A 55576-nucleotide genomic window follows, 5' to 3' on the forward strand; every position below is an offset into this window, starting at 1 on the left:
TCGTAGAAAACCGGCACCTCCGGCACCTGCAGCCCGAGGATGCCCTGGCGGCGGCCGTCGTCGATGGGCTGGCCCGGCAGCGTCGAGTACGCCAGGATCCGCCGGTGGGGATCTTCGATGGTGGTCGCGCCGCCGACCATCCCGGCGATGGCGTTGGCCAGCGCGAACAGATCGCCGGCAGCCGGCGCGCCGGGCGTGCGCACAGCGGGGGCGAGCGCCGAGGAGATCATCGCCTCGAGGTGGTGCCAGGGCACGGCTTCGTCGGCGGCGAGCAGCACGACCCCGGCGTCGCGCGCGGCGTCGGACAGCTCGGTGAGGGGTTCGCCGAAGCTTTTCACCACCAGCGCCGCGTATCCCACGGCCGAGTTGAGGAGATCTTTCGCTTCGGCCGGATCGGCCCCGACCGCGAGCAGGATCGTGTCCTGCCCCGGCGGCGCGCCGCTGCGCCGCTCGTGGATGAGCACCCCGGACACCGGCACCGGCCGGTCCGGCAGCGGGCTGACCGGCCGCAGCAGCGAAGCGCCGAGCGCGTCGAGGACCTGTCCGAGATCGGGGACCTCCGGATCGAGCATCTTCACCTCTTTAGCCAGACGCACAAAACATCCGCGGAATCTCTGGACCGGCATTGCACGCACCCGGACGATCCGGCCGCGAGGCTGTCAGCATGCACGTTCCACCAGGCGCACCCGCGACCGTACTCCCTCCGGCCCCGGACGCGGCCGTCTCGACCGCCCTGCGCGCCGCGAACCGGGCCGGCGTCCGGATCCGGCTGGCCGAAGACGTCCGGACGCTCGAAGCGGTGTCGCGATTTCTCGCCCAGGTGTGGCAGACGCCGGAATCCCACGCTCCGTTCGGCGCGGACGCCCTGCGCGCCGTCGTCCACGCGGGCGGCGCGGTGCATTACACGGCTGATGACGCCGGTATCCAGGCGGCGTCGGCGCTCATTTTCTGCCCGCCGGTGACGCGCGCGGTTTATTCGCTGATCGCCGCAGCGCGCGCGAGCGACCGCGGAGTGGGCTTCGCGCTCAAGCAGGCTCAGCGGGTGTGGGCGCTCGACCAGGGTGCGGAGACGATGGTCTGGACCTTTGATCCGCTGGTGAGCCGCAACGCGCATTTCAACCTGGCGAAGCTCGGCGCGCGCGGAACCGAGTACACAGTGGACTTCTACGGCCAGATCGAGGACGGCGTGAACGGAGCGGACGAAACCGACCGGTTCACCGCGGTGTGGCCACTGCGGGAACCGAATCCGGTCCGGCTTTCCGGCCCGGACCTGACGACCGCGGAGATCGACCCGCGCCGCGCCCCCGACGGCGAACCGTTCCTGGTCCGTGACGGCTCCGGGTATTGGTGCCGGGTCCCGGCCGACATCGTGGGCCTGCGCCGCCTGAACGCGCGGCTGGCCGCCGAGTGGCGCTACGCGATCCGGGACGCTTTCGTCCCGCTTTTCGCCGAGGGCTGCACGGCGACCGGGTTCAGCCGATCCGGCTGGTATCACCTGACCGAAGGGACGCGGACGTGAAAATCGAACGGATCGACCTGATCGAGGTCAGCCTCTCGCTCGTCCGTCCATTTCGGACCTCGTGCTCGGTGGACACCGAACGCAACACCCTTCTGTTGCATGTGGTGACCGACGTCAGCGAGGGCTGGGCCGAGTTCGGCGGTGACCCGGAACCGGTGTACAGCCCGGAATTCGCCGTCGGAGCCGAACGGATCCTGCGAGATCATCTCGTCCCGCGCGCGACCGCCCTGCCGCACTTGACCGCCGCCCGGGTCGCGGGCGCGATGGCTCCGGTCAAGGGCAATCCGCTGGCGAAAGCCCTGCTCGAAACCGCGATCCTCGACGCCGAATGCCGCGCCTACGCGATGCCGTTGTCGACCTATCTCGGCGGCGTGCGCGATCGGATCAGAGCTGGAGTTTCCGTCGGAATCACCGACACTGTCCCGGAATTGATCGACACCGTCGCCGGTTATCTGGCCGAGGGATACGTCCGGATCAAGCTGAAGATCGAACCCGGTTGGGACCTAGAACCCGTGCGCGCGGTCCGCGCCGAGTTCGGCCCGGACCTGGTGTTGCAGGCCGACGCGAACACCGCCTACTCCCTCGCCGACGCCGACCACCTGCGCCGGCTGGACGAGTTCGGCCTGGTCCAGCTCGAACAGCCGCTCCCCGCGGACGACCTCGGCGGCCACGTCGAACTCGCGAAGCTCCTGCGCACTCCGCTCTGCCTGGACGAATCGATCTGCTCCGCCCGCGACGCCGCGTTCGCGATCCGGCTGGGAGCGTGCCGGATCATCAATGTCAAACCCAGCCGCGTCGGCGGATACCTCGAAGCGCGGCGAATCCACGACGTGTGCGCCGCGCACGGAATCCCGGTGTGGTGCGGCGGAATGCTCGAAACCGGCATCGGCCGCGCGCAGAACCTCGCCCTCGCCGCGCTGCCCGGTTTCGTGCTGCCGAATGACATCTCCGCGTCGAGCCGGTACTACGCCACCGATCTCACCGCGCCGTTCGAACTCGAAGACGGTTGTCTGTCCATTCCAGACGGTCCGGGCGGCGGCGTCGCTGTCGATCCGGCCGCGCTGAAACGGCACACCGTCGCTTCGCAAACGCTCTTCGCAGTCTGAAGATTCCAGCAGAAGGAGACGACATGCGAGCTTGGACCAGCGCCGCCGCGGCGGTGGCGGTAACCGCGGCATTGATGGTCGCGCCGACGACCACGGCCTCAGCGGCCGCGTGCTCCGCCAAACCCATCCAAACCGCGCTGGACGGCCTGAAAAAGGTCGGTCTCCCCGGAATCGTCCTGACCGTGCAGAGCCCGGATTGCGGCCGGTGGAAAGGCGGCGTCGGAAAGTCCGATGTCGAGTCCGGCCGCGCGATCACCGGCGACGAACACTCCAGAATCGGCAGCGACACGAAAACCTGGACCGCGGTAGTCGTCCTGCAATTGGTCGCCGAGGGCAAAATCAGCCTGAACGAAACCGTTGATCACTACCTGCCCGGCCTGATCCGCACCGCCCGCTACGACGGCCGCAAGATCACCATCCGGCAGCTGCTGCAGCAGACGAGCGGCCTGCCGGACTACCTGGACTCGCCGTTCTGGGAGGACGATCAAGCACACCGGTGGGAGCACTTCGACCCGATCCAGACCGTCAAACAGGCCCTTTCGCTTGCCCCGCCGGACCGCGCCCCGTCCGGTTTCGCGTACTCCAACACGAACTACAACCTGGCGGGCATGGTGGTCACGAAGGTGACCGGCCGCGGCATCGGCACCGAACTCACCGAACGGATCATCAAACCGCTCTGCCTGGACGAAACCTATTGGCCCGGCGACGAAACCACGATCGACGAACCGGACCTGCGGTCGTACACCGACGGCGTCGACACCACGGAATGGAACGTCTCCGAAGCCGACGCCTCCGGCGAATTGATCTCCACCGGCGCGGACACGACGAAATTCTGGACCTCGCTGCTCGGCGGAAAACTGCTGCCCGCTGCCTTGCTGACCGAAATGAAAAAGACCGTCCTGGACGACGGCGGCGAGGGATACGGCCTAGGCCTGCAGCGGTACGAACTGACGCCGAACTTCCCGACCTGGGGCCACAGCGGCGGCATGGCCAGCGGCCACGACTTCCGCAACGCGGTGACCGAGGACGGAAAGCGGTCGGTGACAGTGTTTATTGACACGGCGGACTATTCGAAAGCCCAGTCGGACCGGATAGATGCGATCGTGGGCGCACTGGTCCGCGACATCAGGTAACGCCTCCGGGCGGTTGCGGCGTCCCCCAGCGCGGCAACCGCCCGGATCCCACTCAGGCGTTCGCGAGGCGAAGACGCTCAGCAGTCTGCTCCCGAAGCGCCGCACCGCAAATCGGCGGATCTCCATACAACGCTTCCCATCGGGCGTTGTGCGTCGCAGGCCACAAGCTCGCCGCCCACGCGACTTCCTGTTCGGCCAAGGAGAACCGGCGGCCTCGGAAGTCCTGATAGGACTCCAGGAACGCCGCGGAGCTCTCGATCGGGGCCAGCGTCGGCGGGGTAGTGCTCGGGAACATCCCGCTCGCTGCTCCCGCCAGGGCTGCTTCCGGTTGCCACGCCAGGCTGTCCCAGTCGTGTACCGTCCAGCCCTCGCCGGTATCCCAGCGGAGGTTTTGCGCTTCGAAATCACCGTGGCCGAGGACGTTCGGCAGATCGGCGGCGAGCAGTCGGCGGCGGGCCCGATCCGCGGTCTTGGTGACCTCCTCGGGTACGGAGCGCTGGTCTCGTTCGTCCAGGAAGTCGATCGCTGGCCATAGGCCGGGGTCGGTGTGGTCCCAGCGCAGCCAGCGCGGGTTCGGCAGCGGCGGCTTGACGGCGATCCCGTCGAGGGTGGCCAGCAGCAGCGCGAATAGCTCGGCATAACGCGCGGCAACGTCCGGCGAGTCCCCGGGTACGACGTCTCCGCCCGGGCGGTATTCCTCGGCGTGCACAGCCAGAGAGCCGACCATGACCGCAGGTGTCAGCGGTCGTGCGCACGGGAAACCGCGCTCAGCCAGTTGGGTTTGCGCGGCGACGCAAGCGAGGGCGCGGCCGTCGTCCGGACGGGCCTTGACCACGACCTTCCGGCCGTCTTCGAGGCGCAGGCCGTGCACCGTCGAGACCTGGCGTGCTTCGAACAGCACGTCGACCGGTGCGGTGCCGAGGTGCGTGCGGCACCAATCCGACAGCCATGGTTCCAACTATTCGACTCCCGGTGCCGTCGTGCGTCGTTCGGTCGACCGGCGTTCGATCGCCTCCGCGACCCCGTCGATCGCCCGTCGGATGATCGCACCGTACTCGTCGTCGGCGAGCGCGTCCTGTCGTTTTCGGGCCGCCGCGATCTGCTCCGTCGCCGCGGAGAACGAGCCGAGGCGGCGGAAGTTGTCTGCCAGGTTCAGGTGGAGCGACGGGTAGAAGCCTTCGATCCGAAGCCCGGCGTCGTGCGCTTGCACCTGTTCGTCGGTCACTGTCGCGGCGGCGTCCAGGGCTCTGACATCCCACACCAGCGCCTCTGCCGGGTCCGTGAACAGATCTGCTTGGTAGTGGGCGAGAACGCAGCGGTAGAACGGATCTCCGCCCGGTCCGATCTCGTCCCACAGCTCCTGCAGACGCGCCCGCGCGGCGTCCGTGTCGCCCGCTCGGCCCTGCGTCACCGCGGAGGTGATTTCGGTCATCATTCGGCATTTCCTTTCACTGGCATGGCAAGCGTGGTCAGGTCGCCGTCGTCGGCTGAGCGCACGACGACCGGCAGGTGCGAGGCCGCGACGTCCAGCATCACGTCCGGACCGACAGCGGTGCTGATCGCCGGGTGCAGCGTGCTCACGGCGAAGGAGAGCGAGATCGGCGGGCCCGTGACGTTCGCCGGGATGGATTCGGTTCCCACCCTGACGGTCGCGGGCGATAGGTCCAGCTGGACTTGCGGGGCGTATTGGCGTTCCAGACAGGCCACGAGCGCGTTGCGGGATATCACCGCCCGGGTAAGCACTTCTGGCAGCGAAGCCAGCATCAGCCGATAGTCCGGGAATCCGTCGGCGACAGTGCGGCAGGTTCGTGTTGCATCGTCGCCCTGGAAGCGGAGCTCCTCGTCCCGGACGCTCAGCCGCAGCTCGTGCTGACGGCGCGTCCACGGCATCGCGAGGCGCAGGTCGTCGGCGTCGATGGTCGCGGTCCAGGTGGACGCACTCGGCTCGGCCGGGACCAGCGTGCGGGTCGAGAGGCGGTACCGGTCGGTGGCGGTCAGCACGATCGCCTCCGGAGAGACCTCGAGGTGCACGCCGTTGAGCACCGGCAGGTCCGGCGACGTCGCGGTCAGCACCTGCTCGACGGCAGCGGTGAACACCGGCCCGGTGAACTGAACCGACGGTGCCGACGCCGTCGAGCTCAGCGTGGCCTTCACTGCCGTGGCCGTTTCCCGGGCCTGCTGCACCTGAGACACCAAGCCGGCGACGTGGTCGTCGATGATCCGCGACGCCTCGGCCGGTTCCGCGGCGAGGACCGCGCCGACCCGTTCCAGCGGAAGGCCGATCTCCCGCAACCGCCGGACGAGCAGCGCGGCCGACACCTGGCCGGGGGAGTAGTAGCGGTAGCCGGATTCCTCGTCGACCCGGATCGGTCGCACGAGGCCGGAGTCGGCGTAGAAGCGCAGCGCGCTGGCGGTCAGGCCGCAGCGGCGGGCGAACGCACCAATGGTGAGCAGGTCGGACACCTGCCCATCATCGGGCTTCAAGCAGCTTGAAGGTCAACCCGGAGCGCTTGACCACGAGATTTCCCCGATTGTGCTAGTACAGGCAGATGAGCGACCCGATCGAGGAGGCAGCGCTGTCCGGCGCGACGGCGGCCGAGATCGCGCTGTCGGTCGAGGGCGCCATCTCCGCCGGACGGCTGGCGGCCGGCTGCTCACCGTGCGCGACCTTGCCGCGCGGCTCGAAGTGAGCCCGGTGCCCGTCAACGCCGCCTGCCGGACCCCGCCGCAACCGTGGCCTCATCGCAGCCGCCGGTCGCGCTGGGACGCGCGTGCTCGAACGAACCGCGCCGACGAACCGCGCTCTCGGCGCCCCCGGCCAGGCCAACGCTGGCCCGATCCGTGAGCTAGGCCAAGGCGAGTGCGTCGTCGATCGTCGCGTCCAGGAAGTCGAGGGTGTCACGTCGTCGCGCCAGGGGATTCCGGTAGCTGCGCCGGCCTTCCGCGCCTTCGGTGCGCAGGCTCAAGCTCTCCGCGATGATGCGCTGCCACCGCTCGTCGAATTCCCTTGCCGCGTAACGGCCCGCGCCGCACTTGGACGTCATCTCCCCGGTGGCCAGCAGATAGTGCAGACGGCTCACCCCGAGCACTGCCCACACCGGAAACCACGGGCTCATTCCGATCGCGAGCGACAACGCACTGGCGCGCCGGTTCTTCTCCCACCACGGCCGCCAATAACGGCTCAGGTTGTCGACGGTGAACGCGCGCAAGGCATCCTGGTCCGCCCACATGTCCGCATCGGACGGTTCCGGTCCGCGCAGCGCGATCCCGCGGCTGGCGAGTTCGCAGAACATCACCGGGTTGAGACCGTCGCGACCCGACTCGGTGAACCGGTTTTCCTGCGCGCACGGAACGTCCGGGCAGGCATCCGGTCCGGCGGCGAGGTCGGCCCAGGTGAGCACGACTCCGTCGAAATGCGGTTTCGGGAACTGGGCGACCGTCGTGCCATGCGCCAGGGCCAGCGCCTCGATCTCGCCAGGTTCCGCGCGTCGGTCAGCGACCGCGACGAAGTCGATGTCGCTGGACGTGCTCAGCCGTCCGCGTCCGGCGCCGCGGGCGTGGAAGTCGCCGAAGCAGACCGAGCCGACCAGGTAGAAGCCGGTGACCAGCCCCGGTGCGACTCGGTCCACTGTGGACAGGAACAGCGCGGTGCTTCGGCGGACTTCCTCGGGTATCTCAGCGGGCACGCCTGCCACGTTACCGAGTTACGCGAGTTCGGCCGCCGCCTTCGCCAGTTCGTCGACGCTGCCGGACATGACCGTGCGGACGTGCTTGGTGAGGTGCTCCACCGGCCAGTCCCACCACGCGATCGCGAGCAGCCGTTCGACGTCCTCGTCGCTGTACCGCCGCCGGATCAGCTTGGCCGGATTGCCGCCGACGATGCCGTAGTCCGGCACGTCGTCCACCACGACGGCCCCGGACGCGACGACCGCGCCGTGCCCGATGCGGACGCCCGGCATGACCATCGCCCGGTAGCCGAGCCAGACGTCGTTGCCCAGCACCGTGTCGCCGCGGCCGGGTAGGCCGGTGATGACGTCGAAGTGCTCGGCCCAGTCGCCGCCCATGATCGGGAACGGGAACGTCGACGGCCCGTCCATCCGGTGGTTCGCTCCGTTCATGATGAACCGCACGCCCTCGCCGAGCGCGCAGTACTTGCCGATCACGAGCTTCTCCGGCCCGTAGTGGTACAGCACGTTGCGGGTCTCGAAGGCGGTCGGATCGTCCGGGTCGTCGTAGTAGGAGAACTCGCCGACGTCGATCAGCGGCGAGGTGACCAGCGGCTTCAGCAGCACCACTCGCGGCTGGTCGGGCATGGGGTGCAGGACGGTCGGGTCGGGGGAAATGGGGTCTCTCCTCGGGGTTGGGTGTCAGTGGCAGTGGTGGATCCGAAGCCCAGCTGGGTGTGCTGGATGCCCTGCTGGTGCCAGTCGGGGTTGTCCGGGCATCGGGTGCAGGCGGAAACGAAACCGAGCCGGGTGTGCCGGTTGCTCCACCAGCACGACCCGCGGCTGTTCGGCTACGGGTGCAGGGCGGTCGGGTCGGGGGAAATGGGGTCTCTCCTCGGGGTTAGGGCTTCAGCAGCGGGTGGTGGTGGACCCGAAGCGCGGCCGGGTGTGCCGGATGCCCCACTGGTACCAGTTGGGGTTGCCCGGGCATCGGGTGCAGGCGGAACCGAGACCGGGCCGGGTGTGCTGGTTGCCCACCAGCGCCACCCGCGGCTGGTCGGGCATCGGATGCGGAGCGTTCGGGTCTGGGAAAGCGGGCTCTCCTCGGGGTTGGGGGCTCAGTGGCGGGCGGCGGCGGACCCGAAACCGAGCCAGGTGTGTCGGTTTCCCCACCAGCACCAGCCGACCTTCGGGGCGTTGCGGCGTTCGCTGCCGTCGCGGCCGGTGCCGTTGCTGATCCACAGCGCTGGTGTGCGGGTGTCGAACGTGCCGTTCTCCTTGCGCAGCCGGGAGCCGATGGTCATGAAGCAATGATTGCGCTCGAGCACCGAAGGCTGTTGCAGCACCCAGTGGATCCCCTCGGTGAGCAGCAGCGGACTGCGCCCGGCCTTGGTGATCGCGGGCAGCGCCTCTTCGGGGCTCCAGTTCCCCATCTCGTCGCCGCGGTCGAGGCCGGTGACCAGGTACAGCGGCGCGTCGGGCAGGTCGACGTCGCGCGGCGCGAACTGGTCGACGTCCGGCATGTCCGTGACGACGAATCCGGCCTTGCCTTCGCGGCGTAACAGCGGCGTGAGCGCCGACGCTGGCGCTCGATCCGGGTGGATCGCCAGCAGCGCGCCGTCCGCGTCGCTGTGGGCTGCCGCGAAAGTGCGCAGGTCGGCGGCGGAAAGCTGCGCGATTTCGGGTACCTCCAGCGAGATCAGGTGCTCCGCCTGGTCCGCGAGCGACGGGAGAGCGGCGATCGACAAGTGGTTCTCCTTCGGGTTATGTTTACGTCGGTAGTAAAAGTATGCCGAGACTCGGAACTGCTGTCAAGGTAAAATTACGTCGGAGGTAAGTTTTCGATGGAGCTAGGCCTGCGGGAAGTCAAGAAGCAGGAGACGCGCCAGCTGATCTCCGACCACGCGACGCGGCTGTTCCTGGAGCAAGGCTTCGAGGAGACGACGATCGCCCAGGTCGCGGAGGCCGCGCGGGTCGCGAAGAAGACGGTGACCAACTACTTCGCCCGCAAGGAAGACCTGGTCTTGGACCACCAGGAGGAGTTCGTCGCGACCCTGGCGGCGGCGGTGTCCTCGCGGGAGCCGGGGGAGTCCGCGCTCGCGGCGCTGCGGCGGGCGTTCGAGGCCGCGGTCGCCGCGAAGGACCCGGTGGTCGGGTTCGCGGGGCTGGAGTTCACTCGGATGATCGCCGAGAGCCCGACGTTGTCCGCGTGCCTGCGGGGCCTGCACCGGCGGCGGGAACGGGCCTTGGCCGACGCGCTGGCGGACGCGGCGGGCAGCCTCCGGTCGGACATCACCGTCCGGACGGCGGCCGCGGTGCTGGGGGCGGTGCACCACAGCCTGTTCGAGCGGATCGAGGAGCTGACCCTCGCCGGACGGCCGGACGACGAGATCGCGGAGACGGTCGCGGCGGAGGCGCGGAAGGCGTTCGACCTGCTGGAACCTGCGCTCGGGAACTACGCGGTGACCCCCGCGACGTCCTAGGCCGCGTCCGTGAGGGGAACCCTGCGGACTCTGATTCCCAATGCCAGGAACTTAAGCCGCGTTACCTCGGCCCGCTGGTCGTCCGCAAAGGACTCCGGCAGTGTCGAAATGCCCGATTTGTCACCGTGTGGCCAGGGCTTGAAGTACGTGAGGGACTCCTTGAGGGAATCAGAGTCCCTCAGGGTTCCCCTCACGGACCGGTGCCTCGGCTGAGCTCGCTCACCGAAACTCGCCCGAAAAAGTTTTCCCCGGGGATGTCGATCCGCCCGCACCCCGATCGTCGCGTCAGTGAGACCGGTCGGCGAGACCGCCGGCGAGGCGACTTCAGGGGAGAGAGCAATGAGCGCAGGACGACGCGAGTGGCTGGGCCTGGCGGTGCTGGCCCTGCCGACCGTGCTGTTGTCGCTGGACATGAGCGTGCTGCACCTCGCGGTTCCGCACCTCGCCGCGGACCTGCGGCCGTCCAGCACGCAATTGCTGTGGATCATCGACGTCTACGGCTTCATGATCGCCGGGTTCCTCGTCACGATGGGCACCCTCGGCGACCGGATCGGCAGGCGGAGGCTGCTGATGATCGGCGGCGGCGCGTTCGGGCTCGCGTCGGTCGCGGCGGCGTTCTCGACCAGTCCGGAGATGCTGATCGCCGCGCGGGCCGTGCTCGGGATCGCCGGGGCGACGCTGATGCCCTCGACGCTCGCGTTGATCAGCAACATGTTCCAGGACCCGAAGCAGCGCGGCACCGCGATCGCGGTGTGGATGAGCTGTTTCATGGGCGGCATGGTGGTCGGCCCGGTCGCCGGCGGGTTCCTGCTGGAGCATTTCCGCTGGGGTTCGGTGTTCCTGATGGGCGTTCCGGTGATGATCCTGCTGCTCGCGACCGCGCCGAAGCTGCTGCCGGAATACCGCGACACCTCCGCCGGACGCCTTGACCTCGCCAGCGTCGGCCTGTCGCTCGCGGCGATCCTGCCGGTCATCTACGCGCTCAAGGAAATCGCCAAGAACGGCTTGTCCCTCACCGAAATCGTCGTGCTCGCCGCGGGGCTCGCGGTCGGCGCGGTGTTCGTCCGGCGGCAGCGGCGGCTCGAGCACCCGCTGCTGGACCTCCAGCTGTTCCGGGTGCGTGCGTTCAGCGCGGCGGTGGCGATCATGCTCGTCGGCGCGGTCACCATGGGCGGGGTCTTCCTGCTGGTGAGCCAGTATCTGCAGATGGTCGCCGGGCTGAGCACGGTCGACGCCGGGCTGTCGCTGGTCCCGCAGGCGCTGGCGGTGGTCGTCGGGTCGATGATCGCGCCGCGGCTGGCGCGCCGGTTCCGTCCGGAATTCGTGCTGGGCTTCGGAATGCTCGTCGCGGCGGGCGGGATTCTGTTGTTCACGTTGGCCAGCGGGTCCGGTGGTGTGGCATTCGTGGTGCTGGGCATGTCGATCGCGAGCTTCGGGATGGGGCCCCAAGGCGTGCTGTGCACCGAAATGGTGGTCGGCTCGGTCCCGCCGCAGCGGGCCGGCGCGGCTTCGGCGATGTCGGAGACCAGCGCGGAATTCGGGATCGCCATGGGGATCGCGGTGTTCGGCAGCGTCGCGACGGCGGTGTATCGCAACCAGATCGCGGTTCCGGCACACGTGCCCGCCGCGGCGGCCGCCCAGGCGACCGACAGCATGGCCGGTGCGATGGCGGCGTCGGCGACGCTGCCCGGCGCGACGGGGGAGCAGTTGCTGGCCACGGCACGGGACGCGTTCACCTCGGGGCTGCACACGGTGGCCGGGATCGGCGCGGCGATCGTGGTGGTGTTCGCGGTGGTCGGGATGGTCGCGCTGCGGCGTTCCCCGGCGGCGGCTAAGGCGGAGGAGCCGGTGCCAGTCGCGTCGTGACCGACAAAAGCGGGCCGGTGTTCCAGCCGAGCTGCTAGCTCAGCCGGAGCACCGGCCCGCCTGCGAACCTGGTGTGCCGTCAGGGTTTCCGCGCGACCCCGACCGCCACGATCCGCTGGGCGACCGTCGGGGAGCCCAGCAGCGGGCCGTCCGGCCACCATTCGACCACCGGCACGATTTCCGCGGGCTTGTTCGGTCCGCTCGGGATCAGCTCCATGTCGTGGAACAGTTCCTTGATCTCGGCGCGGGTGCGGGACGAGACGTCCTTCATCGATCCGTTGTGGACCGACTCGATGATGCCCTGCACCGCTTCGTCGTCCGCGGAGCCGTCGTGCGCGTCGAGCAGGTGCGAGATCGCCACGTACGAACCGGACGGGAGCCGGTCGATGAATTCCTTCGTCACCTTCGCCGGTACCTCGCGGTCGCCGGTCTGGTGGTGCAGGGCGAGCAGGAACAGCACCGCGATCGGCTGGTCCCAGTCGAGGTGCTCGGTGACCGTCGGGTGGTCGAGAATGCTCGGCGGGTCGAAGAAATCCGCCTGGATGTATTCGGTGAACTCGTTTTCGTCGAGCAGCGCCCGTCCGTGGCTGGCCACCACCGGGTCGTAGTCGACGTAGACGACCTTCGTGCCCGAATCCGCGCGCTGCACGATCTGGTGCACGTTCTCCGCGGTCGGCATGCCGGAACCGCAGTCGATGTACTGGCGGACGCCCGCGTGATAAGCGAGGAACCGGCAGATCCGGGTCATCAGATGTCGGTTGACCCGCGCGGTCTCCGCGATGTCCGGCATCACCCGGGCGGCTTCCCTGGCGACCTGCCGGTCGATCTCGTAATTGTCTTTCCCGCCCAGCAGAAAGTCGTAAACGCGGGCGGCGCTCGACTGGTCCGGGTTGACTCCCGGCGGTGCGTTGACTGCGTCGGCCACGACGCGTACCTCCCGCGTGCTGACACGGTGATAGTTGCCGTACTGAGAGTAGCGGACTTCGCCGACGTCGCGAAACTGGTGCCGCCAGTACGCCGCCCGGGCTCTTTTCAGTCCGCTGACCAGCGGCGATCACGTGCTCAGGCAGTCCTTCCGGTCCACTCGGCACAGGTCACGACCTCGAATCCCCGGCTGGGGAACACTTTGTCCAGCAGGAAGTCGTTGACGTTCTGGTCGCTGTCGGCGCATCCGTCGCGCAGCACGGTCACCTGGTAGCCGCGGTCCGCCGCGTCGTAGCACGTCGCGGTGACCATCGCGCTGGTCGCGACCCCGGCGATCGCGACGTCGCGGATGCCCCGGGCACGCAGCACCAGGTCGAGATCCGTTCCGGCGAACGCGCTGGCCCGGCGCTTCAGGACGACGACGTCCTCTTCGGAGACCGGCAGCGTCAGTTCAGTGCCCGGCGAACCCTCGTGGAAAGCGTCTCCGGCGTCGAAGAAGGAGCGGTACAGCGCGCCGTCGGGCAGGTCGGTTCCGTTGTCCCGCATGGCGAAATGCACGAATACGACGAGTGCGCCATTCTTGCGGGCACGCGGCAGCAGGTCGGCGAGCGGCGGCACGACCTGACGGGCGAACGGGTAGCCGTCGGTGATGCCTCGCTGGATGTCGCCGACGATCAGTGCGGTGGTCATGAGAATCCCCCTTTTCGCTAGCCGCCATTTAACCCGCAGGCGCGGTCAGTCGTCGAAGGTGAGCAGGGCTTCGAGCAGTTCTTCCGGAGTTTCGACCTGCGGCAAATGCCCGGTGCGAGGAAGCACGGTGAACGTCGAGCCCGGGATCGCGGCGGCGTACGCCTCGCCGTACCGCGGATCGGCGATGCGGTCGCTTTCGCCCCACAGGACGTGGACGGGGATCTCGGCGTGGCCCAGCCGTTCGACCAGGGTCGGGTCGGTCATCGCCGGGCCGGTGTAGCCCACCAGCGCCGCGACGTCCGGGCTCGGGCCGCTGCTGCCGGACGGCGGGGTCGGCGCCTTCGCCGGGTCGTGGAACGAGAACTGCTGGATTTCGGCGACCGTCTTGCCGCGGACGTCGGCCAGCGGATGGCCGTCGACCTCGATGCCGATGCCGTCGACGACCACCGCGCGGCTGACTCGCGGGCTGTGCAGCAGGGCGATTTCCGCGGCCAGCCAGCCGCCGAAGCTGTTGCCGACCACCGTGACATCCGAGACGTCGAGGTGGTCGAGCAGCGCGACGTACGCCTTGGCCAGTGCGGTGACGTCGGTGAGTTCGGCGGCTTTCGGCGTGCCGTTGAAGCCGGGGTGGGTGGGGAGCAGGACTCGCGAGCGCGTGCGTTCGGCCAGCAGGCCGGCGAAACCGGCCATCGTCGCGACGCCGCCTCCGCCGTGCAGCAGCAGGAAGGTCCGGGTGCGGTCGTGGTCCTGGACGGCGATGTCGACCGGGCCGGTGGACGGGAACTGGAGGATCCGGGGGGAAGTCATATCAGGAACCTTATATAAGGAAGTTGATATAAGCAACCTGTCTTGAACGAGGTAGGCTCCCGGCCATGAAGTACCGCCACGCCGACGTCGCATTGGCCGTCAAGCGCCTGCAGCACCGCCATCACCGCGCGCTGAGCCAGGCGTTGCAGCCGCTCGGCCTGTCGCTGGTGCAGTGGGACACGTTGCGGCACTTGGACAATCACCCGGATGCGTCGCTGCACGACCTCGCCGTGCTGACCTTCCAGACCGACCAGTCCTTCGGCACGCTGGCCGCGCGGATGGTCGATCGCGGCCTGATCGAGCGGGTGCCCGGTCCGGGTCGCGCGGTGCGGCATCGGCTGACGGAGAAGGGCGCTGAGCTGCGGTCGGCTGGGCAGGAACTGGCGGACGTGGTGGTGAGGACGTCGTTCAACCGGCTTTCGGCGGCTCAGGTGGATGAGCTGGGCGCGTTGCTGGACGTCGCGCTGGAGTCTGATCCGGCGTAACCGGTCAGCCGGTCGGCGAGGGCGCGCATATGGTCGCGGAGGGCGTCCGGCTGCTCGATGACGAACGGCCGGTCGAGCGCGGCGAGCCGGGGCGGGATCCAGTCGAGGCGTTCGGCCCGGATGCGCGCCCGCGTCCACGCGCCGTCCGCCTCCAGGATGGCGATGGACGGCGGGAACACCGCGCGGATCTCCTCCGCGGTCGCGTCGATCCGCACGGATACGTCGTGTCGATGCGGTGCTTCGGCGATGCCGGTGAGCACCTGCCGCATCGGGTCGAAATCCGTTGGGGCGCTGAAGGTTCCGTCCTGCGGTTCGGCCCGTTCGATGCGGTCGACGCGGAACGTGCGCACCTGCCCGGCACTTGAGTCGAAGCCGGTGAGATACCAGCGGCCGGAATGCGCCACGACACCGTAGGGCTCGACGACGCGTTCGCTGCTCCGGCCGTGCGCGGCGGTGTAGGCGAGTCTGATCGGCCGCTGGTCGCGCGCGGCCTCGGCGACCGCGAGCAGCACTTCGGCCTCGGCGGTGAGCGCGGCCCGCGCGGGTGCGGTGAAGTCGGCGACCTCCAGCAGCGCGTCGAGCCGACGCCCGAGCGCCTCGGGCAGCACCCGGAGGACCTTCGCGACCGCACTTTCCGCAGCCGCGACCGACGTGGTGACCAGCCCCGCGCGGCGGCCCGCGACCAGCCCGAGCAGGACCGCGAGCGCCTCCTCGTCGGTGAGCATCAGCGGCGGCATCCGGTAGCCGGGCGCGAGCCGGTACCCGCCGTAGCGGCCGCGCACGGAGCGGACCGGAATGTCCAGGTCGAGCAGGTGCTCGACGTACCGGCGGACAGTGCGCTCGTCCACGTCGAGCCGTCCCGCGAGCTCGGCGACGGTCCGGGTGCCGCCGCCCTGCAGGATCTCCAGCAGCGCCAGCACGCGGGCGATCGGCCGGGTCATGCGGAGAATTCTCGCAATACCGGGCGGATCCTGTCCACTATTGCTTCTAGCGTGGCCACTGAGCAACGAGAGAGGAACTGGCCGTGCAGTTGACTTCCGTCCGGATCATCACCGGTGACATCGACCGTCTGACGTCCTTCTACGAGCAGGTGACCGGCCTCGTCGCGAGCCGCCCGGCGAAGCAGTTCGCCGAGTTCGTCGGCGAGACCGCGACCCTGGCGATCGGCAGCGCCGAGACGATGACGCTGTTCAGCGCGGGCGCGGCGGTGCCGGAGTCGAACCGGACCGTCATCCTGGAATTCCAGGTCGAGGACGTGGACCGCGAGTTCGCCCGGCTCCGGCCGCTGCTCGCGGAGGTGGTGCAGGAGCCGACGACGATGCCGTGGGGCAACCGCTCGCTGCTCTTCCGCGATCCGGACGGCAACCTGGTGAACCTGTTCGCGCCGCAGAGTGAGGAGCGTGTTTGATTGCCGCGACTTCGTCGCGGCGGAGAAATCGCCTTCATCCGGTTTCTTCCCTCCCGATCCGCTCGGCCCGGGGGGCCGATCGGATCGCTCAGTCCAGAAACCGGGGCGATTTCTCGGTGTGGCTGGGTGAGGGAGCGAAGGGAGCGGAGCGGGCGGAGTGGGCGGAGGGGGCGGCGGATGAGCTGTCGGGTTCGCCGCGATTCGCGAGGCAGCTGGGATGTTTCCCGGCGAGAAGCTGACCTCGTAACAGGCCCGGATTTCCGGGGGTTCCGGCATGTCTTGCGGATGCGGCGGTCGGCGCTGTCGTCCGGCGACAGGGTGCTGCTGGTGGACGGCTGGATCGAGATGGGGAGTTAGGCGCTGGCGGTGCGTGAGTCGGTGACTGAGGCGGGTGCGGAGTTGGTTGGTTGTGCGGTACTGGTCGATCAGCTCGGTCCAGCCGCGCGGTCGCGCATGGAAGGTTGCACGCGCTGCTGACTGCGGACGAACTGCTGGCTATTGCTGGGTCAGCAGCAGCGGCGATCGGCCGTTCGTTTCCTTGCTGCCGCGGAGAATCTGCGCCCGGCCGGCGCCCGGCCAGCTGTTGACCCAGCTCGAGCCCGGGATCTCCTTGGCCTGCTTCTTCAGCGGCGCCAGCAGCCGCGCGCTTTCGCGGTACGAACCCGCTGAGGCACCGGTCTGGACGAGGCTCGCCAGGGAGAGCGTGACTGACACGCCGTCGGCGGACCAGCCGTGGCCGAGGACCGCGTCGGCGAGCGAGGTGATGTCCTCTACGCCGCAGACGACCAGGAAATCGTCGCCGCCGACGTGGCCGACGGTGACGTCGCCGAGTCGCCGGGCGTGGTCGGTCAGCGCCCGGCCGATGGCGCGGATCAGGTCGTCGCCCGCGGCGAACCCGGCGGTGTCGTTGAGCCGCTTGAAGTGGTCGATGTCCAGCCAGGCCACGACAAACGGGCGTCCGGCGTCCGCGCGGCGGGCGACGTCCTGGGCGATCGCGTCGCTGCCGGGCAGCCGGGTGAGCGGGTTGAGCGCGACCGCGGCCTCGACCTTCACCGCGGCCATCCGGCGCACCACCTCGTTCGGCCGGACCACGCCCTGGTAGCGGCCGGACGCGTCGGTCACGACGAGGTCGTCGCCGCTGTGCTCGGCTCCGCCGTCGGCGATGATCTCGAGCAGTTCGCGGGTGCCGGTGTCGATCCGGACGAGCCGCGGCGGGCCGGCCAGTTTCGCGGCGGGCTTCCCGGCGTACAGCGCGTGCCCGTACCGGCCGGTCACCGCCAGCAGGAAGCGCATCCGGTCGATCGTCCACTGTGGACGCGCCTGCTGGTCGAGCCCGACGATGGCCTTCGGCGCGTGCTCGGCGGACAGGATCGCGTGGACGTCGTCGCAGGTCGCGTCGTCCGGCAGGGTTTTGGCCTGGCGGAGGAATTCAGGAATCCGCAGTCCGGCGGCGGGCGAGACCGCCGTGGTGCCCGGCTGGTCGCCGCGTTCGGCGGTGGGCAGCACGCGTTCCGGGGCGGCAGTGGCGAACAGATTCCCTTGCACGAGACGGATTCCGGCGCGTCGCGCGACGTCGAGTTCCGCGTCGTTCTCGATTCCCGTCGCGACGAGCCGCAAGTCGGTTTGGGTGGCGAACTGCACCAGCGCCTCGACGAGCGCGACGGTCGACGCGTTCGCCGGGAGCCGGCGCAGCGTCGCGCGGTCCAGCTTGATCATCTCGATCGGCGCTTCGGCGAGGAGGTTCATCGGCAGGCCCGCGGCGCCGAGCCGGTCGAAAGCCAGCCGGAAGCCGAGGTCGCGGAGCCGGTGCAGGCCCTGCAGCAAGGTCCCCGGGTTCGGGACGGCAAGCGGGGCGGTCACTTCCAGCACGACGTCGGCGGGACGGCGGCCCGCGCGTTCCAGGGTCTGCAGCAACGGGATGAACCGCTCGGCGGGCGCGCCGGCGGCGCTGGCGCTCAGATTGAGATGCAGCGACACCCCGGCGGCGACCTGCGGGGCCGCGGCGGCCGCGCGGGCGGCGAGGTCGAGGTCGGCGTCGATCAGCTGGGCCTGGTCGCCCGCCGCGTCGAGGAGGTCCTGGACCCAGCCCGCCGCCGGATGCCCGACCGCTTCGACTGCGACAGCCGAGCCGCTGTAGAGGCTGTACAGCGGCTCGAAGGCGAAACGGACCTGGTCGGCAGGGGCGAGCACCCGCAAATCCTCGCCCGGAACGCACGGATCTCCACAAAACCGTTATCTCCCGTTGACCTGCCCGGTCAGTGGCCGAACAGGAAAACTCTTCGGGATCGGGTGCTGTGCTTGGGATTCGCGACCGCGCTGGGCAAACCCTCGGTATGGCTCGTGACCACCATCACAAATCGGCTACGAACCAGGTGTGACCAGGCGTGATGGCTCGACCACTGGCGATGCGCCCGTGGCGGGGAGGGCGCGGCGTGCTGTGAGGGGAACTCCGAAAGGCTCAGCTTCCGATGTCAGGGATTTGAGTCGCGTGGTCGCAGGTTGCTGGCTGTCCATAAGGGACGCAGGCGCTGTCGAAATGCCTGATTAATACCCGGATTACCGTTTCTGCAAGTCCGTGAAGGGCCCCTTGAGGGAATCTGATTCCCTCAAGGGGCCCTTCACGGACCACTGCCCCGACGCCGGGGACTCAAGGCGGCGTTGCGGGGGCGATTGCCCAGGTCGAAGGACTTGGGCAGGGCAGGTGCCCGTGAGGGGAACCCTGACGGACTCTGAGTCCCTCAGGGTTCCCCTCACGGAACGCCGACCCGCTAGCCCAATTCGCCGGTGATGTACCGAAGGTCGCCCATGCGCAGATCGTCGTCCTGAAGCGGCGGCAGACCGTTGGCCGCGAGCAGTTCCCGGACGGTGCTTCCCCGTACCGTCCAGCCGAGCCCGGTCAGGTAGGGAGCCGCTTCGTTGCGCTCGCCGAAGTAGCGCAGCCTCGTCATGTCGGTGTCGAACCCCTCGCCGCGCCATTGCTCGGAGATGCGGTCGAGGCGTTCCTTCGTCTTGTCCTCGTCGCCGGGACGCGGGTTGGGCCGGTTCTCGGTGGCGACCCGGCTGCCCGGCGCGCTGAGTTCGGTGATGGTGTCCAGCAAGCGATCTTGGGCTTCGGGCGGCAGATATCCCAGCAGGCCTTCGGCGCTCCACGCGGTCGGCCGGGCCGGGTCGAAACCGGCGGCGCGCAGTGCGGCGGGCCAGTCTTCGCGCAGGTCGACGGCGACCGCTCGCCGGTCGGCAGTGGGTTCGGCGCCCAACTCGGCCAGGGTGCGGGCTTTGAACTCGACCACTGGCTCCTGGTCGATCTCGTACACCACGGTCCCGTCCGGCCAGGGCAGCCGGTAGGAGCGGGAGTCCAATCCGGACGCCAGGATCACGGCCTGGGTGATGCCCGCGTCAGCCGCGCCGAGGAAGAACTCGTCGTAGAACTTGCCGCGGATCTTGGCCGCGTCGATCCAGATCTGCCCGACGAGGGTGCCGGAGGCGGACTCGCCGGACGCCAGCTTGGCGAGCAGGTCGACGCCGACTGCCTGGACGAGCGGTTCGGCGAACCGGTCCGAGAACAGCGTGCCGTCCTCGCGGGTCGCGATCGCCCGGGCCGCCGCGGCCATGGTCGCGGTCGCTCCGACGCTGGACGCCAGGTCCCAGGTGTCTCCGTCGTGCCGGGCAGAAGTCATTGAGCCGCCTTGCCTTTCGCCGGGTGTCGAGACCGCAACCTACTCCGATCCCGACACCGTGTCGCACAGTTCGCCGGGTTTCTTCCGTCGCCGCGTCGGAGCGCCCGGCCCGGCGTGCTGCGTAGCGTGCCGGGCATGACGGCTGCCGCGCGGTTGCTGGAAACCTTGGCGCAGTGGGGGGTCGAGCACGTCTTCTGCTGCCCCGGCACCAGTGAGATACCAGTGCTCGAAGCTCTTGCCACCCGACGAGGCGGACCCGAGTTCGTGCTGACCACGCACGAGGCGATCTCGGTGTCCATGGCCGACGGCTACGCGCGCGCCTCCGGACGGATCGGCGTGGCCTACCTGCACACGAACGTCGGGGTCGCGAACGGCCTGGCGCATCTGTACGCGGCGCAGGTCGCACGTAGCAGTGTCGCGATTCTCGCTGGCATCAAAGGAACGGCGACCCTCCCGCACCGCGCGTTGACGACCTCGCCGCGCTTGCTCGAAACGGCCGCGCCGTACGTGGGCCATGCTTGGCAGAACCTCCGTGCGGAGGACCTGCTGGAAGATCTCAGCCGGACGCTGTGGCACACCACGGTCGTTCCGGAACAACCGGCGATTCTCACGATCCCGCAAGACCATCTGACGGCCGAACCCGGCGTCGCGCCTCCGGTCCGCCGGGGTGCGCGGCAAGGCCCGGCCGCGGAAGCGGTTCGACACGCGAGCGCGCTGCTCGACGCGGCACGGCGGCCGGTGATCGTCGCGGGATCGGACGTTGCCCGGCGACGGGCCGAGGCAGACCTGGCGCGGTTGGCTGAGCGGCTTGGCGCGCCGGTGTTCGTGGAGTCCCGGCGAGACCTCGAACGGTGGTCGTTCCCTACGGATCATCCGCACTACGCCGGATTGTTCGAGCCCCGCGCGCCGCTGCTGGCGGAGGCCGACCTGCTGGTGCTGGCGGGCATGCCGACGCCGCTGGAGTTCTCGGCCGAGGTCGCGGCGCTGCCGCCCGGCGTCCCGATCCTGCATCTCTCCGAAGACGCCGCCGAGCCTGGTCGCCGCTACGTGCCAGCCGGGGCGGTTGTCGGCGACACCGCTGCGGTGCTGCGCGGACTGGCCGAAGGGATCCGCGCGCCTTCTCGGGACGAATGGCTTGCCCGGGTGCGGAAGGACAGCGAAGCCCGGCGAGCCCGTTGGGCGGCCGAAGTTCCGTGGGACGGGGAGTTCAGCGCCGCGCTCGCGATGCGCACCCTCGCGGACGTCATCGGCGGGGAACGGCTGCTGGTCCTCGACGCGGTGACCTCGACGCTGCCGTTGCTGCGGTTTCTCCAGCGCACGCGGGCGGATTCGCTGTTCGCCACCGCGAGCGGTTCGCTCGGCTGGGGAATGGGCGCGGCGGCGGGCGTGGCGATGGCACGGCGAGAGCGGGTGCTCGCGGTGGTCGGCGACGGCGTCGTCCAATTCGGCGTGCCCGCGTTCTGGACCGTCGTGCGGTACCGGTTGCCGGTGACGTATCTCGTGGTGAACAACGGGAAGTACCAAGCCGTGGTCGCCGGTCTGAAGAAAAGCGGAGGCGAGCGAGCGGAGTATCCGCTCACCGACATCAGCGGCGTTGAGATATCCGCGTTGGCGCAGGCGTTCGGCATCAAGGCGACGACTGTCGACGACGCCGACGGGCTGCGGGCCGCACTCGCCGAGGACCCGGAGGACGGTCCGCGGCTGATCGAGGTCCGCGTGAACGACCGGCTGTGGCAATGATTCCGACACCGTGTCCAGTCGCTGGCGCGGGATTTGCGTCGCTGAGGCGATGAAGCGAGGGCTCGCGCCGACCTAGCATCGCGGCGATCTCCGCACCCGCACCAGGATTGGCAGGCGACGCACATGGCCCGGTGGGATATCCGCGAGGCAGACGGGCAGATCTACTCCGGCGGTTGGCGCGCCGGAGGGGGAGGGACGCAACCGGTTGTCTCGCCGGGTGACGGCGGGAAAGTCGGCCTCGCGGGCATCGCCGACCAGCACGACGTCGAGCGGGCGGGAGCACGCGCCGCGCAGGCGCAGGCTGAGTGGAGCGGAGCGTCGTACCGGGTGCGAGCCGACGTCCTTACCCGCGCTGCGGACGCGTTGCGCGACATCCGCGCCGACGTCGAGGACGTGCTCGTGCGCGAAAGCGGTTCGCTGCCTGCCAAAGCCAAGCACGAGGTCGACAAAGCGATCGACGAACTGATCGCGGCAGCCGGGCTGGTCACGATGTCGCAGGGCGATCTCCTGCCCGTGGAAGACCCGACGACGCTGGGTTTGGCCCGGCGAATCCCCGTCGGTGTCGTTGGAGTGATCGCGCCCTGGAACGCGCCGTTGATGCTCGCCATGCGCTCGGTCGCCCCGGCGATCGCGCTGGGCAACGCGGTGCTGGTCAAGCCGGACGTGAAGACCGCTTTCTCCGGCGGCGCGGTGCTCGCGCGCATCTTCGAACAAGCCGGTTTGCCGGACGGCGTACTGCACGTGCTGCCCGGTGGCGCGGCGACCGGCGAGGCTGTCGTGCGTTCGCCGCACACGAACGCGATCTCGTTCACCGGCTCGTCCGCCGCGGGCCGCCGGGTCGGCGAGATCGCGGGCGGCCTGCTCAAGCGGGTAGTGCTCGAACTCGGCGGCAACAACGCGTTCATCGTGCTGGCGGACGCTGACCTCGACCGCGCCGTCGCCGGTGGCGTCGGCGGGACTTTCCGGCACCAAGGCCAGATCTGCATGGCCACCGGACGGCATCTCGTCCACGAAAGCATCGCCGACGAGTACGTCGAACGGCTCAAAGCAGCGGCGGAGAAACTGCGGCTCGGCGACCCGAAAGCACCCGGGACGACCCTCGGCCCGCTGATCACGACCGCGCAGGCCGAGCGGGTGCACGGCATCGTCGAGGCCGCGGTCGCCGGGGGAGCGCAGGTCGTGCACGGGGCCACGCACGACGGCGCGTTCTACCAACCGACCGTGCTGGACGGCGTAACAGCTGACAACGCGGCTTTCCGCAGTGAGATCTTCGGCCCGGTCGCTCCGGTCACCCGCTTCTCGACCGAAGAAGAAGCGCTCGAACTCGCCAACGCGACCGAATACGGCCTGTCCGCGGCTATCCACAGCCGCGACGTCGCGCGCGCCCTCGGCTTCGCTTCGCGGTTGCGTGCCGGGATGGTCGCGCTCAACGGCCAGACCATCTACGACGCCGCGCACATCCCGATGGGCGGCCTCGGCGCGTCCGGCAACGGCGGACGGCACGGCGGGCACTGGAACCTGGACGAGTTCACCTACTGGCAATGGGTGACGGTGCCGACGATCCAGCGCTGAGCGTTTCCGACACCGCGTCGGACTTTCCTACACGGTGTCGGACGCCCGCGGCGGAGATTCCCGCAGCGGACCGATTCCGCGGCGCCGCGATTTCCGTAGCTTCGAATCGTCGCCCGGTGCGGGCCCGTCAAAGACAAAGGAGTCGGAGTACATGGACATTTCCGGTGCCACCGGGGCGCTGACCGGCGAGCAGTACAAGAAGAGCCTCAACGACGGCCGAGAGGTCTGGCTCGACGGCAAGCGCATCGAGAATGTCGCGGAGCACCCGGCGCTGAAGCCGACCGTCGACGAGTTCGCCCGCCTGCTCGACCTGCGGTTCGCCACCCCCGAGGGGCGGGCGGCGACCCTGTTCAAGTCCGCGGAGACCGGCAACGAGGTCAGTTACGCGTTTTCGCTGCCGAAGACCCCGGAGGAATTGCGCGCCAAATTCGCCGCGTCGGAATGGTGGATGCGGGAAAGCCTCGGGCAGCTCGGCCGTTCGCCCGACTTCATGTCGAATGTCGCGGCGGGTCTCGCCGATTACGCCGACGAACTCGACCAGAACCGCGAAGGTTTCGGCCAGAACGCCCGGGACTACCGCCGGTTCGCGATGGAAAACGACCTCGTCCTGACGCACGCCCTCGGCGACCCGCAGATCGACCGCAGCGCCAGCCCGCTCGACGACCCGGACCTCGCCCTGCGCGTGGTCGAGGAGCGCGAGGACGGCGTGATCCTGCGTGGGGCCAAGCAACTCGCGACACTCGCGCCGTTCTCCCACGAGGTGCTGGTGTACCTCAACGGCGTCACCGCCGCGCGCGGTGCGGAAGACTTCGTCATCTGGTTCGCGCTGCCGATGAGCACGCCGGGCCTGAAGATCCTGCTGCGCGAACCGCTCGGCGCGCCGGAGAGCGGTCACTCGCACCCGCTCGGCAACCGGTACGACGAGCAGGACGCGATGCTGTTCTTCGACGACGTTTTCCTGCCGCGCGAACGCATCTTCCTGCTCGGCGACTCCCTGCGCGCGCTCAAGGGCCTCGGCCGGATCAACGTCTGGAGCCTGCAGAGCACGCACATCCGCTTCCTCGCCCGGATGAAGTTCTTCACCTCCGTCGCGAAGAAGCTCGCGCACTCCATCGGCGTGGACACTTTCCGCGGCATCCAGGAACAGCTGGGCGAGCTCATTTCGTATGTCCAGACGCTCGAACTGGCGATCAAGGGCGCCGAGGCCGACGCCGTCGTGACGCCGGGCGGGCACCTCGCCCCGAGCAATACCAACGGCGTCGGCTTCTGGTCGGCGGACATCTCGGCGCGGATGGTGCAGATCTTGCGCCAGGTCGCCGCGTCCGGCCTCATCATGCAGCCGACCGAAGCCGACCTCGCGAACCCGGAGCTGCGTCCGTTCCTGGACCTCTACATGCGCGGCCACGACATCGGAGCGGCGGAGAAGGCACGGCTGTTCCGGCTCGGCTGGGAGCTCGCCGGCTCGAGTTTCGGGATGCGCCAGGAACTTTACGAGTACCTGCACCGTGGCGACCCCGGCGCGGGCCGCACCCGGCTGCTGCGCTTCTACGACACGTCGGCGACGGACGCGCGCGTCGACGAACTCATCAGCAAGCCGCTCGGCTGAGACCGCAAGGAGCATCCCGTGATCATCGACGTCCACGGCCACATGTCCGCGCCGGACTCCTACTACGCCTGGAAAGCCTCGCTGCTGTCGCACCGCGGCGCGCACGGCGGCAAACCGCCCGCCATCAGCGACGACGCGCTCGCCGCCGCGTATCACCACCCGCACCCGAGCTTCGGCGACATCTCGCATCTGGCGCACCTCGACGGCGCCGGGATCGACCTGCAGATGATCTCGCCGCGCCCGTTCCAGATGATGCACAGCGAACGGCCGGCCAAGCTCGTGCAGTGGTTCACCGAGGAGACCAACAACCTCATCCACCGCGCGACCGAGCTGTTCCCCGGCCGGTTCAAGGGCGTCGCCGGACTCCCGCAGAGCCCGGACCTGACGCCCCGCGACTGGACCGCCGAGCTGCGCCGCACGGTGACCGAACTCGGCTTCGTCGGCGCGATGCTCAACACCGATCCGTACGAGGGCACGGAAACCCCGCTCGCGCTCGGCGACCGGTACTGGTACCCGGTGTACGAGGTGCTGTGCGAACTCGACGTGCCGGTGCTGCTGCACGCCGCCGGGTGCAAACCGCCCGCGCGCGAGCCGTACAGCCTGCACTTCATCCAGGAAGAAACCATCGCGGTGTGGAGCCTCGTGAACTCCACCGTGCTGAAGGATTTCCCGGACCTCAAGGTGATCGTCTCGCACGGCGGCGGCGCGATTCCGTACCAGGTGGGCCGTTTCCTGCCGTCGGTGGTGCGCACCGGAGTGTCCTATCTGGACAAGCTGCGCCGGCTGCACTTCGACTCCTGCCTGTACACCCAGGACAGCCTGGAGCTGCTGATGAAGGTCGTCGGCACCGACCGGGTGCTGTTCGGCTCGGAGAAACCCGGCACCGGCTCGCAGATCGACCCGGACACCGGCCGCTGGTTCGACGACATCCACCTGCTCATCGACGACATCGCCTGGCTCGGCGACAAGGAGCGCGCCGACGTCCTCGAGAACAACGCCCGCGCGCTCTTCCAGCTCTGAGGGGGAAGGTCATGACCGAGATCGTCGCCGGGTTCGGCACCTCGCACGGACCGCAGCTGAAGGCACCACCGCCGCACGCCTGGGATACCCGGGGCACGGCGGACCGCGCCAGCAAGGGGCTGAAGTTCCGCGGCGAGACCTACAGCTACGAGGAACTCCGCGAGCTGCGTGAAGACTTCACCGCGGAGATCACGCCCGAGGTGATGGCGCGTCGCTGGGAAAGCTGTCAGCGGTCGATGGACCGGCTCGCGGACTTCATCCGCACCCAGGACGTCGACGTCCTCGTGATCGTTTCCAGTGATCACAAGGAAACCTACGGCGACGAATGGCTCGCCCCGTTCTCGGTGTTCTGGGGCGACGAGGTCGCGCACGTGCCGTTCACCCAGGCGCAGCTCGACGCGATGGCTCCCGGCCTGGCCGAGGCCGCGACCGGCGACGTCCCGGACCGCACGATCATGCGGCCGACCCACCGCGCGCTCGGCAAGCACATCATCCAGTCCACCCAGGCCGACGACTTCGACACCGGGGCCACCGAGGTCATCCCGGCCGGGCGGTACGAGAACCACACCATTCCGCACGGCTTCGGCTTCATCTACCAGCGGTTCCTCGGCCAGGAATCGACGCTGCCGATGGTGCCGATCTTCATCAACACCTTCTGGGAGCCGAATCCGCCGGGAGCCAAGCGCTGCTACGACTTCGGGCGCGCGGTCGGCCGGGCGATCCGGTCGTTCCCCGGCGACCTGCGGGTCGGCGTCGTCGCTTCGGGCGGGCTCAGCCACTTCGTGATCGACGAGAAGCTGGACCAGGAGTTCATCCAGGCCCTGCGCGACCACGACGCTAGCTACCTGTCGAGCGTCCCGGCCGCCGAGATGCGGTCCGGTGCCTCGGAGTTGCGCAACTGGATCGCGGTCGCCGGGATCGCTGACGAAGCCGGTCTCGCCGTGACCAGTGTCGACTACGAGCCCTGCTATCGCACTGAAGCCGGCACCGGCAACGCGATGGGTTTCCTTACCTGGGAACGGAAGTGACCATGTCTCCCGAAGAGATCATCACCGCACTGCGCGGCCTCGACAGCTGCGCGGTTTCCGACGCGCTCGATACGCTGGGCTTGCCCGGCGCGGTTACCGCACTGAAGCCGATGTGGCCCACGGGCACCGTCCTGGCCGGTCGCGTACGCACTGTCACGGCTGCTCCCAAAGCGACCGCCGGACCGGCGACGCACATCGCCACCCCGCTGGTCGCGATCACCGAACCGGACGACGTCGTGGTGATCGACAACCACGGCCGCACGGACGTCTCCTGCTGGGGTGGCCTGCTCGCCGAGGCCGCGGTCCGGCGCGGCGTGGCTGGCGTGATCGTGGACGGTGCCTGTCGCGACGTCCAGGAGAGCGAGGCGCTGAAACTCCCGGTGTTCGCCCGCACGGCAGTTCCGGTCAGCGCGCGGGGCCGCATCGTGCAGGCCGCGATGGACGAGCGCATCCAGATCGCTGGTATCTCCGTTGCCCCGCAAGACTTTGTGCTCGCGGATGTCAATGGCGTCGTCTTCGTCTCCGCCGGAGATGCCGACCGCGTCATCGGCCTCGCGAAGCGGATCGCCGAGCGTGAAGCCCGGATGGCGGAGGCCGTCCGGTCCGGCCGTGACGTGCAAGAGGTCATGCACGATTCCCAATTCCCCTCAGTCACTGTGGAGCAGCGCTGATGTCTCTCCTCGACCGGTTCGCCGGGCTCGGCACCGCGACGGTCTCCGACGCCCTCGACAAGCTCAAGCGCCCCGGCAGCCTGCTCGGCCTTGCCCCGCTGGCGGACGGACAGCGCATGATCGGCCGCGCGTTCACCGTGCGGTATGTCAGCGCGCAGGTCCCGGCTGGCACGGTCGGCGACTTCATCGACCAGGTCGAGCCTGGTCAGGTGATCGTGCTCGACAACGACGGCCGCCTCGACTGCACAGTCTGGGGCGACATCCTGACCGCGGTAGCGCACCAGCGTGGCATCTCCGGCACGGTCATTGAAGGTGTCTGCCGCGACACGCATCGCGCGCTTTCCATCGGCTATCCGATCTACAGCCGCGGACGCTTCATGCGCACCGGCAAGGACCGGGTCGAGGTGGCCGAGGAGCGCGGACCGGTGACGATCGGCGGCGTGACCATCCGCCACGGGGACATCCTGCTCGGCGACTCGGACGGCGTGGTCGCGATCCCTCGCGACTGTGAGGACGACGTACTGGAGGTCGCCGAGATGATCCAGACGCGCGAAGAGGCGATCCTCGCCGCCGCTCTCGGCGGCGCGACGATCGCCGAAGCCCGCGCGAAGTACGGCTACCACGATCTGCAGCGGGCGGACGCATGACCACGTTGGCCGAAGACACCAAGGAACTGCTGACGCTCGGCACGGCCACACTGTACGAGGCGTCCGGTCTCGACTGCTTCCTGGACGCCGCGTTCCGGCCAGCCTGGGACGGCGCGCAGATCGTCGGCCGCGCGGTGCCGGTGTCCGCGCAGATCGGGGACAATCTGGCGCTGCATCACGGAATCGAGGCCGCTGGCCCCGGTGACGTTCTTGTGGTCGACGCAGGTGGCGCGCCGTTCGGGTACTGGGGCGAGGTGATGGCGGTCGCGGCGCAAGCGCGCGGCATTGGCGGCTTGGTCATCGACGGCGGCGTCCGCGACACTCAGCAGCTCGCGTCGCTCGGGTTCCCGGCGTTCAGCACGGCGATCTCGATCCGCGGCACGATCAAGAACTGGCCGGGGACGGTCGGCCGCCCGATCACCCTGCGCGGCAGGGTGGTTCACCACGGTGACATCGTCGTGGCCGATCGGGACGGGATCGTCGTGTTCCCGGCGGACGAGTACGACCGTGTCTTGGCCGCGTCCCGGGGCCGCGCGGAGAAGGAAGAGTCCTATCTGGACCGTCTGCGCGCCGGTGAGACCACTTTGGACGTCTACGACTTCCGCCATCTCGGCGTTCCGGACGGAGCGAGGTGACCACGATGACCTCCGACCAGCAACGGATCGACAGCTTCCGCCAGGCAGCCGGACGATTCGCTTCAGGTGTCACAGTAGTGACTACCGCGCTCGACGGGCACCTTTACGGAATCACCGCGACCTCGTTCGTTTCCCTTTCGCTGAACCCGCTTTTGGTGACGGTTTCGATCAATTCCCACAGCCCGATCCTCGAAGAGATCCGCGCGAGCGGGGTCTTCGCGATCAACGTGCTCGGCCGCCATCAGCAGGAGGTTTCCGCGTGCTTCGCCCGCCGTGGGCGCGGCCGGAGCAAAGAGCGGTTCGACGAGGTCGAGACGCACACCGAGGCTACCGGTGCCCCGGTGGTCACCGGCGCGTTGAGCTGGTTCGACTGCACCGTGCACACGATGCTCGGCGGCGGCGACCACATCATCCTCGTCGGCGAAGTCGTTTCGGCGGGCGGCGGGACCGGGCAGCCGTTGCTGTACTGGTCCGGTGAATACCGCGAACTCAACACGGCGGAAGAAGCCGAGGCGGACATCGGCCGGATCGCTGATTCGCTTTCCATTCAGCTGCATTTGCACGGCATGCGAACCGAACAGCTCCTGGAAGCGCAGCACGCGGTCGAACCCGCCGCAGCCGCGCTCGCCGCACGTGCCGCCGCCGACGACCAGGTCGCGCAATTGCGTGCGCTGGTCGAGGAGTCGGAGATGCACGTCCACGACGCCAGCCGGTACAACCCCTTGTCGCTGGAATTCCACGCCCGGCTTGGTTTGCTCAGCGGAAACCCGGCGATCGCCGCGTCGGTCGGCGCGCTCAACCGGCCGCGGGAAAGCGTGTATGCCGTGCATACCAACGCTGAGCGGGCGTCTCGGGCCGTCGATGCGCACCGCCGCATCCTTCAGGCCATTGAGGACCGTGACGAGGATGCTGCCCGTCGGTTGATGACTGAGCACCTTGGCGTGGTGGCGCAAGGAATGCCGTGCTGAACGGAGCAACCATGGACGCAGACGTCCTCATCGTCGGGGCAGGTCCGGTCGGTCTCGTCGCCGCACTCGACCTGAGCAGCCGCGGCGTGTCGGTGATCGTCGTCGAGGAACGGGAGTTTCTCGAACCTCCGAACGTCAAGTGCAATCACGTCGCCTCGCGCACCATGGAGAGCTTCCGTCGGCTCGGGATCGCGGCCGAGGTGCGCGCCGCCGGTTTGCCGCGCGACTATCCGCAGGACGTCGCGTTCCGGACCTCGCTGACCGGACGGGAACTGTCGCGCATCCCGATCCCGGCGAGCGGCGACCGGTACACCTCGCGCGTCGGCCCCGACACGAGCTGGGCGACGCCGGAACCGCCGCACCGGATCAACCAGACGTTCCTGGAACCGATCCTCGCCCGGAACGCCGCCGCCGCGCCCGGCGTGACCCTGCTCAACCGCACCCGGTTCCATTCGGTCGAGCAGGACGCGTCGTCGGTGTCGGCAGTAGTGTCCGACGACTCGGGCGAACAGACTCTGCGCGCTCGGTACTTCATCGGCGCGGACGGCGGCCGTTCGGCGGTGCGCAAGCAGATCGGCGCGAAGCTCAGCGGCGATCCGGTGCTCCAGCACGTGCAGTCCACCTGCATCCGCGCGCCGAAGCTGTACTCGCTGATGTCCGCCGACGAACCGCGGGCGTGGGGTTACTACACGTTCAACGCTCGCCGCGTCGGCCATGTGTACGCGATCGACGGCCGCGAAACCTTCCTCGTGCACACGTACCTTTCCTCGGCGGAGGAGATCGTCGACCGGGACGCGGCGATCCGCGCGATTCTGGGCGTGGACGAGGCGTTCGAGTACGACGTCGTGTCCAAAGAGGACTGGGTCGCGCGCCGGCTGCTCGCCGACCGGTTCCGCGACCGGCGGGTGTTCCTGGCCGGGGACGCTTCGCACCTGTGGGTGCCGTTCGCCGGATTCGGGATGAACGCGGGCATCGCGGACGTGCTCAACCTGACCTGGCTGCTCGGCGCGCATCTCGGCGGCTGGGCCGAGGAAGGGATCCTGGACGCCTACGAAGCCGAGCGGCGGCCGATCACCGAACAGGTGTCGCACTTCGCGATGAACCACCAGCGGAAACTCGCGCGGCCGGGACTTCCCGCCGCCCTGGAAGACGAGACTCCGGAGGGCGAAGCCGCGCGTGTGTCGTTCGGTGCCGCTGTGCGGGAGTTGAATGAGCCGCAGTTCGCCGCTGCTGGCTTGAATTACGGCTACGCGTACCACGATTCCCCGATCATCGCCTACGACGGCGAGGAAGCGCCCGGTTACACGATGGGCAGCTACACACCGTCCACTGTGCCCGGTTGCCGTGCTCCGCACTTCACGCTGGCGGACGGATGCTCGCTGTACGACCATTTATCACCCGGTTACACCGCAATATCCGGGCGCGGTGTAGATACCTCAGCGCTGTCTGTTGAAGCGGCAGGCCGAGGCATCCCATTCGCCGTGGTTGCAGTCGACGCGCTGCCGGACGAATATCTTTGCCCGATCACGCTGGTGCGTCAGGACCAGACGGTGGTCTGGCGAGGTGCTCCGCCCGACCGGGCGGCCGCGGCCGAGTTGTGGGAAAAGCTTCGCGGCGCTTGACCCTCCGGCCCACCGTGAAGGCCTCCTCGGGGAAATCCCTCGAGGAGGCCTTCACTGGTTTCAGCGGCGGATGATTTTGCTGGCCGCCATGGCTTTCAGGCCTTCGACGCCGAACTCCAGCCCGTATCCGGACGATTTGGTCCCGCCAAAGGGGATCGCCGGATCGACGCCACCGTGCTGGTTGATCCACACGGTGCCCGCCTCCATCCGCTGCGCCACCGCGTCGGTTTCGTCAGCGTCGGGACCCCACACCGAAGCACCCAGCCCCTGATCAGTGCCGTTGGCCCGGCGTACGGCTTCGTCCACAGTGGAGTACCGGAGCACCGGCAGCACCGGGCCGAACTGCTCCTCGTCCACTACCGCGGCACCGTCCTCGACGTCCGCGATGATCGTCGGCCGGTAGAACAGCGGCCCCAGTTCGGCAGCAGGCAGGCCGCCGGTGACGATCCGGGCCCCGCGCGCCCGGGCTTCTTCCACCAGCCGGGAAACGATCTCGAACTGCGCGGGATTCTGCACCGGACCGAGCCGGTTCGCCTTGTCCTGTCCTGGCCCCATCGGCGCCTTCTCGGCGCGTTCGGCCAGCGCGGAGACGACGTCGTCGTAGATCGTCTCGTGCACATAGAGCCGTTTGAGCGCGGCGCACACCTGGCCGGTGTTCATGAAAGCCGCCCAGAACAGCTTGTCCGCGACCGCGTCGACGTCCGTGCCGGGAAGCACGATCGCGGCGTCGTTCCCGCCCAGCTCCAGGGTGAGCCGCGCGAGGTTGCCCGCCGAGCTTTCGACGATCCGGCGTCCGGTCGCGGTCGAGCCAGTGAACACGATCTTGGCGATCCGCGGATGCGCGGCCAGCGCGGCGCCGACCTCGCGATCCCCGGAGACCGCGGTCAGCACGTCCGCCGGGAGGTGGCGGCGGAAGATCTCCGCGAGCGCGAGCACGCTCAGCGGCGTGTTCTCGGAAGGCTTGAGCACCACCGTGTTTCCCATGCGCAACGCCGGCGCGACGTGCCACACCGCGATCATCACCGGGAAGTTCCACGGGCCGATCGACGCGACGACGCCGAGGGGAACGTAGTGCTGTTCCGCTCCGTCCGGCAGCGTCTGCGGTTCGAGCACCGTGTCCGCGGCGGACCGGAGCCAGTGCGCGGCGCCGTGCGCCTCGCCAGCGCCGCCGGCTTTGCCTTGCTCGGCAGTGACGATCTCGCCGAGTTCTTCGGCGTGCGCGTCGATGTCGTCGGCGATGGCGTGCAGGATTCGCGAACGTTCAGCGTGCCCCAGCGCGGCCCATGCCGGCTGAGCCGTCGCGGCAGCGGCGATCGCGGCGTTCAGCTGGTCGACCGTGTGCACCGGTGCGTGGCCGACGACTTCCCGGGTCGCGGCGTCGAGGATCGGCCGCCCGCGGTCGTCGGCGACCGAGACGGTGGTCAGCAGTGCGTTCATGCGGGACCCTTCCGTAAAAGTTCACATTGAATATAGTCAATTGGGGGCGATGGGGCTAGCGAAGACCGGCGAGCGTCGCGATCCGCAGGCCGGTGTGGAGTTCCCGGCGTACTTTCCCGTCGGCGAGATCGACATCGGCGACTGCGCGCACGCGATCCAGCCGGTAGTAGAGGGTGCTGCGGTGGACGTGCAGGGTCAGTGCGGTGCGCTGGGCGTCGCAGCCGCAGTCGAGGTAGGTCTCGAGGGTCTGCGCGAGATCCGGTCCGGACTGCGCGTCGAGCAACCGTCGTACGGCATCGGGGAGATCTGCGATGTCGACGTCCTCTAGCGGGAGTTGCAGCAGCAGTCGGTCCAATCCCAGCTCTGACCAGTGGGTCACGCAGCCGGTGTCGCCGCCGCGCAAGGCGATCCGGGCTTCCCGCAGCGAGCGGTGCACTCCGGACAGCGGCGCGTGCGCTCCGCCGGCCCCGGCGTGCAGGCCGGAAAAGGCGGGCTGGGCAAGGAGGGCTGACAGCCGCTCGGTGTCGATCTCGTACGGCACCAGCAAGATCGCTTCGCTGCCGAGCACCGCGCCGACCGCCTTCAGGGTCGGGAAGACGGGAATGCTCGACAACGCCCGGTCCAGCACGAGCCGGAGCGTCGCCGAACTGGGCTCGGCTCGGGGCGGGGTCGCGATCGAGATCACCGTGTAGTGCGGGACGGGGGAGAGCAGGCCGCTCGCGAGCAGTTCGTCGGCGGCCCGGACGCGCTGGTCGTCGTTGCCTTCGAGGAGCGCGGCGAGCAGGCGTCGCGCGCGGTCCTCGTCCTCTCGGTTGCCGAGCGCCATGGCGGCCAGCAGCAAGCCGATCTGCGCGCGACGGTCGCGCAACTCGTCGTCGTCCTCGTAGGCGGAGTCGTCGTCCTCGGGGATCGTCGAGGACAGGTAGCCGACGAGCCGTCCCTCGTGCCGGACCGGCGCGACCAGCCGGGACTGCCCGCCGTCGAGCGGCGGAATCCGGACCGGGTCCGGCGCCTGGCCGACCCGGTAGTCCCGGATGGACTCGCGGGCGCGCGAAGATCCTTTGTGGGACAGGATGATCGCCAGCCGGGCGTGGTCGACGTCCTGGTCGTGCACGCTGAACGCGATCACCGTGAAGTCGACGTCGAACACGATGATCGGCCTGCCGAGCCGGTCCGCGTAGGCCTGCACCTGTCCTTCGAGAGTCATGCTCGCCTCTTCCGTTGCCAGCTGCCCGAGATTTGATCTATATTCATTATAGACATTTGACGAGAGGGATCCGCATGGCACAGATGACAGGCGGTGACGCGCTCGCCAGGGCGCTCATCAGCGAGGGCGTCGACACGGTCTTCGGCATTCCCGGAGTCCAGCTGGACGGGCTCACTGACGGCATGTACCGCAAGCGCGACGAGCTGGAGCTCGTGGTTCCGCGGCACGAGCAGGCGACCAGTTACATGGCGGACGGCTATTACCGCGCTTCCGGACGGCCGGGTGTGGCGATGGTGGTGCCGGGGCCTGGGGTGCTGAACGCTGGGGCCGGGATGGCGACGGCGTATGCCTGCTCGTCGCAGGTGATGCTGCTGGCAGGGACGATTCCTTCGCCGCTGGTCGGGTCTGGGCTTGGGGCGCTGCATGAGATTCCTCGGCAGACCGACACGGTTCAGGGCCTGACTAAGTGGTCTGCCCGGCCTAAGCGGGTTGAGGAGATTCCGGATCTCGTGCATGAGGGATTCCGGCAGATGCGGACTGGGCGGCCGCGTCCGGTTGCGCTGGAGCTGGGGCCGGATTTGCTTCACGCGGTTGCGGATCTTAAGCCGGGGGAGCCGTTTGGGGTTCGGGAGCCGGAGGCGCCGGAGCGGGATGTCGCTGAGCTTGCCCGGTTGCTGGGGGCTGCCGAGCGGCCGGTGATCCATGTCGGGGGTGGGATGCGGGATCCTCGGGCGTTCAAGCTGTTGGCTCGGCTTGCTGAGTTGCTGGACGCGCCGGTGGTGATGAGCGAGAACGGGCGCGGGGCGATTGACGCTCGGGATCCGCATGCGTTGCCCGCGTTCGCCCTGTGGGAGCTGCGGTCTACGGCGGATCTGGTGGTTTCGTTCGGGAGCCGGTTCCTTACGCCGTTCGGGCAGCAGCTGAATATTGGTGACGCTCGGCTTGCGTTGGTCAATATCGATGCGGCTGATCTTCGTCCGCCTCGGCGGCCGGATCTTGCCGTTAATGCTGATGCGGTGGCGGTGTTGGAGGCGTTGGTCGAACGGCTCTCGCCTCGTGCTTCCTGGGGGGTTGAGCTGGTTCGGCTTCGGGAGGATTGCGAAGTCCGGATCCGGAAGCAGGCCGGGCCGCAGATGGAGTTCGTCGACGCGATTCGTGCCGCGTTGCCGGAGGACGGGGTTTATGTCAACGAGTTGACGCAGATCGGCTACGTCTCGACGTACGGGTTTCCGGTGCAAGCGCCGCGGTCTTATGTGTGGCCGGGTTATCAGGGCACGCTCGGCTACGCGATGCCGACCGCGCTCGGCGCCGCGGTGGGAGCGGGCGGACGTCCGGTAGTCGCGGTGACTGGCGACGGTGGGATCGGCTGGTCTCTGCAGGAGTTCGCTACGGCTAAGAAGTACGGGATTCCGTTGGTGACTGTGTTGTTTGAGGATTCTCGGTTTGGGAATGTGTGGCGGATTCAGCGGGATACTTATGGTGGTCGGTTCATTGGGTCGGATCTGACTAATCCTGATTTCGAGCTGCTTACTCGGGCGTTCGGGTTGGATTTTGCGCTCGCTGAGGATGCTGCTGCGGTGGAGAAGCATGTGGCTGCGGCGATTGCGGCTCGGCGTCCGGCTGTGGTGAAGGTGCCGGTTGATGTGTTTCCTTCGCCTTGGCCGTTGATTCACGAGAAGCACTGATCGCTGTCGGCTCGTCGCCTGGCGGCGACATTGCGTTTGGGTGGGGGCCACCACCCCGAAGTTTGATTGTGCTGACGGTTCGGGGGTGCTTGTCAAGGCGGGAAAGATGCCTTGACAAGCACCCCCGAACCGCAGGGAAGGCTTCGTATCGGGGTGCGGGGGAGGGGCTGGGTGCCTCGATAGTCGGGTGCACCGGTGCGGGGGTGGTTACTCCCAGACTGCTGTTTCTGGGTTCACTCCGTGTGCGATCGCGTTGGCGAAGATGACGTCCCGCAGCCAGCTCGCGAGTCCGGGTGCCAACGCGTCGTAGTACTCCGTGTATCCGGTCTCATCCACGAACTTTCGCCCGATGCACACGTGCATCGAATGCGTGCAGTCGAAGTAGCGCGACAGCGTTGCTCGGTGCCGCTCCGCGAGGGTGTTCGCCTCCGGTGTCCCGGGCTCGATCCCAGCTCGCCGTGCTGTGGTGAGGTCCGTGTGGAGGGTCTCGTGTTCGGCCGCGGCTTCCTGCCAGTCTTGCGGGGTCAGGTCGGTGGTTCGCTCGCGGTATTCCGCCCACTGCTTCGTGTCGCCCCAGCGTTCCGCGGCTTCGTCTACCCACTCTGGGTTCCAGTCGGATCCGAAGATCTCGATCTGTTCCTCGGCGGTCAACTGCATCCCGCCGCGGGTGGCCGCTGCCATGCGGTCGACGGCGGAGACCATGTGTTCCAGTTGCTCGATCCGCTCCCGCAGTTCGCGGCGCTGGCGGGTCAGGTGGGCGTGCGCGTCGGCGGTCGGGTCGTCCAGGAGGCGGCCGATTTCCGACAGGGGGAAGCCGAGCTCGCGGTAGACGAGAACTCGGTGCAGGCGCGCGATGTCGTCGGCGGAGTACACGCGGTAGCCGGACCTGGTGCGCTCGCTCGGGCGCACCAGGCCGACCGCGTCCCAGTGGTGCAGGGTTTTGACACTCACGCCGACGAGCGTCGCCGTGCGTCCGACAGTGAGGCCGTCTTGCTCGGTCACGGCCTCAGTGTCGCAGCTCACTACCGTGGGACGTCGATCCCCACGGCGCGCATCCGCTCCGCGACGGGGCCGTCCGGGTCGATCGGCTCCGCCGCGGTCATCACGACCTTCGTGCCTTCCGGCGTGACGACCGTCAACTCCCGCGAGTTCCACGGCATCAGCTCCGGTCCGCTCGTGCAGCCCGGCGTGATTTCCTCGCACCGCTTGGCGATTTCGTCGAGTTCGCCGAGCACGCAGGAGAAACTGACGCTGGCCTCGCTCGGAACCGCGGGCGTCCCCGGCTTGAGCAGCACGTCCTGAAACGCCCAGCGGCGCAAGTGCACGACCTGGCCGGGCAGGGTGAAAAGGTTGTCGAAGCCGAGCCCGCGAAGCCAGAAATCAGTGGAAGCTTCGAGGTCGGCGGTGGGCACGTTGGGAAACATCGGCATCCCGTAGAAGCCGAGGTAGTTGCCCGGGGACACCGCGTCGTAGGCGGGCATCGGAACCGGTCCGCGAAATTCGTTCATGCCGACGAGCGTGCGGCCTCCTGCCGCAGGAGGGTCAAGCCCATCCGCAGCGGCCGGGCGGGTTTCTCCGACATACGTGCAGAGCCTTCGACGACTGCCAGAGCATTTCGACGTCGCCAGGCAAGGAGGGAGGTTCAGTGGATTTCGTCCAGTGCCAGACGGACGCGGGATCCGGCTCGCCGCCGGGAGTCTCGTTCAGTCCGCTGTGGACCTTCGACCCGGAAACCACGCAACTCTCACCCGGTGACTGCACAGCGGCCCAGGGTGACGAGACCCGCTTGGAAACCGATACGGCCACCTGGCCCGATGTCCTGAAGCAACCCATGGACAGCGCCGCGACCAAGCTCGCCTGCTGACCCTGAGCGCGTCCGAGGCCAGCCGGGCAACACAAAAGCACCCCGTGACCTGGTCGGTCCCGGGGTGCTCTGGGGGTGGCAGGTGAGGGATTCGAACCCCCGAAGGCTGAGCCGTCTGATTTACAGTCAGATCCCTTTGGCCGCTTGGGTAACCTGCCATGGCCGGGCGAACCGGCCGGAAAGAAGGATACCCAACGGTCCGGACGGCCGGTCAACCGGGATGCCCCGGCGCTACGCTGGGGGTCCCTGACGAGCTGAGACAAGGTGTGAGGACACGTGGCGGATCCCTCTTTCGACGTGGTGAGCAAGGTCGACCGCCAGGAGGTGGACAACGCGCTGAACCAGGCCAGCAAGGAACTGGGCACGCGGTTCGACTTCCGCGGCACCGGAACCGGCATCAGCTGGTCCGGCGAGGAAGCCATCGCGATCGAGTCGGAGACCGAAGAGCGCGCCCTCGCGGCGGTGGAGGTCTTCAAGGAGAAGCTGATCAAGCGGAACATCTCGCTGAAGGCCTTCGAGGCAGGCGAGCCCGCGATCTCCGGCAAAATTTACAAGATCAGCGGCAAGATCCTGCAGGGCATCGCGTCGGACAAGGCGAAGCAGATCGCGAAGTTCATCCGCGATGAAGGCCCGAAGGGCGTGCAAGCCCAGATCCAGGGCGACCAGCTGCGGGTGTCGGGCAAGAAGAAGGACCAGTTGCAGGACGTGATCTCCCTGCTGAAGGGCGAGGACTTCGAGATCGCGCTGCAGTTCACCAACTACCGGTGACTCGCGGGGCCTGCTGGCGTCCGGATCAGGATTCCAGCAGGCCCTCAAAAGGCGGTAAAGGTCCAGTCCGCCTCGAACGTCTCCACCGCCACATACGTGGGTCCGGTGAGCGGGAACTCCCCGGTGGTCTCGCCGATGTGGTTCACCGCCAGATGCGGATACCCGTCGACCAGGACCCAGACTCCGTTCGAGCCCTTCGAGCCGGTGAAGAACTTCCCCCAGGTCGTGTTCGGGGGCACCGCCAGGACCGCGTCCCCGTGGCCGTTGTACGGCTTGCCCGGTTCGACGACCGGCACTCCGCGGTAGTCGGTGATCGTCGCGGTCCACGAGCCCTTTGCCTCGACCGTCAGCGTGTGCACCGATTTGCCGCCGGGGGAGACGTTGAACCAAGCCGTCCCGTGGTAGGCGTCGCTGTCGTTGACCAGCAGGCCTTCCGTACCGTCCGTCGTCACGGCGACGTGCCCGGTGCACTTCGGACAGTCGAAGGTCAGGAACCCCGAGACCCCGGACGGCCAGGTCAGCGGAACTGTCGCATTGTTCTTGCCCTGGTGGGTTTCCGTCGGGTTCTCGGCCAGGCGAGGCTTGTCCGGTTGTGGCGGCGGAGGCAGCACCGGCGCGGGGACGTCGCTGGGCTCGTCCGGCATCTGGCGCACGATCGCCCCGACACCCGACGGCTGCAGCGAGCACGACGCGGTGATCGCCACCGCCGCGCAGACGGCGGCGAGACGCCCGATGGTGCGGCGCATGGTTCCCCCTAGCGTGCCCCGACGGGGCCTCCGGATGATCTTTCGTCACGCTCCGCCCGGTCGTTACGCAGCGGGTGCCCCTGAACAGCCCAGCGATCTCCTCGAAGGGGTGGACTCACGCGGGTGACCAGGCGAAATCGATGGTGTCGAGCCGACCACGTGGTGTAATCGCCCGTCTGATCGTGAGAGGAGTTCCTGGATGCGCCGCTGGACCCCCGTGCTTGCTTTCCTCACCTCGCTGGCGGTCCTCGTGACCGTGCTCGCGCCGGTCGCGGAAGCAGCGGGCAAGAAGCTGCTCGTACCCGGTTTCGGCTCGTACCCGAGGCTGGTGCGGCTGGAGTACTCGCCGTTCGGTCGCGGGAACATCATCGCGGCGCTGACCAGCGAGGACGGCAACGGCCGGTTCGCGCCGATCCTCGAAAGCACCGACGAGGGCGAGACCTTCCACCGGATCAGCGAGATCCGCGACCCGGACGCCAAGTTCGGCCAGTGCTGCGGAACCCTCTACGAACTGCCGCAGCGGGTCGGCCGGCTGCGCGCGGGCACGCTGCTCTGGGCGGCGACCTACCGGCAGGACTCGGGCCCGCAGCGCCGGATGGGGATCAAGGTGTGGGCCAGCCGCGACGGCGGCCGCAACTGGCGGTACCTGTCCGAAGCCGCGCTCTCGCACAACCACGACGGCATCTGGGAGCCAGAGTTCACCGTGGACGCCGGCGGCACGCTCTGGCTGCACTACGCCGACGAGACGCAGGCGCCGAAGTACGGCCAGGTGCTCAACCGCGTCGCGTCGACCGACGGGATCAACTGGGGAACCAAGCAGCTCACGATGGCCATCGGGCCGTCCAGGGTGCGGCCGGGCATGCCGAACATCCGCAGGCTGCCCGACGGCCGGTACTGGTTCGGCTACGAGATCTGCAACTACCGCGACCGCTACTGCGATCCGTATTACAAAATCTCCGCCGACGGCGCGAACTGGGGCGACCCGGCCGACCCCGGCACCAGGGTGAACACCGCGAACGGCTACTACTTCCAGCACGCCCAGACCACCACCCTGTTCCCCGGCGGCCCGAACGGCGTACGGCTGGTGATGGTCGGCCAGATCTACACGCGGGCCGACGGCACTCCGGTGTCCGGAAACGGGCAGACGCTGCTGGCCAACGACAACTTCGGCGCCGGGAACTGGTACGAACTCCCCGCGCCGGTGCACATCACCGGCATCTACAACAACTACTGCCCCAACTATTCGTCCACCGTGCTGCCGGTCGACGGCGGGAAGAACGCGCTGGAGATCGCCACCGAGTACGCGAACGGCTGCCAGGCGTATTTCGGCAAAGGCCCCGCGTTCTGAGTTGAGCGGAGTCTCAGACGGCCTCGAAGCTCACTCGGTACGGTGAACACCACCACCGCACGTGAGGAGGGGCTGTGAAGGGCATCGTGCTCGCCGGGGGCAGCGGAACCCGTCTGCACCCGATTACGCAGGCCGTGTCGAAGCAGCTGCTGCCGGTCTACGACAAACCGATGATCTACTACCCGATCTCGGTGCTGATGCTGGCCGGGATCCGGGAGATCCTGATCATCTCGACGCCGGCCGACCTGCCGAACTTCCGCCGTCTGCTCGGCGACGGCAGCCAGTTCGGCCTGTCCTTCTCGTTCGCGGAACAGCCGAGCCCGAACGGCCTCGCCGAAGCCTTCGTGATCGGCGCGGACTTCGTCGGCGACGACTCGGTCGCGCTGGTCCTCGGCGACAACATCTTCTACGGCCAAGGTTTCTCCACCACCCTGCGCACCGCGGCGACCGACCTCGACGGCTGCGTCCTGTTCGGGTACCAGGTGAAAGACCCCGAGCGCTACGGCGTCGGCGAGATCGACGAGAACGGCACCCTGCTGTCCATTGAGGAGAAGCCGGAGAAACCGCGGTCGAACAACGCGATCACCGGGCTGTACTTCTACGACAACGAGGTCGTCGACATTTCCCGCAACCTGAAGCCCTCGGCGCGCGGCGAGCTGGAGATCACCGACGTCAACCTCTCCTACCTGCACCGCGACCGCGCCAAGCTGATCGAGCTGAGCCGCGGTTTCGCGTGGCTCGACACCGGCACGCACGATTCGCTGCTGGAGGCCGGTCAGTTCGTGCAGGTGCTGGAACACCGGACCGGCGTGCGGATCGCGTGTCTGGAAGAGGTCGCGCTGAAGATGGGCTTTATCAGCGCGGACGAATGCCATGCGCTGGGGACCAAGCTGGCCAAGTCGGGGTATGGCGAGTACGTGATGAACGTGGCTTTGCTCGCGGGGGCGCAGAGCTGATTCCTGCTGGAGGGGAATTGTGAGCTACGACCTGGGGGTCTGGGCTGGGGATGCCGATGATCCGCAAGCCCGCTACGTCCGTCTTCGCGAAGGCGCGGGCCCGGCTGACTCGTCGCTTGACGGGTTCTGCCGCGACCTGACCGCGAAATACCCGGAACTGCACGAGGCTTCGGACCCTGAAGAATCCCCATGGAGCGCGGCGATCGAGCGCTCCGGCGATGGCGCGGTACTGACGATGCAACACCCGCGCGCGGCCGAGGTGACGCGCGTTGTCCTTGACCTGGCCCGAAAACACGACTTGACGGTGTTCAACCCGCAGACCGCCGAGGTGCACCGGCCGAACGTGCTGGACCTGACCATGTGCGACGGCTCCCGAGTGGAAAACCCCGACGCAGCGGGCATCAAGGCGGCGCTGGGCCGGTTGTCGGCGAAGAACTGGTACGCGGTCTTGGAACGCGGCGATCACTATGTCCAAATAGGACAGGGCAAGTTCGCGGCGGCTCCGAAGGGGGAGTTCGCGCTGGAGCGTCGGGACGGGTCGCCGGAACGGCATTACCGTACGGAGGCTGGGAACTTGGCGGAGGTGGTGGCAGCGTTCACCGGCTTCGCGGAGGGCGACTCGGCTTGGGTGGAAGGCTTTGAGTGGGAGAAGGTCGACTTCTCCTGACGTGCCGTGAAGGGCTCCTTGAGAGAATCTGATTCCCTCAAGGAGCCCTTCACGGACCTACGATCAAGCCGCCTGCCGAACCTCCGAAGAAGCCGGCGTAAGCGCCAACTCCAGCACCTCCCGCACGTTAGCCACCGCATGCACCTCCAGCTGCGACAACACCTCAGCAGGCACGTCATCCAGATCCGGCTCGTTCCGCTGCGGGATGATCACCGTCTTCATCCCCGCCCGGTGTGCGGCCAGCAGCTTCTGCTTCACCCCGCCGATCGGCAGCACCCGCCCGGTCAGCGAAACCTCGCCGGTCATCGCGACATCAGCCCGGACCACCCGCCCGGACAGCAGCGACGCCAGTGCGGTCGTCATCGTGACACCGGCCGACGGGCCGTCCTTCGGCACCGCACCCGCTGGGACGTGCACGTGGATTCCCCGCTCTCGCAGGTCTCCCACCGGCAGTTCCAGCTCCGCCCCGTGCGACCGCAGGTACGACAGCGCGATCTGCACCGACTCCTTCATCACGTCACCCAGCTGTCCGGTCAGCTGCAGGCCCGAAGCCCCGCTCTCCGGATCGGCCAGCGACGCCTCGATGTACAGCACGTCCCCGCCAGCGCCGGTGACAGCCAAACCCGTTGCCACGCCTGGCAGAGACGTCCGCTGGGTCGCCGTCGGCAGCGAGGATTCCGGCACGTGCCGCGGGCGGCCGAGGTAGGTTTCCAGATCCGCGGCGGACACCGAAAGCGGCAGCGAGACCGAACCCAAAGCCACCTTCGTCGCGATCTTCCGCAGCACCTTCGCGATCGTCCGGTTCGCGTCGCGCACCCCGGCCTCGCGGGTGTACTCGGCGGCGATCCGGCTGAACGCGTCGTCGGTCAGCACGACGTCGCCGGACGCCAGGCCCGCCCGCTCAAGTTCGCGCGGCAGCAGGTGATCCCGCGCGATGGTGACCTTTTCGTGCTCGGTGTAGCCGTCCAGCGTCACCAGTTCCATCCGGTCCAGCAGCGGGCCGGGGATGGTTTCCAGCGCGTTGGCCGTCGCCAGGAAGACCACATCGGACAGATCCAGCTCGACCTCGAGGTAGTGGTCGCGGAACGTGTGGTTCTGTTCCGGGTCCAGCACTTCGAGCAGCGCGGCCGTCGGGTCGCCTCGGTAGTCGGCTCCGACCTTGTCGATCTCGTCGAGCAGCACGACCGGGTTCATCGAGCCGGCTTCCTTGATGGCCCGCACGATCCGGCCCGGCAGCGCGCCGACGTACGTACGCCGGTGGCCGCGGATTTCCGCCTCGTCCCGGATACCGCCCAGCGCGACGCGGACGAACTTGCGTCCCATCGCCTTCGCCACCGACTCGCCCAGCGACGTCTTGCCGACCCCGGGAGGACCGGCGAGCGCGAGCACCGCGCCGGAACGCCGTCCGCCGACCGGGCCGAGGCCCGATTCCGCGCGGCGCTTGCGCACGGCCAAGTACTCGATGATCCGTTCCTTGACGTCGTCCAGGCCCGCGTGGTCCGCGTCGAGCACGGCGCGCGCGGCGGCGATGTCGTAGACGTCCTCGGTGCGCTCATTCCACGGCAGCTCCAGCGCCGTGTCGAGCCAGGTCCGGATCCAGCCGCCTTCGGGCGACTGCTCGGACGTCCGCTCCAGCTTGTCGACCTCGGCCAGGGCGGCCTTGCGCACCTCGTCCGGCAGGTCGGCGGCTTCCACGCGGGCGCGGTAGTCGTCGTCGGCCGCGGTGCCGTCGAGTTCGCCCAGTTCCTTGCGGATCGCTTCGAGCTGGCGGCGCAGCAGGAATTCCTTCTGCTGCTTCTCCATCCCGTCGGCGACGTCCTTGCGGATCGTCTCGGTGACCTCCAGCTCGGCCAGGTACTCCCGGCTCCACTCGAGGGCCTTCTCCAGCCGGACGCTGACGTCGAGCGCGCTCAGCAGCTCCAGCTTCTGATCAGTGGACAGGTACGGCGCGTTGCCGGCCAGGTCGGCGATCGCGGACGGCTCCTCGCCCTGCTGGACGGCGTCGATCATCTGCCAGCCGCCGCGTTGCTGCAGCACGGAGATGACCACGGCCTTGTACTCCGCGGCGAGCTGCGCAGTGCGGTCGTCGGAAGTTTCGTCAGCGGCGTCCGCGTGCACCCAGCGGGCCGCGCCGGGGCCGTCGGCGATCCGGCCGACGGAGGCGCGCGCGGTGCCGCGGAGCAGCACAGCGGTCTTGCCGCCGGGAACGCGGCCGATCCGTTCGACGGTCGCGACGGTGCCCAGCTCGGCGTACTCGCCGTGCACGCGCGGGACGATCAGGACTTCGGCCTTGCTCGCCGCGCCCGAGCGGATGCCGGGGAACGACGCGGTCGCGGGGGTCTTGGCCTGGGCGGACTCCACTGCGGCCCGGGTCTCCGCGTCGCCGAGGTCGAGCGGGACCACCATGCCCGGCAGCACGACGTCGTCATCGAGCGGGAGGACGGGCAGGAGGCGGGGGTCGGTCATGTGCACTCCTCGAATAAGTTGAGTCTAAGGTGCTCAACTCTCCGAAGGGCGGGTTTGTTTCCCAGGGAGTGTTCGCTGGGAGAGAAGTCAGGGCTTCACCGCGACGGCACCCCAGGCGAACGGCCGGACCTCCGCGGCGAACTCCGACACCGGCTCGTCCGGCCGCCAGTCCGGCAGCGCGCTCATCCCCGGCTCCAGCAGCGGCCAGCCGCCGAAGAACGGCCGGATCTCGTCGTCGGTGCGCAGGTACGCGGGGTTCGACGTGTCCTTGTACGCGTCGACGAACGCGCGGACCTCGGCCGCCCGCTCCGGCGGCGCGTCGTCCCGGCAGGTGCCATGCGTGACAGCCAGCCAGGAGCCGGGCGCGAGCTGGTCGCGGTAGGCGGCGACCAGCTCGTCCGGCCGGTCGCCGGGGCCGAGGAAATGCAGCACGGTGATCATCAGCAGGCACACCGGCTGCGACCAGTCGATCAGCTCCCGCGTGATCTCGTCAGCGAAGATCGCCTCCGGATCGCGGATGTCGCGCTCGACGATCCCGGCCCAGTCGGTCGCCTCCTCGCCTTCGAGGATCACTCGCGAATGCGCCGCCGCGACCGGCTCGTAGTCGACATACACGACCCTCGCCGGCAGCTGCTCGCGGACGATCTCGTGCACGTTGCCCGCGGTCGGCACGCCGGACCCGAGATCGACGAACTGCCGGATCCCCGCGTCCAGCGCCGCCCGCACGACCCGGTTCATGAACGCCCGGTTCTCCCGCGACATCGGCCGGATCAGCGGCCACACCTTCTCCACACGGCGGCCGAATTCCCGGTCCACCGCCCAGTTCTGGGTGCCGCCGAGGTACCAGTCGTAGATCCGGGCGGCGGACGGCTTGTCGACGTCCACGCCGCGGGGCGCGTCGGGTGCGGTCACGGCTTGCGCGCCACGGCGCACCAGGCGAACGGGCGGGCCTCCGCCTCGACGGCGTTCAGCTCGCGCTCCGGCCGCCAGTCCGGCAGATGCGTGATCCCCGGCTCCAGCAGCGGCCAGCCGCCGAAGAACGGCTCGATCTCGTCGCGGTCGCGCAGCCACATCGGATTGCTCGTCTTGCGGTACTGCTCCACGAACCAGCGCAGCCCCTCCAGCGCCGGACCGCTGCCGTCGCCCTCGCTCATCTGCGAGATCGCCAGCCAGCTGCCGGACACGAGCTTGTCGCGGTAGGCGCGCACGACGGCGTCCGGATCGTCGTCCGGGCCGACGAAGTGCAGCACCGCCATCAGCATCACGCACACCGGCTTGTCGAAGTCGATCAGCTCGCGGGTGCGCGGGTCGCTCAGCACGGTCCTGGGGTCGCGCATGTCCGCCTGGACGATGCCGGCCCAGTCGGTGGCCGCCTCGTCCTCGAGGATCAGCGTCGCGTGCGCCACGGCCACCGGCTCGTAGTCGACGTAAACCACGGTCGCCTCGTCGTCGTCCCCGAGCGCGGCCTCGACCACCTCGTGCACGTTGCCCGCGGTCGGCACGCCGGACCCGAGGTCGAGGAACTGGCGGATGCCCGCGTCCAGCGCGGCTCGCACCACGCGGTTCATGAACTCGCGGTTCTGCTTCGCGCCGGGCCGGGCGAGCGACCACATCTTCTCGACCTTGCGGCCGAATTCCCGGTCCACCGCCCAGTTCTGCTTGCCGCCCAGGTACCAGTCGTAGACGCGCGCGGCCGAGGGTTTCTCGACGTCGACGCCTTCCGGCGCTTTCGGTGCGGCGTCGGGCTTTTCGGTCACTGGGACTCCCCTCGGGACGGCCTGGCAACCGCCAGACTAGCGAGAACGCACCGCGGGCCGACGCTGCCAGCCAGTCCACAGCGGACGGTAACCCTGCGCGTACCAGAACGGCGTCGACCGGGGATTCGCCACGGCGTGGTGCAGCAGCACGACATCCGCGCCAGCCTCGTCGAAGACCTGGTGCGCGTGCGTGGCCAGCGCGGTGCCGACACCGGACGACCGAGCCGCCTCGGAGACCGCCAGCGACGACAGATAACCCACCCGGGAAGCGGCGACCCGGTGCCGGATCCAGCCGGTCTCGTCGGGCATCTGCAGCACGACCATGCCGAGCGGCTGGCCGTACAGCTCCGCGATCCACACCTGCGGCTCAGGCCGTTCGAGGTGGTGGAGCAGTTCCTTGGTGATCAGCTCCTCGACGCCGGGACGGAGCGTGATCCGGCCGAACTGCGCGTCGTACCGCTGCAATTCCAGCTGCAGCGCGACCGCGGTGGAGAGGTCGTCCGGGGTCGCGTGCCGGATGCAGACACCGGGCGTCGCGTCGGGTCCGGTGGCCATCCGCTGTGCCGGGCGGACCGCGAGCACGCCCACCGGGGCGAAGCCGTGCCGGAGGAGTTCGGTGGCCCCGGCGGTGTCACGGCTGGGCCGGGAGAGCACCGCGGCGCACTCCGTATCCCCCACTCGGGCGAGGGACCCCAGGTGTTCATCCCATCGAGTGAGCAAAGCGTCGAGGCCGGCGGCCGGATCGGGACCGGCGAGCTGGACTTCCAGCCGGTGCTCGACGAGCGCCCGCCACATCGAGCGCGGGCTGTCCGGGCCGAGTCCGGTACAGGTCGTCAGACCGGCCGCGGTGGTGTCGCCGACCTCGGCGGAAAGCAGTGCGGAATCCCCTCCGACCTCGAAGGGGAGCGGCGCGGGAAGCAGCGCGTCCACCGTGGCGATGCGCGCCGCATGGCCGGTGGCTGTCACGTCGTTGTGCATGCCGCCATTGTCCGCCGACCGGGCCGGAAAAGACCCCCAGAACACTCCCCGGCTCGGGGGTTCCGGGACGAACCGGGAGTTTCACTCCTTGGTCCACGCAGGTCAGAGAAGAACGCCCATTGTTAACCCTGGGGTGATCTCCTACTGTCTCGAAAGGGACGCCGGTACGCCCTACGGGGTAAGGTGGCGCCCTCGCCCACACCTGACGTCACGGACGAGCGCGACCGGGCAGCCGGGAAGGAAGGTCGGATGCCGGACAGCAACGCCCATCCCGGTACCGCGCCGGAGGCGATGGGCTCGGGAGGTGCTGGCTCCGCACCGGCCGAAGGCCGCACGGACGAAAGCCGCTTCCGCGTTTACACCTTCTTCGTGCTGGGCCTCGGCCTGCTCGCGGCCTTCGCCGTCGGCGCCTGGCTGCCGTTCCACGGCTCGGCCAAGCTCTGGTGGATCGGCCCGGTGCTCGCGGTCGCGTTCCTGCTCGCCGAACAGCTCGGCATCAACGTCGACGTCCGCAGCGGCATTTCGTGGACCATCTCATTCACCGAGATCCCGCTGGTAATCGGTTTCTTCGTCGCCCCGTTCGAAGTGGTGCTCGCCGCGCATCTCGTGGCGGGCATCGGCACGCTGCTGGCCCGCAAGGTCGCCGGCCGGGTCCTCTACAACGCGGGCGCGTTCCTGCTCGAAATCACCGGCGCGTTCGCCGTCGCCGGGCTCGTGCACCTGGCCATGGGCGGCGGGCCGACCATGCCGTGGGTCGCCGCGCTCGCCGGAACGCTCACCGCGCCGCTGGTCAGCACGCTGCTCGCGCTGGCCGCCGTGCGCGTGCTGCGCCGCCGGATGCGCGTGAGCACCGCGATCCGGCTGACCGGCCGCATCCTCGTGGTCGGTTTCGTCAACGCCTCGGTCGGCCTCACCGGCTACCTCGTCATCGCGAGCACTCCGCAGGCCTGGCCGCTGGTGCTGGCGGTGTTCCTCGGCCTGACCGCGCTGTACTGGGCTTACTCCGATCTGCTCCGCGAACAACGGGACATGGAGGCGCTGTCCGACGTGAGCCTGATGGTCGCGCGGTCCGGTCAACAGGCCGCGGCACGTCCGGCGAGCCGCGCCGAGGAACTGGTGGGCGGAGTCGACGTGCGCGAATGGGCCACGATCGCCGAGCGGATCAAGGACCAGCTGGCCGCCGGACGCGTCGTGCTCCGGCTGCGCCTCGAGGCCGACGATCCGATGCGCGTCGTGGTAGCGGGCAACGAACTTCCGGCCTCGGACCCGGCCCACGACGATCCGCTGCTGCGCCTGCCCGGCGCGCACGTCCGGCACTTCCGGATCACCGAGGCCAACCCGGACGTCCGCGCGGCGCTGCTGGAACGCAGTGCGCAGGAAGCCCTCGTCGTGCCGTTGCGCAGCGCGAACAAGCTGCTCGGCGTCGTCGAAGCGCACGACCGGCTCTCCCGCTGGCGCGGCTTCGGCAAGTACGACGTCCAGCTGCTCGGCACGATGGCCAGCCACCTCGCGACGTCGCTCGACAACCGGCGGCTGCTCGCCACGCTTCGCCACGACGCCTACCATGACCCGCTCACCGGGCACCTGAATCGGCCGGGATTCCAGCAGGTCTCGCGGGATCCGCTGCGCGAATCGGCGGAGGTCGTGGTGCTGCGGATCGACCTCGACGTCTTCTCCACGGTCAGCGACGCGCTCGGCTACTCGTGGGCGGACCGGATGGTCGTCGCCGCGGGCACCCGCATCCGCGGCGCACTCGGCCCGGACGTCCCGCTCGCCCGGCTCGAAGGCGCGTCCTTCGCCGCGCTGCTCGTGGACTGCACCGTCGATGACGCCCACCGCGCCGCCGAACGACTGCGGGTCCAGCTGTCCGAGCCGTATCCGGTGGACCGGCTTTCCGTCGAGGCCAACGCGATGATCGGCTACGCCAGCTCCGTGGACGACAACGGCGAGGTCGACGTCGACGGCCTGCTGCAGCGCGCCGACGTCGCCGTCCGCGCCACCCGCGGCGGCGAGGAAGTGCGCGGCTACGTGCCGAGCATGGGACAGATCTTCCTGCGCCGCTTCCAGATGGTCACGCAGTTCCGGCAGTCGCTGGAAGACGGCCACGTCTCGGTGCACTACCAGCCGAAGGTGACGCTGCCGAACCGTCAGGTGCAAGGCGTCGAGGCGCTCGTGCGCTGGGTGCACCCGGAGTTCGGCCGCCTCGGCCCGGACGAGTTCGTGCCCGCGATCGAAGCGGCCGGCCTGATCGGCGTGCTGACGTCGTTCGTGCTGGAGGAATCGCTGAAGCGCGTGCGCAAGTGGCTCGACGAGGGCCTGCGCATCTCCGCGGCGGTGAACCTCTCGGTGCGGAATCTGGCCGACGAGGACTTCCCGGCGAAGGTCCAGCGCGAGCTGGAACGCTTCGACGTGCCGCCGGAACTGCTGACGTTCGAGCTGACCGAGTCCGGCGTGATGTCCGACCCGCAGAAGGCACTGCCGATCCTGCGCGAGCTGCATTCGCTGGGCATCGTGCTCGCGGTGGACGACTTCGGCACCGGCTATTCGTCGCTCGCGTACCTGCGCCAGCTGCCGGTGGACCAGGTCAAGATCGACAAGAGCTTCGTGCTCGGCATGGGCACGGATCTCGGCGACCTCGCCGTGGTGCGGTCGATCGTCGAGCTCGGTCACTCGCTGGGCCTGACTGTGGTGGCGGAAGGCGTCGAAGAGGACGTGGCGCGCGATCAGCTCGAGGCGATGGGATGTGACGTCGCACAGGGTTATCTGATCTCGCGGCCGCTGCCGGAGGACCGCCTGGAGGCGTGGCTGCAGGCCCGCACGGCGCGCTCGCCCGGGCGGCACTCGGAGACCGTGCTGACCCTGCTGACCTGAGGTTTTGCGGTTAACCGACCCCGGTTGCACAGCCGGGTGAACCCCCTTGCTAATCTTTCCAAGTCCTCGCGAGAGGCAGGCCCCTTTAGCTCAGTCGGCAGAGCGTCTCCATGGTAAGGAGAAGGTCTACGGTTCGATTCCGTAAAGGGGCTCGCGAGTCCGCGAGCTATGTCTGCAGAAAGCGCAGACGTGGCTCGCTTCGCGGCGTCCATCTGGGGGTCGAACCCCCAGACCCCCGCCAGGGGGCTAGCCCCCTGGACCCCCAGGCCGGGTCACCTTGACCTGATGGGTTGAGGCGGGGTGGGTGTCACGCAGGGCGGTGTAGCTCAGTTGGCAGAGCAAGCGGCTCATAATCGCTGTGTCGCCGGTTCAAGTCCGGCCACCGCTACGCGGTAACGACGGGGCTGGCCCCCGGATCTGAGAGAGAAGGAAACGCTGTGGCTGCCACCGACGTGCGACCCAAGATCACGCTGGCGTGCGAGGAGTGCAAGCACCGCAACTACATCACCAAGAAGAACCGGCGCAACAACCCGGATCGCCTGGAGATGAAGAAGTTCTGCCCGAACTGCGGTACGCACCGGACTCACAAAGAGACCCGCTGACGCAGGCGGTCTTTTACCAGCTTCGAAGAGCCGCCCCGGCCACTCGCCGGGGCGGCTTTTCGCTGTCTACTGGCCGGTTCAGGCACCCGCGCGGGTCGGCGCCGCGGTTCGGTTAGCCTTCTTCGCGTGCCTTTGGACCAGTCGTTCACCGGGCGGGAGTACCCGTCGGACAGCAAGTACTTCGTGAGCCGGGAGAAAATCCGCGAGTTCGCCGACGCGATCGGGGACCCGAACCCGGTGTACCGGGACCCGGAGGCGGCCCGCGCGGCCGGCCACCCGGACGTGCTCGCGCCGCCCACCTTCCTCACCATCCTCAACCTGCCGAAGATCAACGGCATCGTGACCGACCCCGCGCTCGGCCTCGACTACTCCCGGATGGTCCACGGCGACCAGGGCTTCCGCTACGAGCGCCCGGTGCACGCGGGCGACGAGCTGGAAATCTCGGCCAAGATCGAAGCGATCATGGCGCGGGCGGGCAACGACTTCATCAACCTCCGCGCGGAAATCACCGACGCGGACGGCAAACTCGTGTGCACGACGCGGGCCCAGCTCGTGGTTCGGGGGGCGGAAGCGTGAACATCGGCGACGAACTGCCTCCGCTGGAGGTCCGCATCACGCGCGACCAGCTGGTCCGCTACGCCGGGGCCTCGCTCGACTTCAACCCGATCCACTGGAACGAGCACTTCGCGACCAAGGTCGGCCTCCCGGACGTGATCGCGCACGGCATGCTCACCATGGCCCTGTCCGGCCGCATCGTCACCGACTGGCTCGGCGACCCGGCCCGCCTCGTGGACTTCAGCACGCGCTTCACCCGCCCGGTCGTGGTCCCGGACAACGACGAGGGCGCACTGGTCGAGGTGACCGGCAAGGTCGGTGCCATGACGGACGACGGGCTGGCCCGGATCGACCTGACGGTGAAGTTCGAGGGCAAGACCGTCCTGGGCAAACCGCAGGCCCTCGTCCGCCCCTGACACCCATCCCAGCTCGGCCTGACCACCCCCAATGTGGCGTTGGGTGCATCTGACGCACCGAACGCCACATTGGGTGCGTGGGACGCACCCAATGCCACATTGGGGCGGCCTCAGTGCACCCCGAGCACTGACTCCACCACGCCAGCCATCCCAGCCTCACCCCGCGCATTCGGGTGCAGCGCCGCGGCCGAGGACGTCGGGATCACCCCCTCGATCCACTTCACATCCGAATTCGCGCAGACGTCATGGCCCTTGCTCGGCTGAGCCGTATCCGCGAACCCGGCGTCGTGGGACTTGGCCTGGTCGGACAAGGCATCGTTGAGTTTCCCGAGCGCGTCCCGCAGATACGCCACATCGCCGGAGCCCAATGGAAGGACCGGCCAGCAGCCGTCGCCGTCCGGGAGGACCGTCGGGTAGCCGACGACCACCACCCGCGCCTTCGGAGCCTTCTTGTGGATCTGATCGAGCGCGCTGCCGACCTTCTTCGCGGTTTCGCTGATGCGGTCGGCCAGTTGGTCCTTGCCGCCCGCGGTGAGCCGGTCCTTGCACGGCGAGGCGCTCTCGTGGGCGGTCACGCAGGTCTGCGCCAGTGCGATGAATCCCACATCGTTGCCGCCGATGCCGAGGGTCACCAGCGTCGTGTCCGCGGTGACCGAGTCGAACTGCGGCGGGTTTGAGCCGTTGCGCGTCGACTGGGTGTCGGTCAGGTCGTCCGTCGTCGCGCCGCTGCAGCTGACGTCCACGAACTTCGCCGGCTTCAGCTTCGCGGACACCAGGTGCGGATAGTTGTTGTCCGAGCGCGCGCATCCGGCCGGCGAGCCCGACTGCTTCCCGGTGCGCGGCGCCGACGTGTACGAGTCGCCGAGTGCGACGTACCGGCCGGTGCCGCCGCCGGTGTCCGCGCCGGACGGCGGTGCGGCCGACGAATCGTGCTTCGACTTGTAGTAGCCGACGGCCAGCAGCGCCCCCACGACAACGAGGACGAGCAACCCGCATCCACCGCTCTTGTTAGCCCCCACTCGACCGTTTTACCGGTCCCGCCCCTCGCCGACGACCCGCTTACGGGTGATCACGCAAAGACAGCACCGTGCAGCTCGCCCGCCAGCTCCAGCGCGTGCGGGACGGTTTCGGCCACATAGTGCAGATCGACGAGCGCCTCGGTGATCCCCTCGGCTTCGGCTGCCTTGAGCTGACCTGCGACGTCCTCGATGGTCGCGACCTTCGAACCCGGCGTCGGGTTGATCCGCAGCACCCGGCGCAGCGACTCCGGATCCCGGCCGGCCTTCTCCGCGGATTCGACGACCACCGCCCACTTCTGGCGCAGCATCGGGACCGGGAGCCCGGCAGGCAGCCAGCCGTCGGCGATCCGGCCGACGCGCCGCAGCGCCGCGTCCGACGCCCCGCCCAGCAGCACCGGCGGGCCGGGCCGCTGCATCGGACGGAGGCCGATCAGCGAGTCCGGGATGTCCCAGCGTTCGCTCTGGTGCCCGGCCGGATCCGCGGTCCACAGCGTCCGCAGCACCTTGACCAGCTCGGCCAGCCGCGCGCCGCGGTGCTCCCACGGCACCCCGGCGGCGGTGTACTCGTCGCGGAGCCAGCTGAGCCCGAGGCCGACGTCGAGCCGGCCGCCGGACAGCAGGTCCAGCGACGTCAGGGAGCGCGCCAGCAGCACCGGCGAGTAGAGCGGGCCGTTGAGGGTGCTCGACCCCAGCCGCGCCGACTCGGTCGAGTTCGCGGCGATCGTGAGCGCCAGCAGCGGATCGACGAAGCGGACGAACTCCGGCGGGTACGGCCGTTCGGGTGTTCCGGACGGGTAATAGGTCTTGGGGGACACCGGAGTCAGGACCCGGTCGCCGACCCACAGCGAGGCGAAGCCGACGCGCTCCGCTTCGGTGGCGAAGCCGGCGATGGCGGAGGGGTCGGCGAGCTTGCCGTACTGCGGCAAAGCGAGCCCAAGCCGGAATGTGGTCACCGATGCTCCTTGATCATGGGTTTCGCTTGCCGGGCAATGAAGATCATCTGCCGTCGGGATGATCTTGGTGCCCCGGCGGGGAAATTCGCGGCGACAGCGCCGATTTCGCTGGCCGCGCAATGAATCCGAATGCCCGCGAAACGGGAGGACCCGGCGAGCGAGAGGGGTCCGTCGGCGGCTTCGCGATTAATCGGATTACGGTGCACGGGCCTATACTCGCACGTTCGGGTGATCTTCGCCGAGGGTTCCGGGATGCCGTCCGAAGGGCCCGGAGCGGCCGCCTCGGGGGCACCGCGAGACCGCCGCGCGGGCGTCGAGGGGGCTGGGTTGCAAGGCAACATCCGCCTTGCCGTAGACTTCGGAACTCGGAACGCACTACGGTCATCCCCGCCGGATGGTGGGGACGATGGAATGCGTCCTCCGGAGCCAGGGTGACCGGGCTCCACAGGGGTGTAGCTCAATTGGCAGAGCAGCGGTCTCCAAAACCGCAGGTTGCAGGTTCAAGTCCTGTCACCCCTGCGTACGGGAACTGGTGGAGCGGAGGAGTGGTCGTGAGCGACAGCGACGCCAGCGGCGAGCACGAGCAGGACGATTCGGGCAAGCCCGGAGTCGAATCCCGCCCGGTGTCCGCCGCGGCTCGGCGCGAACGCCGCGCTTCCGCTCGGCCGGCAGGCAAGTCCGAGGCACGGCCGGGCTCGACCCGTCCGTCCGGCAAGGCGGGCGACAAGGTCGCGAAGCCCGCCGACGCCAAGGGCGCGCCGACCCCTAAGCGGGACCGGAAGGCGAAGAAGGCCTCGGTGTTCGCCCGGTTCACGCGGTTCATCCGCGAGGTCTGGGCCGAACTGCGCAAGGTCATCTGGCCCAACCGCAAGCAGATGGTCACCTACACCGCGGTCGTGCTGGTGTTCGTGGTGTTCATGGTGGCCCTCGTGAGCGGTCTCGATCTCGGCTTCAAGGAGCTGGTCGGGCTGGTCTTCGGCTGACGCCCGACGGGCGCGCCACCGCGCTGGCCGGGCCCCGGTCCGGCCCGGCAAGCGATCAACTGAGAGGACGGAACGTGACCTCCGACAACGGCACCGAAGCCGGTCGCGACCTGACCGAGCTTTCCGACGAGCAGGTGCAGACGGCACCCGGCGACGAGGAGTCCGCCGAGTCCGTCGAGGTGCCCGTCGCCGAGGACGAGGTCGCCGCCGCCACCGACGAGTCCGAGGAATCGGACGACGACGTGACCGAGCCCGCCCCCGAGGCGGACGACCCGGTCGCCGCGCTGCGCGCCGAGCTCAAGGCCGCGCCGGGCGAGTGGTATGTCGTGCACTCGTACGCCGGTTACGAGAACAAGGTCAAGACCAACCTCGAGACGCGTACCCAGACCCTGGACGTCGAGGACTACATCTTCCAGATCGAGGTTCCGACCGAAGAGGTCACCGAGATCAAGAACGGCCAGCGCAAGCAGGTGCAGCGCAAGGTGCTGCCCGGCTACATCCTGGTCCGGATGGACCTCAACGACCAGTCGTGGAGCGCGGTGCGCAACACCCCGGGCGTCACCGGGTTCGTCGGGGCCACCTCGCGGCCTTCGCCGCTGACCGTGGACGAGGTGCTGAAGTTCCTCGCCCCGCAGGTCGAGAAGGAAGCCCCGGCCAAGGCGGCCAAGGGCGGGGAATCCGCCGCGGCCGCGTCGTCCGGCGCGCCCGCCGTCGAGGTCGACTTCGAGATCGGCGAGTCGGTCACCGTCATGGACGGCCCGTTCGCCACGCTGCCCGCCACGATCTCCGAGGTCAACGTCGACGGGCAGAAGCTGAAGGTCCTGGTGTCGATCTTCGGCCGGGAGACCCCGGTCGAGCTCTCGTTCAGCCAGGTCTCCAAGATCTGACGGCCGGGCCATCCCGGTCGGCAGTCCCCGCGTACTGGCAGGTGTGCGGGGGACTCACGTCAGTTAAGAAGGACACAAGGTAATGCCACCCAAGAAGAAGAAGCTTGCGGCGATCATCAAGCTGCAGATCAAGGCGGGT

Annotated in this window: 56 protein-coding genes and 4 tRNA genes (2 of these 60 only partly in view); 34 read left to right on the forward strand and 26 right to left on the reverse strand. The window is 68.7% G+C overall.

Annotation, left to right across the window (positions count from 1 at the left end):
* A protein-coding gene (locus tag ABZX37_RS17090; RefSeq protein ID WP_354740460.1) for a helix-turn-helix domain-containing protein crosses the window boundary here: on the reverse strand, positions 1–572 show its 5' portion. It extends 997 nt beyond the left edge of the window; 572 of the gene's 1569 nt are visible here — the first part of the coding sequence; its start codon is at positions 570–572; the stop codon falls past the left edge of the window.
* 92 nt (positions 573–664) lie between these two features.
* Between ABZX37_RS17090 and ABZX37_RS17095 the strand changes: the two genes are divergently transcribed.
* From ABZX37_RS17095 to ABZX37_RS17105, 3 genes are read left to right on the forward strand one after another with little or no spacing between them, the layout of a single operon-like run.
* Positions 665–1519, forward strand: coding sequence for a hypothetical protein (locus ABZX37_RS17095; RefSeq protein ID WP_354740462.1), 855 nt, complete (start codon positions 665–667; stop codon positions 1517–1519).
* Positions 1516–2625 (forward strand): o-succinylbenzoate synthase, encoded by a 1110-nt coding sequence (gene menC, locus ABZX37_RS17100; RefSeq protein WP_354740464.1) that lies wholly within the window; start codon positions 1516–1518, stop codon positions 2623–2625. Before ABZX37_RS17095 ends, menC begins: the two co-directional genes overlap by 4 nt.
* 23 nt (positions 2626–2648) lie before the next feature.
* Positions 2649–3758: a serine hydrolase domain-containing protein gene (locus tag ABZX37_RS17105; RefSeq protein WP_354740466.1), complete on the forward strand. Its 1110-nt coding sequence runs from the start codon at positions 2649–2651 to the stop codon at positions 3756–3758.
* A 52-nt stretch (positions 3759–3810) separates the two neighbouring features.
* Here the strand turns inward: ABZX37_RS17105 and ABZX37_RS17110 are convergent, their stop codons facing one another.
* Genes ABZX37_RS17110 through ABZX37_RS17120 form a run of 3 tightly spaced genes read right to left on the reverse strand, consistent with a single transcriptional unit; the run spans position 3811 to position 6221 of the window.
* Complete coding sequence (locus ABZX37_RS17110) at positions 3811–4716, reverse strand: phosphotransferase (RefSeq protein WP_354740468.1); 906 nt, start codon at positions 4714–4716, stop codon at positions 3811–3813.
* On the reverse strand, positions 4717–5193 hold the full coding sequence (locus tag ABZX37_RS17115) for a hypothetical protein (RefSeq protein ID WP_354740470.1): 477 nt from the start codon (positions 5191–5193) through the stop codon (positions 4717–4719).
* Positions 5190–6221: a MerR family transcriptional regulator gene (locus ABZX37_RS17120; protein WP_354740472.1), complete on the reverse strand. Its 1032-nt coding sequence runs from the start codon at positions 6219–6221 to the stop codon at positions 5190–5192. Before ABZX37_RS17120 ends, ABZX37_RS17115 begins: the two co-directional genes overlap by 4 nt.
* Before the next feature lie 86 nt (positions 6222–6307).
* On the opposite strand from ABZX37_RS17120, the gene ABZX37_RS17125 reads away from it, so the two are divergent.
* Positions 6308–6448, forward strand: a complete 141-nt coding sequence (locus ABZX37_RS17125; protein ID WP_354740474.1) for a hypothetical protein — start codon at positions 6308–6310, stop codon at positions 6446–6448.
* A gap of 156 nt (positions 6449–6604) precedes the next feature.
* Here ABZX37_RS17125 and ABZX37_RS17130 read toward each other — a convergent pair whose 3' ends face one another.
* The 4 genes from ABZX37_RS17130 to ABZX37_RS17145 all read right to left on the reverse strand — a co-directional run bounded on the left by ABZX37_RS17130 (position 6605) and on the right by ABZX37_RS17145 (position 9171).
* Positions 6605–7444, reverse strand: coding sequence for an aminoglycoside adenylyltransferase domain-containing protein (locus tag ABZX37_RS17130; protein ID WP_354740476.1), 840 nt, complete (start codon positions 7442–7444; stop codon positions 6605–6607).
* Positions 7445–7462: 18 nt separating this feature from the next.
* Positions 7463–8071, reverse strand: a complete 609-nt coding sequence (locus ABZX37_RS17135; RefSeq protein ID WP_354740478.1) for a CatB-related O-acetyltransferase — start codon at positions 8069–8071, stop codon at positions 7463–7465.
* Positions 8072–8332: 261 nt separating this feature from the next.
* Positions 8333–8488 (reverse strand): hypothetical protein, encoded by a 156-nt coding sequence (locus tag ABZX37_RS17140; protein ID WP_354740480.1) that lies wholly within the window; start codon positions 8486–8488, stop codon positions 8333–8335.
* Between the two features lie 53 nt (positions 8489–8541).
* On the reverse strand, positions 8542–9171 hold the full coding sequence (locus ABZX37_RS17145; protein WP_354740482.1) for a DUF5701 family protein: 630 nt from the start codon (positions 9169–9171) through the stop codon (positions 8542–8544).
* A gap of 96 nt (positions 9172–9267) precedes the next feature.
* Here ABZX37_RS17145 and ABZX37_RS17150 point away from each other — a divergent pair, with 96 nt between their 5' ends.
* A complete protein-coding gene (locus ABZX37_RS17150) occupies positions 9268–9906 on the forward strand; it encodes a TetR/AcrR family transcriptional regulator (protein ID WP_354740484.1) in 639 nt (212 codons plus the stop codon).
* Between the two features lie 339 nt (positions 9907–10245).
* Positions 10246–11772, forward strand: coding sequence for an MFS transporter (locus tag ABZX37_RS17155; RefSeq protein WP_354740486.1), 1527 nt, complete (start codon positions 10246–10248; stop codon positions 11770–11772).
* Positions 11773–11851: 79 nt separating this feature from the next.
* Here the strand turns inward: ABZX37_RS17155 and ABZX37_RS17160 are convergent, their stop codons facing one another.
* From ABZX37_RS17160 to ABZX37_RS17170, 3 genes are all read right to left on the reverse strand, one after another.
* Positions 11852–12697, reverse strand: a complete 846-nt coding sequence (locus ABZX37_RS17160) for an SAM-dependent methyltransferase (protein ID WP_354740488.1) — start codon at positions 12695–12697, stop codon at positions 11852–11854.
* Positions 12698–12834: 137 nt separating this feature from the next.
* Entirely contained in the window at positions 12835–13386 is a 552-nt protein-coding gene (locus ABZX37_RS17165; protein ID WP_354740490.1) for an isochorismatase family cysteine hydrolase, read from the reverse strand.
* A gap of 45 nt (positions 13387–13431) precedes the next feature.
* Positions 13432–14193 (reverse strand): alpha/beta hydrolase, encoded by a 762-nt coding sequence (locus ABZX37_RS17170; protein ID WP_354740492.1) that lies wholly within the window; start codon positions 14191–14193, stop codon positions 13432–13434.
* Between the two features lie 65 nt (positions 14194–14258).
* Here ABZX37_RS17170 and ABZX37_RS17175 point away from each other — a divergent pair, with 65 nt between their 5' ends.
* Positions 14259–14678, forward strand: coding sequence for a MarR family transcriptional regulator (locus tag ABZX37_RS17175; RefSeq protein WP_354740494.1), 420 nt, complete (start codon positions 14259–14261; stop codon positions 14676–14678).
* Here ABZX37_RS17175 and ABZX37_RS17180 read toward each other — a convergent pair.
* Entirely contained in the window at positions 14621–15619 is a 999-nt protein-coding gene (locus ABZX37_RS17180) for a YafY family protein (protein WP_354740496.1), read from the reverse strand. The two genes, ABZX37_RS17175 and ABZX37_RS17180, sit on opposite strands and share 58 nt — an antisense overlap.
* Positions 15620–15702: 83 nt before the next feature.
* Between ABZX37_RS17180 and ABZX37_RS17185 the strand changes: the two genes are divergently transcribed.
* Positions 15703–16086, forward strand: a complete 384-nt coding sequence (locus ABZX37_RS17185; protein WP_354740498.1) for a VOC family protein — start codon at positions 15703–15705, stop codon at positions 16084–16086.
* 495 nt (positions 16087–16581) lie between these two features.
* On the opposite strand, the gene ABZX37_RS17190 is transcribed toward ABZX37_RS17185, so the two are convergent.
* Positions 16582–18276, reverse strand: a complete 1695-nt coding sequence (locus tag ABZX37_RS17190; protein WP_354740500.1) for a bifunctional diguanylate cyclase/phosphodiesterase — start codon at positions 18274–18276, stop codon at positions 16582–16584.
* Positions 18277–18854: 578 nt separating this feature from the next.
* Positions 18855–19763, reverse strand: a complete 909-nt coding sequence (locus ABZX37_RS17195; protein ID WP_354740502.1) for a class I SAM-dependent methyltransferase — start codon at positions 19761–19763, stop codon at positions 18855–18857.
* A 135-nt stretch (positions 19764–19898) separates the two neighbouring features.
* On the opposite strand from ABZX37_RS17195, the gene ABZX37_RS17200 reads away from it, so the two are divergent.
* The 10 genes from ABZX37_RS17200 to ABZX37_RS17245 all read left to right on the forward strand — a co-directional run bounded on the left by ABZX37_RS17200 (position 19899) and on the right by ABZX37_RS17245 (position 31272).
* A complete protein-coding gene (locus tag ABZX37_RS17200) occupies positions 19899–21503 on the forward strand; it encodes a thiamine pyrophosphate-binding protein (protein ID WP_354740504.1) in 1605 nt (534 codons plus the stop codon).
* Positions 21504–21626: 123 nt separating this feature from the next.
* Positions 21627–23075 carry an aldehyde dehydrogenase family protein gene (locus ABZX37_RS17205; RefSeq protein ID WP_354740506.1) on the forward strand — a complete coding sequence of 483 codons (1449 nt, stop codon included), beginning with the start codon at positions 21627–21629 and terminating at the stop codon, positions 23073–23075.
* Between the two features lie 151 nt (positions 23076–23226).
* Positions 23227–24681, forward strand: coding sequence for a 4-hydroxyphenylacetate 3-hydroxylase N-terminal domain-containing protein (locus tag ABZX37_RS17210; RefSeq protein WP_354740508.1), 1455 nt, complete (start codon positions 23227–23229; stop codon positions 24679–24681).
* Positions 24682–24699: 18 nt separating this feature from the next.
* A complete protein-coding gene (locus ABZX37_RS17215) occupies positions 24700–25701 on the forward strand; it encodes an amidohydrolase family protein (RefSeq protein WP_354740510.1) in 1002 nt (333 codons plus the stop codon).
* 11 nt (positions 25702–25712) lie between these two features.
* Positions 25713–26729: a hypothetical protein gene (locus ABZX37_RS17220; RefSeq protein ID WP_354740512.1), complete on the forward strand. Its 1017-nt coding sequence runs from the start codon at positions 25713–25715 to the stop codon at positions 26727–26729.
* Between the two features lie 2 nt (positions 26730–26731).
* Positions 26732–27400 carry a 4-carboxy-4-hydroxy-2-oxoadipate aldolase/oxaloacetate decarboxylase gene (locus ABZX37_RS17225; RefSeq protein WP_354740514.1) on the forward strand — a complete coding sequence of 223 codons (669 nt, stop codon included), beginning with the start codon at positions 26732–26734 and terminating at the stop codon, positions 27398–27400.
* Entirely contained in the window at positions 27400–28047 is a 648-nt protein-coding gene (locus tag ABZX37_RS17230; RefSeq protein ID WP_354740516.1) for an RraA family protein, read from the forward strand. The genes ABZX37_RS17225 and ABZX37_RS17230 overlap by 1 nt, the downstream gene beginning before the upstream one ends.
* Complete coding sequence (locus tag ABZX37_RS17235; RefSeq protein WP_354740518.1) at positions 28044–28682, forward strand: 4-carboxy-4-hydroxy-2-oxoadipate aldolase/oxaloacetate decarboxylase; 639 nt, start codon at positions 28044–28046, stop codon at positions 28680–28682. The genes ABZX37_RS17230 and ABZX37_RS17235 overlap by 4 nt, the downstream gene beginning before the upstream one ends.
* Positions 28683–28687: 5 nt before the next feature.
* Positions 28688–29650, forward strand: a complete 963-nt coding sequence (locus ABZX37_RS17240) for a flavin reductase (RefSeq protein WP_354740519.1) — start codon at positions 28688–28690, stop codon at positions 29648–29650.
* Between the two features lie 11 nt (positions 29651–29661).
* Positions 29662–31272 (forward strand): FAD-dependent monooxygenase, encoded by a 1611-nt coding sequence (locus ABZX37_RS17245; RefSeq protein WP_354740521.1) that lies wholly within the window; start codon positions 29662–29664, stop codon positions 31270–31272.
* Between the two features lie 60 nt (positions 31273–31332).
* On the opposite strand, the gene ABZX37_RS17250 is transcribed toward ABZX37_RS17245, so the two are convergent.
* Together ABZX37_RS17250 and ABZX37_RS17255 are read right to left on the reverse strand one after the other, a co-directional pair.
* Positions 31333–32709 carry an aldehyde dehydrogenase family protein gene (locus tag ABZX37_RS17250; RefSeq protein WP_354740523.1) on the reverse strand — a complete coding sequence of 459 codons (1377 nt, stop codon included), beginning with the start codon at positions 32707–32709 and terminating at the stop codon, positions 31333–31335.
* Between the two features lie 55 nt (positions 32710–32764).
* Positions 32765–33916 carry a helix-turn-helix domain-containing protein gene (locus tag ABZX37_RS17255; RefSeq protein ID WP_354740525.1) on the reverse strand — a complete coding sequence of 384 codons (1152 nt, stop codon included), beginning with the start codon at positions 33914–33916 and terminating at the stop codon, positions 32765–32767.
* 32 nt (positions 33917–33948) lie between these two features.
* Here ABZX37_RS17255 and ABZX37_RS17260 point away from each other — a divergent pair, with 32 nt between their 5' ends.
* The gene (locus ABZX37_RS17260) at positions 33949–35601 is read left to right on the forward strand and encodes a thiamine pyrophosphate-binding protein (RefSeq protein WP_354740527.1); all 1653 of its coding nucleotides are present in this window, start codon (positions 33949–33951) and stop codon (positions 35599–35601) included.
* Positions 35602–35808: 207 nt separating this feature from the next.
* Here the strand turns inward: ABZX37_RS17260 and ABZX37_RS17265 are convergent, their stop codons facing one another.
* Both ABZX37_RS17265 and ABZX37_RS17270 read right to left on the reverse strand, forming a co-directional pair.
* Positions 35809–36603, reverse strand: coding sequence for a MerR family transcriptional regulator (locus ABZX37_RS17265; RefSeq protein WP_354740529.1), 795 nt, complete (start codon positions 36601–36603; stop codon positions 35809–35811).
* Between the two features lie 20 nt (positions 36604–36623).
* Entirely contained in the window at positions 36624–37109 is a 486-nt protein-coding gene (locus ABZX37_RS17270) for a VOC family protein (protein ID WP_354740531.1), read from the reverse strand.
* A 137-nt stretch (positions 37110–37246) separates the two neighbouring features.
* Between ABZX37_RS17270 and ABZX37_RS17275 the strand changes: the two genes are divergently transcribed.
* Complete coding sequence (locus ABZX37_RS17275; RefSeq protein ID WP_354740533.1) at positions 37247–37465, forward strand: hypothetical protein; 219 nt, start codon at positions 37247–37249, stop codon at positions 37463–37465.
* Between the two features lie 76 nt (positions 37466–37541).
* Here the strand turns inward: ABZX37_RS17275 and ABZX37_RS17280 are convergent.
* A tRNA-Tyr gene (locus ABZX37_RS17280) sits at positions 37542–37623 on the reverse strand.
* Between the two features lie 118 nt (positions 37624–37741).
* On the opposite strand from ABZX37_RS17280, the gene ABZX37_RS17285 reads away from it, so the two are divergent.
* The gene (locus ABZX37_RS17285) at positions 37742–38233 is read left to right on the forward strand and encodes a YajQ family cyclic di-GMP-binding protein (RefSeq protein WP_354740535.1); all 492 of its coding nucleotides are present in this window, start codon (positions 37742–37744) and stop codon (positions 38231–38233) included.
* A gap of 44 nt (positions 38234–38277) precedes the next feature.
* Here the strand turns inward: ABZX37_RS17285 and ABZX37_RS17290 are convergent, their stop codons facing one another.
* Complete coding sequence (locus ABZX37_RS17290; protein WP_354740537.1) at positions 38278–38979, reverse strand: hypothetical protein; 702 nt, start codon at positions 38977–38979, stop codon at positions 38278–38280.
* 199 nt (positions 38980–39178) lie between these two features.
* Here ABZX37_RS17290 and ABZX37_RS17295 point away from each other — a divergent pair, with 199 nt between their 5' ends.
* The 3 genes from ABZX37_RS17295 (at position 39179) to ABZX37_RS17305 (ending at position 41950) form a co-directional block, all read left to right on the forward strand.
* Positions 39179–40327, forward strand: coding sequence for a sialidase family protein (locus ABZX37_RS17295; RefSeq protein ID WP_354740539.1), 1149 nt, complete (start codon positions 39179–39181; stop codon positions 40325–40327).
* Between the two features lie 74 nt (positions 40328–40401).
* Positions 40402–41283 carry a glucose-1-phosphate thymidylyltransferase RfbA gene (gene rfbA, locus ABZX37_RS17300; RefSeq protein ID WP_354740541.1) on the forward strand — a complete coding sequence of 294 codons (882 nt, stop codon included), beginning with the start codon at positions 40402–40404 and terminating at the stop codon, positions 41281–41283.
* A 19-nt stretch (positions 41284–41302) separates the two neighbouring features.
* Positions 41303–41950, forward strand: a complete 648-nt coding sequence (locus tag ABZX37_RS17305; RefSeq protein WP_354740543.1) for a hypothetical protein — start codon at positions 41303–41305, stop codon at positions 41948–41950.
* A 63-nt stretch (positions 41951–42013) separates the two neighbouring features.
* Here the strand turns inward: ABZX37_RS17305 and lon are convergent, their stop codons facing one another.
* The 4 genes from lon to ABZX37_RS17325 all read right to left on the reverse strand — a co-directional run bounded on the left by lon (position 42014) and on the right by ABZX37_RS17325 (position 47151).
* Positions 42014–44416: an endopeptidase La gene (gene lon, locus ABZX37_RS17310; protein ID WP_354740545.1), complete on the reverse strand. Its 2403-nt coding sequence runs from the start codon at positions 44414–44416 to the stop codon at positions 42014–42016.
* A gap of 87 nt (positions 44417–44503) precedes the next feature.
* The gene (locus tag ABZX37_RS17315) at positions 44504–45328 is read right to left on the reverse strand and encodes an SAM-dependent methyltransferase (RefSeq protein ID WP_354740547.1); all 825 of its coding nucleotides are present in this window, start codon (positions 45326–45328) and stop codon (positions 44504–44506) included.
* Positions 45325–46173, reverse strand: coding sequence for an SAM-dependent methyltransferase (locus tag ABZX37_RS17320; RefSeq protein ID WP_354740549.1), 849 nt, complete (start codon positions 46171–46173; stop codon positions 45325–45327). The genes ABZX37_RS17315 and ABZX37_RS17320 overlap by 4 nt, the downstream gene beginning before the upstream one ends.
* Positions 46174–46209: 36 nt before the next feature.
* Positions 46210–47151, reverse strand: coding sequence for a GNAT family N-acetyltransferase (locus tag ABZX37_RS17325; protein WP_354740551.1), 942 nt, complete (start codon positions 47149–47151; stop codon positions 46210–46212).
* Positions 47152–47400: 249 nt separating this feature from the next.
* On the opposite strand from ABZX37_RS17325, the gene ABZX37_RS17330 reads away from it, so the two are divergent.
* The 6 genes from ABZX37_RS17330 (at position 47401) to ABZX37_RS17355 (ending at position 51595) form a co-directional block, all read left to right on the forward strand.
* The gene (locus ABZX37_RS17330) at positions 47401–50022 is read left to right on the forward strand and encodes an EAL domain-containing protein (RefSeq protein WP_354740553.1); all 2622 of its coding nucleotides are present in this window, start codon (positions 47401–47403) and stop codon (positions 50020–50022) included.
* Between the two features lie 79 nt (positions 50023–50101).
* A tRNA-Thr gene (locus ABZX37_RS17335) sits at positions 50102–50174 on the forward strand.
* A gap of 163 nt (positions 50175–50337) precedes the next feature.
* Positions 50338–50410 (forward strand) — tRNA-Met (locus ABZX37_RS17340).
* A 49-nt stretch (positions 50411–50459) separates the two neighbouring features.
* Positions 50460–50624, forward strand: a complete 165-nt coding sequence (rpmG, locus tag ABZX37_RS17345) for a 50S ribosomal protein L33 (protein WP_005152047.1) — start codon at positions 50460–50462, stop codon at positions 50622–50624.
* Between the two features lie 126 nt (positions 50625–50750).
* Positions 50751–51200, forward strand: a complete 450-nt coding sequence (locus ABZX37_RS17350; protein ID WP_344269986.1) for a MaoC family dehydratase N-terminal domain-containing protein — start codon at positions 50751–50753, stop codon at positions 51198–51200.
* Positions 51197–51595, forward strand: a complete 399-nt coding sequence (locus tag ABZX37_RS17355; RefSeq protein WP_354740556.1) for a MaoC family dehydratase — start codon at positions 51197–51199, stop codon at positions 51593–51595. Before ABZX37_RS17350 ends, ABZX37_RS17355 begins: the two co-directional genes overlap by 4 nt.
* Positions 51596–51705: 110 nt before the next feature.
* Here the strand turns inward: ABZX37_RS17355 and ABZX37_RS17360 are convergent, their stop codons facing one another.
* Positions 51706–52614 carry an SGNH/GDSL hydrolase family protein gene (locus ABZX37_RS17360; protein ID WP_354740558.1) on the reverse strand — a complete coding sequence of 303 codons (909 nt, stop codon included), beginning with the start codon at positions 52612–52614 and terminating at the stop codon, positions 51706–51708.
* Positions 52615–52664: 50 nt separating this feature from the next.
* Positions 52665–53567: a TIGR03619 family F420-dependent LLM class oxidoreductase gene (locus ABZX37_RS17365; protein WP_354740560.1), complete on the reverse strand. Its 903-nt coding sequence runs from the start codon at positions 53565–53567 to the stop codon at positions 52665–52667.
* 446 nt (positions 53568–54013) lie between these two features.
* Here ABZX37_RS17365 and ABZX37_RS17370 point away from each other — a divergent pair.
* From ABZX37_RS17370 to rplK, 4 genes are all read left to right on the forward strand, one after another.
* Positions 54014–54086, forward strand: a tRNA-Trp gene (locus ABZX37_RS17370).
* A gap of 32 nt (positions 54087–54118) precedes the next feature.
* Entirely contained in the window at positions 54119–54550 is a 432-nt protein-coding gene (gene secE / locus ABZX37_RS17375) for a preprotein translocase subunit SecE (protein WP_354740562.1), read from the forward strand.
* A gap of 74 nt (positions 54551–54624) precedes the next feature.
* On the forward strand, positions 54625–55437 hold the full coding sequence (gene nusG, locus ABZX37_RS17380; RefSeq protein WP_354740564.1) for a transcription termination/antitermination protein NusG: 813 nt from the start codon (positions 54625–54627) through the stop codon (positions 55435–55437).
* A gap of 82 nt (positions 55438–55519) precedes the next feature.
* On the forward strand, positions 55520–55576 hold the beginning of the coding sequence (gene rplK / locus ABZX37_RS17385) for a 50S ribosomal protein L11 (protein WP_009072206.1). 378 nt of this gene lie beyond the right edge of the window; the window shows 57 of its 435 coding nt (coding positions 1–57); its start codon is at positions 55520–55522; the stop codon falls past the right edge of the window.

It is taken from the genome of Amycolatopsis sp. NPDC004079 (assembly GCF_040610415.1).
GTDB classification, from domain to species: domain Bacteria; phylum Actinomycetota; class Actinomycetes; order Mycobacteriales; family Pseudonocardiaceae; genus Amycolatopsis; species Amycolatopsis halotolerans.

What these genes read in the sequence shown, in the direction of transcription:
- ABZX37_RS17095 (WP_354740462.1), top strand. Translation starts at nt 665, where the DNA reads ATGCACGTTCCACCAGGCGCACCCGCGACCGTACTCCCTCCGGCCCCG.
- ABZX37_RS17105 (WP_354740466.1), top strand. Translation starts at nt 2,649, where the DNA reads ATGCGAGCTTGGACCAGCGCCGCCGCGGCGGTGGCGGTAACCGCGGCA.
- ABZX37_RS17115 (WP_354740470.1), bottom strand. Translation starts at nt 5,193, where the DNA reads ATGATGACCGAAATCACCTCCGCGGTGACGCAGGGCCGAGCGGGCGAC.
- ABZX37_RS17125 (WP_354740474.1), top strand. Translation starts at nt 6,308, where the DNA reads ATGAGCGACCCGATCGAGGAGGCAGCGCTGTCCGGCGCGACGGCGGCC.
- ABZX37_RS17135 (WP_354740478.1), bottom strand. Translation starts at nt 8,071, where the DNA reads ATGCCCGACCAGCCGCGAGTGGTGCTGCTGAAGCCGCTGGTCACCTCG.
- ABZX37_RS17140 (WP_354740480.1), bottom strand. Translation starts at nt 8,488, where the DNA reads ATGCCCGACCAGCCGCGGGTGGCGCTGGTGGGCAACCAGCACACCCGG.
- ABZX37_RS17150 (WP_354740484.1), top strand. Translation starts at nt 9,268, where the DNA reads ATGGAGCTAGGCCTGCGGGAAGTCAAGAAGCAGGAGACGCGCCAGCTG.
- ABZX37_RS17155 (WP_354740486.1), top strand. Translation starts at nt 10,246, where the DNA reads ATGAGCGCAGGACGACGCGAGTGGCTGGGCCTGGCGGTGCTGGCCCTG.
- ABZX37_RS17165 (WP_354740490.1), bottom strand. Translation starts at nt 13,386, where the DNA reads ATGACCACCGCACTGATCGTCGGCGACATCCAGCGAGGCATCACCGAC.
- ABZX37_RS17170 (WP_354740492.1), bottom strand. Translation starts at nt 14,193, where the DNA reads ATGACTTCCCCCCGGATCCTCCAGTTCCCGTCCACCGGCCCGGTCGAC.
- ABZX37_RS17175 (WP_354740494.1), top strand. Translation starts at nt 14,259, where the DNA reads ATGAAGTACCGCCACGCCGACGTCGCATTGGCCGTCAAGCGCCTGCAG.
- ABZX37_RS17180 (WP_354740496.1), bottom strand. Translation starts at nt 15,619, where the DNA reads ATGACCCGGCCGATCGCCCGCGTGCTGGCGCTGCTGGAGATCCTGCAG.
- ABZX37_RS17195 (WP_354740502.1), bottom strand. Translation starts at nt 19,763, where the DNA reads ATGACTTCTGCCCGGCACGACGGAGACACCTGGGACCTGGCGTCCAGC.
- ABZX37_RS17200 (WP_354740504.1), top strand. Translation starts at nt 19,899, where the DNA reads ATGACGGCTGCCGCGCGGTTGCTGGAAACCTTGGCGCAGTGGGGGGTC.
- ABZX37_RS17205 (WP_354740506.1), top strand. Translation starts at nt 21,627, where the DNA reads ATGGCCCGGTGGGATATCCGCGAGGCAGACGGGCAGATCTACTCCGGC.
- ABZX37_RS17210 (WP_354740508.1), top strand. Translation starts at nt 23,227, where the DNA reads ATGGACATTTCCGGTGCCACCGGGGCGCTGACCGGCGAGCAGTACAAG.
- ABZX37_RS17220 (WP_354740512.1), top strand. Translation starts at nt 25,713, where the DNA reads ATGACCGAGATCGTCGCCGGGTTCGGCACCTCGCACGGACCGCAGCTG.
- ABZX37_RS17225 (WP_354740514.1), top strand. Translation starts at nt 26,732, where the DNA reads ATGTCTCCCGAAGAGATCATCACCGCACTGCGCGGCCTCGACAGCTGC.
- ABZX37_RS17230 (WP_354740516.1), top strand. Translation starts at nt 27,400, where the DNA reads ATGTCTCTCCTCGACCGGTTCGCCGGGCTCGGCACCGCGACGGTCTCC.
- ABZX37_RS17235 (WP_354740518.1), top strand. Translation starts at nt 28,044, where the DNA reads ATGACCACGTTGGCCGAAGACACCAAGGAACTGCTGACGCTCGGCACG.
- ABZX37_RS17240 (WP_354740519.1), top strand. Translation starts at nt 28,688, where the DNA reads ATGACCTCCGACCAGCAACGGATCGACAGCTTCCGCCAGGCAGCCGGA.
- ABZX37_RS17245 (WP_354740521.1), top strand. Translation starts at nt 29,662, where the DNA reads ATGGACGCAGACGTCCTCATCGTCGGGGCAGGTCCGGTCGGTCTCGTC.
- ABZX37_RS17250 (WP_354740523.1), bottom strand. Translation starts at nt 32,709, where the DNA reads ATGAACGCACTGCTGACCACCGTCTCGGTCGCCGACGACCGCGGGCGG.
- ABZX37_RS17255 (WP_354740525.1), bottom strand. Translation starts at nt 33,916, where the DNA reads ATGACTCTCGAAGGACAGGTGCAGGCCTACGCGGACCGGCTCGGCAGG.
- ABZX37_RS17270 (WP_354740531.1), bottom strand. Translation starts at nt 37,109, where the DNA reads ATGAACGAATTTCGCGGACCGGTTCCGATGCCCGCCTACGACGCGGTG.
- ABZX37_RS17290 (WP_354740537.1), bottom strand. Translation starts at nt 38,979, where the DNA reads ATGCGCCGCACCATCGGGCGTCTCGCCGCCGTCTGCGCGGCGGTGGCG.
- ABZX37_RS17295 (WP_354740539.1), top strand. Translation starts at nt 39,179, where the DNA reads ATGCGCCGCTGGACCCCCGTGCTTGCTTTCCTCACCTCGCTGGCGGTC.
- lon (WP_354740545.1), bottom strand. Translation starts at nt 44,416, where the DNA reads ATGACCGACCCCCGCCTCCTGCCCGTCCTCCCGCTCGATGACGACGTC.
- ABZX37_RS17325 (WP_354740551.1), bottom strand. Translation starts at nt 47,151, where the DNA reads ATGCACAACGACGTGACAGCCACCGGCCATGCGGCGCGCATCGCCACG.
- ABZX37_RS17330 (WP_354740553.1), top strand. Translation starts at nt 47,401, where the DNA reads ATGCCGGACAGCAACGCCCATCCCGGTACCGCGCCGGAGGCGATGGGC.